We start from the raw sequence: 57,671 nt of genomic DNA, 5'->3' as shown, positions 1-57,671 counted from the left end.
GCATGTCGTTCCAGACCCACAGGAACTGGAAGACGGCGAGGCTGGCGATGGCCGGGCGGCCCACCGGCAGCACCAGCCGGGTGAGGATCCGCCACTCGCCGCCGCCGTCCATCCGGGCCGCCTCCAGCATCTCGCGCGGCATCTCCGCGAAGTAGTTGCGGAGCAGGAAGACGGCGAAGGGCAGCCCGTAGGCGACGTGGAAGAGGACGACGCCCGGGATGGTGCCGAACAGGCCCAACTGCCCGAAGAGCTTGGCCACCGGCAGCAATCCCACCTGGACCGGCACCACCAGCAGGGCCACCACCAGCAGGAACAGCCAGTCGCGGCCCGGGAACTCCAGCCAGGCGAAGGCGTACCCGGCCAGCGCCGCGATGACGACGACGAGGACGGTCGTCGGCACCGAGATCAGCACGGTGTTCCAGAACGCCTGCGTCATGCCGGCGTTCTCCAGCAGGGACGCGTAGTTGGCGAACGACAGCGAGCCCGGGTCGGCCAGCGCCGTCCACCAGCCGCTCGACGCGCTGTCCTGCGCCGAGCGGAGCGACGACAGCAGCAGGCCGGCCACCGGAGTGATCCAGACCAGCCCCACCACCAGCAGGAAGGCCTGGACGAGTCCGTTGCCGAGCCACTGCCGCAGCCGGCGGCGGGGGCGGTGGCGCGGGGGGCGGGGCGCCGGCGGGGCGGGCGCGGCCGCCGGCGGTGTCACGGGGGCGGTAGCGGTCGCGGTCATGACTGGCTCCTGCGGAAGCGGCGGACGTTGAAGACCATCGCGGGGACCACCAGCAGCAGGAGCAGGACGCCCAGCGCGCTGCCGAGCCCCTGGTCGTTGCCGCCGCCGAACGACACCAGCCACATCTGGGTGGCCAGGACCGTCGCGTCCTGCTGCACCGGGCCCGGTGCGATGATGTAGATCAGGTCGAAGACCTTCATCACGTTGATGACGAGGGTGACGAACACGACCGTCAGCACGGGCGCCAGCAGCGGCACCGTGATCAGGCGGAACACCTGCCACTCGCTCGCCCCGTCCATCCGCGCCGCCTCCAGGGCGTCGCGCGGCAGGGCCGTCAGACCCGCGCCGATGAGGACCATGGCGAAGCCGGTCCAGATCCACAGGTACGCGCCGATGATCGCCGGGGTGACCAGCGCCGGACCCAGCCACGACACGCCGGAGAACGGCGCGGCGAAGTTCTCCGCCGGCAGCCGCACCGTGTACGTGCCGCCCGCGTCCAGGCCGGTGAAGCGGAACGCCCCGTCCGCGCCCGTCGTGGCGGTGGCGACCTCGCCGCCCCGCACCGCCTCCACGGTCAGACCGGGCAGGCCGCGCTCCGCCGGGTCGACCCGCCCGGGGTGCCCCCCGCCGCCCGGGGTGAAGTCCAGGTAGGCCACGCCGCGCAGCTCGCCGGGGCCGGCCGGGGCCGAGGCCGCCCCGGCGGCGGGGCGCGCCCCGTCCGGGACGTCCGCCGGGCTGACGCCGACCAGCCCGAGGAGGAGCGGCGCGCCGCCGGGCGCCACGGGCCCGGCCGTCTCGTACGCCCCGTCCGCTGCGGTGCGCACGCCCTCGCCGTCCCGGGCCCGCGCGCCGGGGTACGAGGGTCCGTCGGCGAACACGTCGTGCACGCCGACCACCGCCGCGTTGAACACGCCCTTGTCGGGGTCCTCCTCGTAGGCGAGCCGGAAGATGATGCCCGCGGCGAGGAACGACACCGCCATGGGCAGGAAGAGCAGCAGCTTGAAGGCGGACGCCCAGCGGATCCTCTCGACGAGGACCGCGAGGACGAGCCCGAGACCGGTGAGCAGGGTCGGGGCGACGACCACCCAGATCGTGCTGTTGCGGACGGCCTGCAGCGTGGCCGGGTCGCGGAACATCGCCGTGTAGTTGTCGGCGCCGACGAAGCGGGTCCCGGACGCGTCGAAGAAGCTGCGGCCGACGGAGAAGAGGACGGGGTACACCACCAGCGCGCCGAGCAGCAGCAGCGCGGGCAGGACGAAGGCGACGGCGGCGTTCCGCCGGCGCCGCCCGGCGGTGGCCGCGGGGTCGGACGGGTCGCGCAGGAAGTCCTGGAGGATCTTCCACTCGCCGGCGCCCTTCGTCCCGCCGAACGCCGCCGGCGCCTGGTCCGACATGTCGAACCGGACGGTGTCCCCGGCGTCGACGAGGGACTTGGCGGTCGCCCGCAGCGTGGCGTCGCCGTACGCGCCGAGGTCGAGGCCCTTGTTCGGCGAGATGAAGCCGCCCTCGGCCGCCCAGACCGCGGCCGCCTGCGGCGTCGCGAGGAACTCCAGGAACGCCATCGCGGCCTCCTGGTTCCTGCCGTCCTTCAGGACGACGGCCGCGTCGCCCCCGCTGACGACCGGCGCCGCGCCGGTGCCGACAGGCGGGAACGGGAAGAACGTGGCGTCCTCGCCGATCTTCCGGCCGAACTCGTCCTCGGCGACGCCGGCCACGAAGTCGCCCTCGTAGACCATCGCGGCCTGCGGCTTCGGGCCGAAGACCTGCTCGACCGAACCGGGGAAGTCGGTGGAGAGGGCGCCCTTGCGGCCGCCCGCGAGCAGCCGGTCGTCGGAGAAGAGCGTGGCGAGCGTCTTCAGCGCCCGCACCACGCTGGGGTCGGTCCACGGGATCTCGTGCCGGGCGAGCCGGTCGTACTTCTCCGGCCCGGCCTGCGACAGGTAGACGTTCTCGAACCAGTCCGTCAGCGTCCAGCCGTCCTCGCCGGCCACCGAGAACGCCGGCAGGCCGGAGTCGGCGACGGTGCGGCCGGCGGCGAGCATCTCCTCGTACGTCCTGGGCGGCTCGACGCCCGCCTGGTCGAGGGCCTGCGGGCTGTACCAGACGGTCGACTTGTTGGACGCCTTGAAGTACAGGCCGTACAGGGTGCCGTCGACGGAGCCGTACTCCTTCCACACCGGGGCGTACCCGGAGTCGACCTTCGCGCCCACCGTCGCGGAGAGCGGCTTGAGCCACTTGCGGGCGGCGAACTGCCGCAACACCCCGACCTGCGGGACCATCACCACGTCCGGTGCGTTGCCGCCCTCGATCTTGCTGCCGACGACGGTGGAGACGTTGTCGCCGGTCGACACGAACCGGGTCTGGGCGCCGGTCCTCTCGGTGAAGGCGTCGAGCACCTTCTGGAAGTTCTTCTGCTCGGCGCCCGACCAGACGCCGGCGACGGTCAGGGTCTTCCCGGCGAACTCCTTCCCGCCACCGCCCGCCGCGGTCACCGGGTCGCCGCCGCAGGCGGTCGTGGACAGGGCCAGGGCGAGGGTGAGGGCCGAGCAGCACGCGGCGGTGAGGCGTCGTCTCATCATGTCCGTACCTTTCGAAGGGGGTTCGGGGCCGGGAGGCGGTGGTGCGTCAGGGGGCGGGTGCGGGGGAGGGGGAGGGGGCGCCACCGGAGATCCACCAGGCGGCGGTGGAGCCGGGCAGCGTGCCGGGCGGGCACGGCCCGCTCGACAGCAGCGGCAGCCCGGCAGCGGGGGAGGGCACCGGCGCGGTACCGAAGTTGACGGCGCACACCAGGCCCTCGCCGCGGGTGAAGGCGAGGACGCCGGGCGGCGCCTCCAGCCAGCGCAGCGGGCCCTCGCCCAGCTGCGGCAGGCCGCGCCGCAGCTGGAGGCCCTCGCGGTACAGGTGCCAGGACGAGCGGGTGTCGGCGAGCGCGCGGTCCGTGGCGTGTTCGGCGAACCATCCCGGCTGCGGCAGCCACGGCCGGGCCTCGGCGCCCGCGCTGAACCCGAACGGCGAGGCGTGCCCCGACCACGGCAGCGGCACGCGGCAGCCGTCGCGTATCCGGGCGCGGCTGCCGGTCCTGCGGAAGATCGGGTCGGTCAGCACCTCGTCGGGCAGGTCGACGACCTCCGGCAGTCCCAGCTCCTCGCCCTGGTAGATGTACGCGGCGCCGGGCAGGGCCAGCATCAGCAGGGCGGCGGCGCGGGCGCGGGCGGCGCCGAGCCCGCTGCCGGCGGTGCCGGACTCGCCGTACCGGGTGACGGTGCGGACCTGGTCGTGGTTGTTCAGCACCCACGTCACGCTGGAGCCCGTGCCGGCGATGTCGCGCAGCGCCTCGTCGATGACGCCGCGGAAGGCGGCGGCGTCCCAGGGCGCGCCCAGCAGGTCGAAGAAGAACGCCTGGTGCAGCTCGTCGGGGCGGACGTACAGGGCGTGCTCGCGGGCGGTCGGCACCGACACCTCTCCCACGAGCAGCCGCTCGCGGCCGTCGCGGGCGGCGTACTCCTCGCACACCGCCCGCCAGCGGCGCCACACGCCGTGCACCTCGGGCTGGTTCCAGGCGAGCGGGTTGACGGAGTCGCGGGTGCGGGCGTCGGCCTCCGGGTCGGGGGAGTCCGGCAGGTCCGGGTGCTTGAACAGGCCCGCCGCCACGTCGATGCGGAAGCCGTCCACGCCCCGGTCCAGCCAGAACCGCAGCACCTCCTCGAAGTACGCGCCGACCTCGGGTTCGCGCCAGTTCAGGTCGGGCTGCTCGGGGGTGAACATGTGCAGGTACCACTGGCCGGGCGTGCCGTCCGGCTCGGTGACCCGGCTCCAGGCGGGCCCGCCGAACATCGCGTGCCAGTTGTTCGGGGGCTCCTCGCCGCCGGGCCCGCGGCCGTCCGCGAAGTGGAACCGGGCGCGGGCCGCCGAGCCGGGGGCGGAGGCGAGCGCCTCGCGGAACCAGGGGTGCTCGCTGGAGCAGTGGTTCGGGACGACGTCGAGCAGCACCTTGATCCCCAGCCGGTGGGCGTCGGCCACCAGCAGGCCGAACTCGGCGAGGTCGCCGTAGACCGGGTCGACGTCGCGGTAGTCGGCGACGTCGTAGCCGTGGTCGTGCTGCGGCGAGGGGTAGAAGGGGCTCAGCCAGACGCCGTCCACCCCGAGCTTCTTCAGGTACGGCAGACCGGTGCGGACGCCGGCGAGGTCGCCGATGCCGTCGCCGGTGCTGTCGAGGAAGCTGCGGACGTACACCTGGTAGATCACTGCGTCGCGCCACCAGGGGTGCGTGAGGCGGTGCGAGAGGCCGTCGTCGGCCGGGGCTGTGAGCATCACCCGTTGACCTGTTCTGCGTGAAGGGTGCGCGCTGCTCAGAGAGGCAGCGGTTATGCATGCATGTTAGGTAGCGCGGTTCACCTCGTGTCAACGGCGAAGTCATAAACACCGGCTGGTAACGGGGTTTTGTGGGGGTTTGCCCGCGCCGGGGCATGAAAAAAGAGCGCCGCAGTGCTGCGCTCATACCTAACGGGTAACCAGCGAGAGGGGAGGTGAGGGGGGAACGGGAGAGGGGGCCGGGCGGTCAGCCGCGACGGGCGATCGCTTCCAGCTCCCCCGCGAGGCGCCGCACCGCGGCGGCGGGCGTCAGGCGCTGCGCCAGGGCGTCGTGCAGCACCGCCTGCACGGCCAGGCTCACCTGCTCGTAGCGGGGGCTCTTGGGCCGTGGCCGCGCCGAGAGCACGCTCTCCCGCAGCGCCGGCAGGTACGGGAACCGCGCCACCAGCGCCGCGTCCCGGTACAGCGCGGCCCGCACGGGCGGCAGGGCGCCCTCCGTCAGGACCCTGCGCTGCACGGCGTCGCTCGTCAGGTACGCGATCAGCTCCGCGGCCGTCTCCGGATGCCCCGACCGCTGCGACACGGCGAGGTTCGACCCGCCGAGCACGCTCGTCCCCGGCCCGTCCCGACCCGGCAGCGGCACCGCGCCGAAGCGGCCCGCGACCTTCGACCCGGGACCGGAGGCGCCCGCCCAGGCGTACGGCCAGTTCCGCAGGAACAGCAGCCCGCCGTCCTGGAACGCCCGCCGGGACTCCTCCTCCGTGTAGGTGAGCGCCTCCCGGGGGATCCAGCCCTCCCGCACGCCCCCGGCCAGGAACGCCAGCCCGGCGCGCGCCGCCGGCGAGTCCACGGCCACCCGGCCGCCCTCCCCGTCGAGGACCGCGCCGCCCGCCGAGTACACGGCCTCCGTGGCGTTGACCGTCAGCCCCTCGTACGGCAGGAACTGTCCCGCGTACCCGTCCATGCCGTGGCGCGGCGCGAGGACGCGGGCCTGCCGCGCCAGCTCGGCCCAGGTGCGCGGCGGCCGCTCGCCCTCCGCCCGGAGCACGTCCGCGCGGTAGAACAGCATCCCGGCGTTGGTCACGTACGGCACGGCGTGCAGTCGCCCCTCGTACGTCGCGGTGTCCACCACCGGCGCCAGGAACGCGTCCAGGGGGAACCGCCGGCGCTCCAGCGGGGCGATCCAGCCGGCCGCGGCGAACTCCGACGTCCACGCCACGTCGATGTTGAGGACGTCGAAGCGGCCGCCCTCACCCGACCGCAGATCGGTGATCATCTGCGCGCGCGTCTCGTCCGCCGAGTCCGGCAGCTCCACGAGCGTCACCCGCTCCGCGGGCCGCCGCCGGTTCCAGTCCTCCAGCAGCGGGCCGAGGTAGCCGGTCAGGTCGCCCGCCGTGGCCAGCGTCACCGGGCCGCGCCCGCCGTCCCGCCGCCCCTCGCCGGGCACGCCGGACGCCACCGCCGCCACCAGCAGCAGGGCCGCGACCAGGAGACCCCTACCCGCGGCACGCGTCCACCGCATAGGTTCCTCCCTGTGGCACCGGCACCGGACGTCCTCGTCAGGTCAGGGGCATGTATACCTGTTAGGCATTGCGCGATACTAGGGCGCACAGCACATCGAGCCCGTATCGCGACCGAAGGAGAGCCCCCGCGTGCGCATGCAGCTGCTCGCTCTCCTCGCCGGCGGGCCCGCGCACGGCTACGAGCTCAAGCAGGACCTTGAGCAGCTGCTGGGCGCCGCGTACCCTCAGCCCAACGTCGGCCAGGTCTACGTCACCCTCGGCCGGCTGGAGAAGTCCGGGCTCATCGAGGGCGAGGAGATCGCCCAGTCGAGTCGGCCCAACAAGAAGATCTACCGCCTCACCGCCGCCGGCCGCGAGGCGCTGCACGCCTGGTTCGAGGAGACCGCGGACGAACCGCGGGTGCGGGACGAGTTCTTCATGAAGCTCGCCCTCGCCCCCCGCACCGGCCTCGCCGACCAGATCACCCTCATCAACCGACAGCGACGCGAGTACCTCAGGACCATGCGCACCCTCTCCAAGCTGGCCGCCACCGAGAACCGGGACAACCGCACGGCCCACCTCCTCATCGAGGGCGCCATGCTCCACCTCCAGGCCGACCTCGACTGGCTGGAGCGCTGCCAGGAGGAGTTGGAAGGGACGGAGGGCCCGCGATGAGCGACACCCCCGCGCCCGCCGCCTCCGCGTCCGGCGGCCCCACCGCGCCCCCGCCGCTGCTGGAGGCCCGCGGACTGGTCAGGACCCACCACGGCGAGGGCGGGCCCGTCCACGCCGTCCGGGGCGTCGACCTGACCGTCCGGCGCGGCGAGTTCGTCGCCGTCACCGGCCCCTCCGGCGCCGGGAAGTCCACCCTGCTGCACCTGCTCGGCGGGCTCCAGCGCCCCGACGCCGGCACCATCCGCCTCGACGGCGAGTCCACCGACGGCTACACCGAGGCGCGCTGGGCGGTGGCGCGCCGCCGCAGCATCGGCTTCGTCTTCCAGTTCTTCAACCTGGTCTCCAACCTCACCGTCGCCGACAACGTCGAACTGCCCGCCCTGCTCGCCGGGGCCTCCGCGCGGCACGCCCGCGCCGAGCGCGAACGGCTCCTCGACGAGCTGGGCCTCGCCGCCAAGGCCCGCAGCATGCCCGGCGAGCTCTCCGGCGGCGAGCAGCAGCGCGTCGCCCTCGCCCGCGCCCTGGTCAACCAGCCGCGCCTGCTCCTCGCCGACGAGCCGGCCGGCAGCCTCGACAGCAAGGGGACCCGCGAGGTGATGCGGCTCCTCGCCCGCTTCCACCAGCGCGGCCAGACCATCGTCCTCGTCACCCACGACGCCCGGCTCGCCAGCGCGGCCGACCGTGTGATCAGCTTCTTCGACGGCCGCGTCACCGACGACGTGACCTTCGCCGACGAGGACGCCACCGGACCCGCCCGCGTCGTCGAGCCGAGGGACTGACCGCCGTGCGGGCCGTGCTGCGCTGGGCACACGCCGACCTGCGCACCCACCGCGGCGAAGCGCTCTTCCTCGTCTGCGCCACCGCCGGGATCGTCGCCTCCCTCCTCCTCGCGGCGGCCCTCTTCGGCTACGCCACCAACCCCTGGCAGCGGGTGTTCGCCCAGTCGCACGGCGCCCACGTCTGGCTCCACACCGGCCGCGCCGCCGACCCGGCTCGTACCGCCGACCCGGCGCGTACCGTCGACCCCGCCCGCCTCGCCGCCCTGGACGGCGTCGCCGCCGTCGCCGGCCCCTACGACACCGTCGCCACCACCGTCGCCTCGCGCGGCGCCCGCGCCGCCGTCGACCTGCGCGCCGCACCCGCACGGCCCCCCGCCACCGGCCGGCCCCTGATCACCGCCGGGCGCTGGCTCGACCCCGCCGCCCCCGGCGGCGTCGTCCTGGAGAGCGGCCTCGCCGCGGCCCTCGTCGTCGGGCCGGGCGACACCCTCACCCTGCCCGGCGGCGGCGCCCGCGGCCCCCGCGCCCTCACCGTCGTCGGCGTCGCCGACACCGCGGAGCCCCGCTACCGCCCCGGCGAGCGCCCGGGCACGGTCTGGGCGAGCGCCGACACCGTACGCGCAGTCCCCGGCCGGCCGGGCCGCGTCACCGGACTGCGCCTCACCGACGGCGACGACACCGAGTACGCCGTGCAGCGCGCCGTCACCGCCCTCGGCGCCGGCGCCGTCACCGACGTCACCCACTGGCAGCAGGCCCGCGCCGAGGCGCAGGGCGACACCCGGCTCCTCGGCCGCGTCCTCGGCCTCTTCGGGCTGGGCGCGCTCGCCGCCGCCTCGCTCGCCGTGTTCGGCGCGATCAGCACCCGCGTACGCGGCCACCTCCGCGACATATCCGTCCTCAAGGCCATCGGCTTCACCCCCGGCCAGGTCGTCCGCGTCTTCCTCGCCCAGCACCTCGCCTACGCCGTCCTCGGCGCGGCCCTCGCCACCGCGGCCGTCCAGGCGCTCGGCAGCCGGCTACCCGGGCGGCTCGGCGACGCCGTCGGCGTCTGGCAGGGCCTGCCCGGACACACCGCCGCGCTGCTCGGCGTCCCCGCCGCCGTCGTCGCCCTCATCGGCGCCGCCACCGGCCTCGCCGCCTGGCGCGCCGGCCGCGTACCCCCCGTACCCGCCGGCTCCGCGGCCGCCGCCCCGGCCGGACGCGGCCTGACCCGGCCGGCGCTGCGGGCGCTCGCCCTCCCGGGCGTGCCCCCCGCGCTCGTCCTCGGCTGGCACCGCGCCTTCGGCCGCGGCCGGCGCGCCCCGGCGACCGTCGCCCGGCTCGCGCTGCCCCTGCTGCTGATCACCCTCGTCCTCAGCGCGTGGAGCACCGTCGAGCGCTTCGATTCCCGGCCCGAGCAGCTCGGCCTGCCCGCCGCGCTCACCGCCCGCCCCGCCGACGGACTCGGCGACCGCGAGGCGCGCGCCCTCCTCCAGCGCAGCCCCGACGTGCTCGCCGCCCACCGCGGGCTGGAGGTCGCCGCGCTCGTCCCCGGCCAGACCGGCACGATCGCCCTGCGCGGCCTCGGCACCCGGCAGGACCCCTACCCGTACACCGTCGCCGAGGGCCGCCCGGCGCGGGGACCGGACGAGGCGGTGGCCGGGCAGGGCCTGCTCGACCTGCTCGGCGTCGGGGTCGGCGACTGGGTGCGGCTCACTGTCGGCGGCCGGCCGCAGGTGCTGCACCTCGTCGGCCGCAGCATCGAACCCGGCAACGGCGGCCGGACCGTCTCCACCTCCCTCGACACCCTCCGCGAGAACGACCCGGCACTCGAACCCACCGTCTACCACCTGCGGCTGCGCCCCGGCGCCGACCCCGGCGCGGTCCGCGCCGACCTGCTGGACGCGGCGCGGGGCCGCCTCGACATCCACGAGGTCTCCGGCCCCGCCGACCGGCTCACCGCCCTGCGCGGCGTGGCGGCCGGACTCATCGCCGTGCTCGCCCTCATCGGCCTGACCGAGGTGTCCACCGCCATCGGCGGCGCCGTGCGCGAGGGCGAGCGCGACCTGCTCGCCCTCAAGGCCGTCGGCCTGTCGCCCCGGCAGGTCACCGCGGTGACGGTGACCGCCGTCGGCCTCACCGTCCTCGCCGCGGCCGCCGCCGGCACGGCCCTGGGCGTACCGCTCGCCCACTGGCTCATCGACCAGGAGGGCCGCGGCAGCGGCGTCGGCGCGGGCATCGCCCACGGCCCGCCCGCGCTCCACCTCCTGGCGCTCATCGCGACCGCCGTCGCCGGCGCGGTCGCCCTCGCCGTCCTCCCCGCCGCCCGGGCCGCCCGCCGCCGCCTGGCGGACACCCTCGGCGCGGTCGCGTGACCCGAGCCACGGTGCTGTACTGAGTGGGGGAACCCGGACGAGAGGGGGCGACATGCACCTTTCCACAGGGCACCCGGGGGACTCGGGGCACTCGCGGCGCCGCAGGAGCCGGTCCGGCGCCGTCGCGGTCTCCCTCGCCGCCGCCGTGGGCCTCGCCGGACCGCTGCCTACCGCGACCGCCGGCGAGCCGGATCCGAGCAGGCCGCGCGGACCGGTCGTGCTGCGCGTCATCGACGGCGACACCGTCGAGGTGCGGGGCGACGGCAGGGTCATCCCCGACGGCACCGTCGCGCGCGTCCGCCTGCTGGAGGTCGACGCCCCCGAGCGGGGCGACTGCTTCAGCCGCGAGGCCACCGCCCGGACCGCCGAACTCCTGCCCGTCGGCAGCAGGCTGCGCACGGAACGCGACGTCGAACTCAAGGACCGCTTCGACCGGTACCTGCTCTACGTCTGGAACGACAGGGGCGTCTTCGTCAACGAGTCCCTCGTCCGCAGCGGCCACGCCACCAGCGTGCTGTTCGAGCCGAACGACAAGCACTGGAAGACGATGACGGAGGCCCAGGCCGCGGCCCGCCAGGCCGGCGCGGGCCTGTGGTCCGCGTGCCCGGCCCCCTGACGCCCGTCAGGCCCCCGGCAGCCGCGCCTCGATCGCCGCGACCAGCTCGGCCGCGTCCGGCTCCGTGCGCGGGCGGAAGCGGGTGACCTCGCCCTGCGGGGAGATCAGGAACTTCTCGAAGTTCCACTGGACGTCCCCGGCCTGGCCGTCCACGTCCGCGGTCTTCGTCAGCTCCGCGTACAGCGGGTGCCGGCCCGGGCCGTTGACGTCCGTCTTCTCCAGCATCGGGAACGTCACGCCGTACGTCGCCGAGCAGAACGCGCCGATCTCCTCCGCCGTGCCCGGCTCCTGGCCGCCGAACTGGTTGCACGGCACGCCCAGCACCGTGAAGCCCCGGGCGCCGTACGCCTTCTGGAGCCGCTCCAGGCCCTCGTACTGCGGGGTCAGGCCGCACTTCGAGGCGACGTTGACCACCAGGACCACCTGGCCCTTGTACTCGGCCAGGGTCGTCGCCTCACCGGACAGACTGCGCAGCGGGATGTCGTACAGGGACATGCGGGACTCCTCCTCGGACGGGCACTGACAACAGGGTCGATCAAAGCACGCCCCGCCTGGTAGACAGGCGGGTGTGGACCAGGAACAGCCTCCGCTGGAGACCGAGACCGTCGCCCCCGGCCCGCGGCCGGTGCGGTGCCGGCTGTGCGGGCGGCCGCTGACCGGCGCCGCCTCCCGGCGCACCGGCCTCGGGCCCGCCTGCGATGCCAGACTGCATCCGGCCGGGCCCGACATCAGGGCGCGGCGCCACGAGGTCGATCAGGAGGCGTTGCCGGGCCTGTGACGCTCAGTGGCGGCGGAACAGCCCCTCCTGCACCACCGACACCAGCAGCCGGCCCTCGCGGTCGTAGATCCGGCCGCGCGCCAGGCCCCGGCCGCCCGTCGCGATGGGGGACTCCTGGTCGTACAGGAACCACTCGTCGGTGCGGAAGGGGCGGTGGAACCACATCGCGTGGTCCAGCGACGCCATGTCGAAGCCCCGCGGCCCCCACAGCGGCTCGACCGGGATGCGGACCGCGTCCAGCAGGGTCATGTCGGAGGCGTACGTCAGCGCGCACGTGTGGATCAGCGGGTCGTCGCCGAGCGGGCCCACCGCGCGCATCCACACCGCGCTCCGCGGGTCGGCCTCCTCGACCTCCTCCCGCGTCCAGCGCAGCCGGTCGACGTAGCGGATATCGAACGGCTGGCGGCGAGCCATCCGCTCCAGCGACTCCGGCAGCGCGCCCAGGTGCTCGCGGATCTCGTCCGTGACCGACGGCAGCTCCTCCGGCGGCGGGAAGTCGAGCCGCGGCGGCAGCTGGTGCTCGAAGCCCGCCTCCTCCGGCTGGTGGAAGGAGGCCGTCAGATTGAAGATCGTCCTGCCCTGCTGGATCGCGGTGACCCGGCGGGTCGTGAACGACCTGCCGTCCCGTACCCGCTCGACCTGGTACACGATCGGCACGCCGGGGATGCCCGGCCGCAGGAAGTACGCGTGCAGCGAGTGGACCGGCCGGCCGCCGTCCGTCGTCCGGCCGGCGGCGACCAGGGCCTGCCCGGCGACCTGCCCGCCGAAGACCCGTTGCAGGGACTCCTGCGGGCTGGCGCCGCGGAAGATGTCGACCTCGATTTGCTCCAGGTCGAGCAGGTCGACGAGTCTCTCGGCGGGGTTCGTCATCCACGGGTCCTTTCAGAGCTGGCCGACGTCGGTGACGCGCAGGACCGCCCGGCCCTCCTCGTCCGAGGCCGCCAGGTCCACCTCCGCGCTGATGCCCCAGTCATGGTCGCCGTTCGGGTCGGCGAAGGTCTGCCGGACGCGCCACAGGCCGTGCGCGGGGTCCTCCTCGATCGACAGCAGCTTCGGGCCGCGCGCGTCCGGGCCGGTGCCGAGGTCGTCGTACTCGTCCCAGTACGCGTCCATCGCCTCCGCCCACCGCTCCTCGTCCCAGCCGGACTCGCCGTCCATCTCGCCCAGTTCGGCGAGCTGGTCCAGCGCGGCCAGCTCCACGCGGCGGAAGAGGGCGTTGCGCACCAGGACCCGGAAGGCACGGGCGTTGGCCGTGACCGGCTTGACCTGGTCGGCCTTCTCCTGCGCCTCCTCGGCCGTCTCGACCTCCGGGTTGGCCAGCTGCTCCCACTCGTCCAGCAGCGAGGAGTCGACCTGCCGCACCATCTCGCCCAGCCAGGCGATCAGGTCCTCCAGGTCCTCCGTCTTCAGGTCGTCCGGGATGGTGTGGTCCAGCGCCTTGTACGCGGACGCCAGGTACCGCAGGACGATGCCCTCGGTCCGCGCCAGCTCGTAGTGCGAGGTGAACTCCGTGAAGGTCAGCGCCCGCTCGTACATGTCGCGGATGACGGACTTCGGGGAGACGGGGTGGTCACCGACCCACGGGTGCGACGTCCGGTAGGTGTTGTACGCGTGCCACAGCAGCTCCTCCAGCGGCTTGGGGTACGAGACCTCCTGGAGCCGCTCCATCCGCTCCTCGTACTCGACGCCGTCCGCCTTCATCGCGCCGACCGCCTCGCCGCGCGCCTTGTTCTGCTGGGCGGCGAGGATCTGGCGCGGGTCGTCCAGCGTCGACTCGACCACCGACACCATGTCGAGGGCGTACGACGGGGACTCCGGGTCGAGCAGGTCGAACGCGGCGAGCGCGAACGTCGACAGCGGCTGGTTGAGCGCGAAGTCCTGCTGGAGGTCGACGGTCAGCCGGATCCTGCGCCCCTCGGCGTCCGGCTCGTCCAGCTGCTCCACCACACCGCCGTCGAGCAGCGAACGATAGATCGCGATGGCGCGGCGGATGTGCCGCAGCTGGTTCCTGCGCGGCTCGTGGTTGTCCTCCAGCAGCCGGCGCATGGCGGTGAAGGCGTCGCCGGGGCGGGCGATCACCGACAGCAGCATGGTGTGGGTGACGCGGAAGCGGGAGGTCAGCGGCTCGGGCTCGGAGGCGATCAGCTTCTCGAAGGTGGTCTCGGTCCAGCCGACGAACCCTTCCGGGGCCTTCTTGCGGACCACCTTGCGGCGCTTCTTCGGGTCGTCGCCCGCCTTGGCGAGCGCCTTCTCGTTCTCGATGACGTGCTCGGGCGCCTGCGCCACCACGAACCCGGCCGTGTCGAAGCCCGCCCGCCCGGCGCGGCCCGCGATCTGGTGGAACTCCCGGGCCCGCAGCGTGCGCACCCGGGTGCCGTCGTACTTGGTGAGCGCGGTGAACAGCACGGTGCGGATGGGGACGTTGACGCCGACACCGAGGGTGTCCGTCCCGCAGATGACCTTCAGCAGCCCCGCCTGGGCGAGCTTCTCCACCAGCCGCCGGTACTTGGGCAGCATGCCCGCGTGGTGCACGCCGATGCCGTGCCGCACGTACCGCGAGAGGTTCCTGCCGAACGTGGTGGTGAAGCGGAAGCCGCCGATCAGCTCGGCGATCCGGTCCTTCTCCTCGCGTGAGCACATGTTGATGCTCATCAGCGACTGCGCCCGCTCCACGGCCTGCGCCTGCGTGAAGTGGACGATGTAGACGGGCGCCTGCCTGGTCTCCAGCAGCTCCGTCAACGTCTCCGTGATGGGCGTGAGCCGGTACTCGTACGAGAGGGGGACCGGCCGCGTCGCCGAGCGGACCACCGCCGTCGGGCGGCCCGTGCGGCGGGTGAGGTCCTTCTCGAACATCGACACGTCGCCGAGCGTCGCCGACATCAGCACGAACTGCGCCTGCGGCAGCTCCAGCAGCGGGATCTGCCAGGCCCAGCCGCGGTCGGGCTCCGCGTAGAAGTGGAACTCGTCCATGACGACCTGGCCGATGTCGGCGTTCCGGCCGTCGCGCAGCGCGATCGAGGCGAGCACCTCGGCCGTGCAGCAGATCACCGGGGCGTCGGCGTTCACCGACGCGTCGCCGGTGAGCATGCCGACGTTCTCGGTCCCGAAGAGCTTGCACAGGTCGAAGAACTTCTCCGACACGAGCGCCTTGATCGGCGCCGTGTAGAACGTCACCTGGTCGTTGGCGAGTGCCGTGAAGTGGGCCGCCGCCGCGACCAGGCTCTTGCCGGAGCCGGTCGGCGTGGACAGGATCACGTTGGCGCCCGACACGACCTCGATCAGCGCCTCCTCCTGGGCCGGGTAGAGGGAGATGCCGCGGCCCTCCGCCCAGGACGAGAAGGCCTCGAAGAGGGCATCGGGATCGGCGGTCTGCGGCAGCTGATCGATAAGGGTCACGCCCCCATCTTGCCTGGCTTCCGCCGCGAAGGCGGAACCGGCCACCGGGTCCAAGATCATGAGCGGTAGCCTGTGCCGTCAACTCGGCACCACCACACGACACGGGGGCGGCTCGCACCATGATGGGACCGGCGCACTCACTCTCCGGGGCGGCGGCCTGGCTCGGCGTGGGCGCCGCCGCCGCGGCGGCCGGCCACGCCATGCCGTGGCCCGTCCTCGTCGTCGGAGCGCTGATATGCGCCGGCGCGGCCCTCGCCCCCGACCTCGACCACAAGTCGGCGACGATCTCGCGCGCCTTCGGACCGCTGTCCAAGTGGCTGTGCGAGGTCGTCGACAAGCTCTCCTACGCCGTCTACAAGGCCACCCGCACCCGCGCCGACGCGCGCCGCAGCGGCGGCCACCGGACCCTGACGCACACCTGGGTGTGGGCGGTCGCCATCGGAGCCGGCGCCTCGGCGCTCGCCGTCGAGGGCGGCCGGTGGGCGGTCCTCGCGCTCCTCTTCGTCCATGTCGTCCTGGCCGTCGAGGGGCTGCTGTGGCGGGCCGCCCGGGTCTCCAGCGACATCCTCGTGTGGCTGCTGGGCGCGGCCGGCGCGTGGATCCTCGCGGGCATCCTGGACCAGCCCGGCAACGGCGCGAACTGGCTGTTCGACGCGCCGGGGCAGGAGTACCTGTGGCTGGGGCTGCCCATCGTGCTCGGCGCGCTGGTCCACGACGTCGGCGACGCCCTCACCGTCTCCGGCTGCCCGATCCTGTGGCCGATACCGGTCGCGGGCAAGCGCTGGTACCCGATCGGCCCGCCCAAGCCGCTGCGCTTCCGGGCGGGCAGCTGGGTCGAGGTGCGGGTCCTGATGCCGGTGTTCATGGTGCTCGGCGGCGTGGGCGGCGCCTTCGCGCTCGGCGTGGTCTGACACCCGCCTCGCCGCCGTCCGCCTCGCCGCCGTCCGTCGGAACGCCGTCCGTCGGAACGCCGTCCGTCGGAACGCCGTCCGTCGGAACGGCTCCCGCCTTGCCGCCGCCCGCACCCGGCGGGCGCCACGGAGGCGGGCCCACCGCCGGGGGAGGAGGCGGGCCCGGGGGGAGGAGGCCGGCCCACCGCCGGGGAACGCCGTTGCTACCCGTGCCAGGACCTCCACAGCGCCGCGTACGCCCCGTCCGCGGCCACCAGCGCGTCGTGGCCGCCCAGCTCGGTGATCCGGCCGCCCTCCACCACCGCGATCAGGTCCGCGTCGTGCGCGGTGTGCAGCCGGTGCGCGATGGCGACGACCGTACGCCCCTCCAGCACCCGGGCGAGCGACCGCTCCAGGTGGCGCGCGGCGCGCGGGTCGAGCAGCGAGGTCGCCTCGTCCAGCACCAGGGTGTGCGGATCCGCCAGCACCAGCCGGGCCAGCGCCACCTGCTGGGCCTGCGCCGGGGTGAGCCCCAGCCCGCCCGAGCCGACCTCGGCGCCGAGACCGCCCTCCAGCGCCCGCGCCCAGCCGTCGGCGCCGACCGCGGCCAGCGCCGACCACAGCTCGCCGTCGTCCGCGCCGGCCCGCGCCAGCAGCAGGTTGTCCCGCAGCGACCCGACGAAGACGTGGTGCTCCTGGTTGACCAGCGCCACGTGCTCCCGGACCCGCTCGGCCGGCATCCGCGCCAACTCCGCCGCCCCGAGCGTCACCCGCCCCGAGCCCGGCGCGTAGATCCCGGCGAGCAGCCGGCCCAAGGTGGACTTGCCGGCGCCCGACGGACCGACCAGCGCGAGCCGCGTCCCGGGCGGCACCTCCAGCGACACCCGGTGCAGCACGTCGACGCCCTCCCGGTAGCCGAACCGCACCTCGTCCGCGCGCACCTCCCGCCCCTCGGGCCGCACCGACGCGTCCCCCGCGTCCGGCTCGATCTCCCGCACGCCGACCAGCCGGGCCAGCGACACCTGCGCCACCTGCAGCTCGTCGTACCAGCGCAGGATGATCCCGACCGGCTCCACCAGCATCTGCGCGAGCAGCGCCCCGGTGGTCAGCCGGCCGACGTCCAGCCAGCCCTGGAGGACGAACGTCCCGCCGATCAGCAGCACCGAGGCGAGCACCGTGGTGTGGGTGAGGCTGATGACCGGGAGGAACACCGAGCGCAGCGCGAGCGTGTACCGCTCCCACGCCGTCCACTGCCCGATCCGCCGGTCGGAGAGCGCCACCCGCCGCGCCCCGAGCCGGTGGGCCTCCACCGTGCGGCCCGCGTCGACCGTCTCGGTGAGCGCGGCGGCCACCGCCGCGTACCCGGCGGCCTCCGAGCGGTACGCGGCGGGCGCCCGCCGGAAGTACCAGCGGCAACCCGCGACGAGCAGCGGCGCCGCGACCAGGACGCACAGCGCCAGCGGCGGCGCGGTGACCGCGAGCCCGCCGAGCAGCAGCGCCGCCCAGACCACGCCGATCGCCAGCTGCGGCACGGCCTGCCGCATGGCCTCGGCCAGCCGGTCGACGTCGGTGGTGACGCGCGACAGCAGGTCACCCGTCCCGGCGCGCTCCAGCACGCCGGGCGGCAGCCGGACCGACCGGACGAGGAAGTCCTCGCGCAGGTCCGCCAGCGTCTCCTCTCCGAGCATCGCTCCGCGCAGCCGCACCAGCCGCACGAACACCGTCTGCACGGCGAGCGCCGCGGCGAACAGCAGCAGGGTCCGCCCCAGGTGCAGCTCCCGCGCGCCGGCCGCGAGCCGGTCCACCAGCGAACCGAGCAGGTACGGACCGGCCATGGAGGCGACGACCGCCACGGCGTTGACCGCGACGAGCACCGTGAACGCCCGCCGGTGGCGGCGCAGCAGCTCCCGTACGTACCGGCGCACGGTCGCGGGGCTGCCGACGGGCAGCGTGGTGGCGGAGCGCGGCGCCGCCGGGTCGTACTGCGGCGGTACCAGGCCGGAGCCGGTCATGCGGACTCCTCCCATCCGGAGGGCGGTGCGGCAGGGGCACGGGTGCGGGCGGCGGACTCGGTGGCGGCGGACTGGGCGGCGGGCACGGGAGCGGGAGCGGGCAGGGCCTCCGCGCGGGCCGCGCCGCCGGGTACGGCCTCACTGCCGGGTACGGCCGTGCCGTCGGGTGCGACTCCGGCGTCGGGTTCGGTCTCCCGGGAGACGACCGCCCGGTAGCGCGGGTCGGTGCGCAGCAGCTCCCGGTGCCGGCCCGCCGCGACCGCCCGGCCCCCGTGCACCAGGACCACCCGGTCGGCCACGTCCAGCAGCAGTGGCGACGAGGTGAACACGACCGTCGTGCGCCCCTCGCGCAGCCGCCGGACCCCGGCCGCGACCGCCGCCTCGGTGTGGGAGTCCACCGCCGACGTCGGCTCGTCCAGGACCAGCACCGGCGGGTCGGTCACCAACGACCGGGCCAGGGCGAGGCGCTGGCGCTGCCCGCCCGACAGGGACCGGCCGCGCTCGGTGATCGGGGTCTCCATCGGGTCGCCGTCCGGCTCGGCCGACGCCTGCGCCAGGGCGTCCAGCACGTCCCCGCACCGGGCGGCCTCCAGCGCCTCCGCGGCCGTCACCGCACCGGACGAGGGAACGTCCAGCAGCTCCCGCAGCGTCCCCGAGAGCAGCACCGGGTCCTTGTCCTGCACGAGCGCCGCGGTGCGGGCCGCCGACAGGGGCAGCCCGTCCAGCGCGACGCCGCCCCACAGGACCGGGACGTGCCCCGCGCCGCCGTCGGCCGGATGGCCGCCCAGCCTCTCCGCGAGCCGCCCGGCGGCGTCCGGGTCGCCGCAGACCACGGCGGTGAACCGGCCGGCGGGGGCCCGCAGCCCGGTCAGCGGGTCGTGCAACTCCCCACCCGGCGGCAGCGATCCGACCCCGCCCGGCGGCGGGGACGCGTCCGCGCCCGGCGGCGACCCCGTTCCGGCCGCCGGCACGGCACGGCCGCGACCCGCCCCCGGCCCGGTCCGCGACAGCGCCAGCACCCGCGCGGCCCGCCGCGCCGAGGGCCGCGAGAAGGAGTAGGCCATGGCGATCTCCTCGAACTGGCGCAGCGGATGCTGGACCAGCAGCACCGCCCCGTACACGGCGACCAGTTCACCCACCGCGATCCGCCCGTCCAGCGCGAGCCGCGCCCCGTACCCGACCACGCCGATCAGCAGCAGGCCCGGGAGGACCACCTGTACGGCGGCGATCAGCGCCCACGAGCGGGCGCTGCGCACGGCGGCGCCGCGCACCTCCTGCGAGGCCGCGCGGTAGCGCCCGAGGAACAGCTCCTCGCCGCCGATGCCGCGCAGCACCCGCAGCCCGGCCACCGTGTCGGTCGCCAACTCCGTGGCCCGGCCCGCCTTCTCGCGCTGCTCGTCGGCGCGGCGGGTCGCCCGGGGCAGCAGCGGCAGGGGCGCCAGCGCCAGTACCGGCACCGCCAGCGCGACGACGACGCCCAGGGAGGGCTGGTACAGCACCAGGCCGACGCAGACGGCGACCAGGGTGGCGGCCGCCGCGGCGAACCGGGACAGGGCCTCCACGAACCAGCCGATCTTCTCGACGTCACCGGTCGACACGGCGACCACCTCGCCGGCCGCGACCCTGCGGGTCAGCACGGAGCCCAGCTCGGCGGCCTTGCGGGCGAGCAGCTGCTGCACCCGGGTCGCCGCGGTGATCCAGTTGGTCACGGCGGTGCGGTGCAGCATCACGTCCCCGACGGCGATGGCCGCTCCGAGCAGGGCGATCAGCCCGCCCGCGAGGGCGAGCCGGTCACCCGAGCGGTCCACGACGGCCTGGACGGCGAGGCCGACGCCCACCGGCAGTCCCACGACGCCCAGGTTCATCAGCAGACCCCAGCCGAGCGCGGCGAGCTGCCCACCGAGTTGGCGCCGCCCCAACCAGAGGAGGAAGCGGGCACCGGAACGGACGTCGGGTTCACCGGGGTCGGCGTACGGGAGATGGCGGATCTGCATGGCGTCCCAGACATTCTCGACAGGCGCGGACGGGGTGGGGAGCCGGCGGCGGGCGGGGCGGGCGGTAGCGGCGCGGAACCGGCGGCGGGGGCGGCGGCGGGCAGGACGGGGCGCACCGCCGACGGCCGGGGCCCGGCGGAGACGTGCCAGGTTCACCCCGCCGACGGGCCGGGGGCAAAGGGTTTTCCGCCGCGCGCACGGAACGCGCCACAGCCGCCCACCCGCGTCTGGCGCCGTGCCCCGTCCGGCGCTTCACTTCCGCCCCATGAGACGACGCCCAGTCATGAGCACGCTCAGCGCCCTGGCACTCGCCGCCGGCGCGCTCCTCACCGGCCCGCCGGCCGCCACCGCCGGGCAACACCCGCAGCGCCGGCGGAGTTCGGCACCGACTGGCACGACCCCGTCACCGCGGCGCCCCCGGTGCACCGGCCTCGCGGGGTACCGTCCTGCGAGGTCACCGTCGCCCGCGCGCAGTTCCGCGACTTCACCCCCTACCGTGGCGCCTACACGCCACCGGAAGGGTGCGGCGACCGCTGGAGCGCGGTCGTCCTCCGGCTCGACGGCCGCGTCCGGGGACGCCAGTACGACCGGCTCGGCCACCTGGCCCTCGGCGGAGTCGAAGTCCTGCGCACGTCCACGCCCCAACCGTCCCCCGACGGCATCACCTGGTCGGTGGAGAAGGACCTCACCCGCTACAGCGACACCCTGAGCCGGCCCCAGCCGGTGGAGATGCTCATCGGCAACGTCGTCGACGACACCCACACCGGCGTCATCGACGTCACCGTCACCCTCACCTTCCACGCCGCCGGCGCCGCCGCCCCCGATCCGTCGGCCGTGCCGGAACGCGTCCTCCCGCTCGCCGACGGGGGGTCCGTCACCACGCCGCGCAACACCGAACGGATCCTCGCCGAGGTGTACGCCACGGGCTCGGGCGGCGGTTGCGAGGAGTACTGGTACCTGGCCGCCCCCACCGGGGCCCCCTACGGATGCACCGCCGAGGGCGGCCCGAACCGCGAGGTCCGCGTCAGCGTCGACGGCCGGCTCGCCGGCATCGCCGCGCCCTTCCCGACGGTCTGGACGGGCGGTTGGTCCAACCCGTTCCTCTGGTACGTCGTCCCCGGCCCCCGCGCCTTCGACGTCCGGCCGGTCCTGTTCGACCTGACTCCGTTCGCCGCCCTCCTCAACGACGGCCGTCCGCACCGCGTCGAGGTGACGGTCGCCGGGGTGCCCGCCGGACGGCCCGGCTGGAGCACCCCGACCAACCTCCTGCTGTGGCGGGACGAGGGCCGCGCGGTCGTCACCGGCGCACTCACCCGCCACGAGGACGGCGGCGCCACCGGCACCTCCCGCCACACCCCCGGCGCCGAGCACCGCGTCGACACGAGCGCGGCCCACCGGCTCACGGTGGCCGGACACGTCGACACCTCCCGCGGCCGGATCGCCACCACCGTCACCCGCGCGCTCTCGCACACCTCCGTCCACCGCTGGGGCACCGACGAGAACCCCGACGCCCTCGACGCCGCCTGGACCGACCACGAGACGGTCACCGCGGGCGGCACGACCACCCGCGTCCGGCGCGCGTACACCATGGACGGCGCGACGACCGTCGGCGCCGGCGACCGGCTGCGGACGGTGCTGGCCCTCGGCGACCACGCCCACACCGTCACGGCCGGCGGCGGCCGGCCACCGTCCTGGTCGCGGCTGGACGACACGTACACCGGCGACGCGACGTACACGACGGGCGTCCCGCGCGACCGGCGCCGCGCGGTCGGCACGTCCGCCGAGCACTACCGGCTCCGCGGCTCCGCCGGCTGCCACGACCGCCTGCTGCGCACCGAGCAGGGGACGGTGACGCAGGACCGCAGGCGCTGCTGACCTCCCGCCACCGCCGGCCCTTCCGGCACCCCGCCGCCGGCCACGCCTCCGCCGGCCACCCCTCCGCCGGGCGCTACGCCTCCGCCGGGCGCTCCGAGTCCACGCCGGGCCGGGAGCGCCGCCACTCGCCGCGGGTGAAGTCCGGGAACGCCACGGGCGCTCCGTGGGCCCGGACGGAGGCGTGGCTCAGCGGCACCGGTGCCGTCCAGGTCGCGGCGTCGTACACGTCGAAGTCCGGCACCAGGCCCAGCCGCATGCACTGCGTCAGCCGGTACACCATGAGGTAGTCCATGCCGCCGTGCCCGCCCGGCGGGTCGGCGTGCTCCCGCCACAGCCAGTGCTCGAACTCCTCGGCGTAGGCGGAGAAGTCGCCCCACTGGTGGCCCTTGTGGTCCGGCTCCAGGTAGACGCGGGCCGGGTAGTCCTCGAACACCCCCCGGGTGCCGCCCAGGCTGTTGATCCGGCTGTACGGGTGCGGCGTGGACACGTCGTGCTCCAGCCGGATCACCCGGCCCTTCGCGGTCCGGAGCATGCTGACGGTGCGGTCGCTCCCGACGTACGACTCCTTCCAGCTGGGGTGGCCCGGCGGCACGTGGGCCGCCCGGTACTCGGCCAGCCCCCGGGCGGGCGTGCCGAAGCTGCTGATGGCGACCACCCGGTCGCCCCGGTTGACGTCCAGGTAGTTGGCGACGGGCCCGAGGCCGTGGTTCGGGTACAGGTCGCCACGCAGCCGGGTGTGCCACAGCCGCCGCCAGGGGCCCTCGTAGTACGTCGGGGAGAACAGCAGCTCGCGCAGGTCGTGGTTGTACGCGCCGGCGGCGTGCAGCAGCTCGCCGAACCTGCCCGCGTGCGCCATGCGCAGCACACGCGTCTCGTTCCTGCCATAGCAGCAGTTCTCCAGCTGCATGCAGTGGCGGCGCGTCCGCTCCGACAGGTCGACCAGGGCCCACAGCTCGTCCAGGGCCATCGCCGCGGGACACTCGACGCCGACGTGCTTGCCGTTCAGCAGGGCGGTCCGCGCCATCTCGAAGTGGAGCTCCCAGGGGGTGGCGACGTACACCAGGTCGACGTCGCCGCGCTCGCACAGGCGCGCGTAGGCGCCCTCGCCGTGCGCGTACACCGCCGGCGCGGGCTGCCCGGCCGCCACGACCTTGGCGGCTGCCCGGGCCGCCTTCTCCCGGACCGGGTCGCAGACGGCGGTGACCCGGGTGCCGGGGACGGCGAGGAACAGGTCGATCATGCTGTCGCCGCGGTTCCCGAGCCCGACGATGCCGACCCGTACGGTGCTGCGCCGCTCGAACGGCACCCCCGCCATCGTGGCGCCCTGGCGGGGCGGCGCCGCGGGCTCCGCCGGGGGGCCCGCCGCCGTCCGGCCGGCGGCGCGCGGGGCGGCCGCCGCGGCCGGTGCGCCGCCGAGGGCGGTCAGACCGAGGCCGGCGCCCGCGGCGCCCGCCGTGGTCCGCAGCACGCCGCGGCGCGAGGGCGCGGCGGGGGGCCGGGGGGCGTCGGGCGCCGCGTCGCCGCCGGGAACCGACTCGCTCATGGAACCTCCAGTACATGACGTGCACGGCTGGGTTCACCTGTCCCGGTAGGACCCTGGCCGCCCGGCCGGGGGTACGCAAGGGAGAGGATCGGCCTTCCGTGGCGCGTGCGCGCGCCGGGGAGCAGGACCGGCCGGATCCCGGCGGCCGCGCCGGTCCGGCCCGGCGCCCTGGGCGGCGGGTACGGCCGAGGACCCGCCAGGGCGGGCCCCTCTTCGGCTCTTTCGCGTCGGTGCCGGGGCGGAGGGCGAGGGGCGCGCGGCGAGTCAGCAGCGCCGCTCGGGCACCCCGTCGACCAGGGCGGACAGCAGCCCGCCGAGCACCTCGCGCTGCCTCGCGGTCAGGGGCGCGAGAACGTCCTCCGCGGCGGCCCGGCGCGCGCTCCTCAGCCGCCGCAGGGTGGCGCGGCCCTCGTCGGTCAGCTCGATCCTGATCACCCGGCGGTTGGCGGGGTCGGGCACGCGGCGCACCCGGCCGCTCGCCTCCAGGCCGTCGACCAGGCTCGTCACCGCCCGGGGCACGACCTCCAGCCGTTCGGCGAGGTCGGCCATGCGCGGCGGCGACTCGTAGTGCGCGACCGTCCGCAGGAGACGCGACTGGGCGGGGGTGATGCGGACGTCCACGGCCTCCAACTGCCTCTTCTGGCTGCGGTGGAGCCGGCGGGTGAGCCGCAGCAGCTGTTCGGCGAGGAGGCCGTCGGCGTCGGGTGCGTTCATAATCGGAAGGGTAGCAGGACCCTGTTCACTGTTACCTGTCCTCACAATGAGCTAAGCTCTCTATCGCAGGGGTGTCCCGTGGCCGCGGGACGCGACGACCTCCGAAGGAGCCATGCGTATCCACGCCGAGTCCACCTGGACGCCACCGCCCCCCGATCCGGACCAGCCGCCGGCGCAGATCCGGCGGATCCTCCGGCTCTTCCGGCCCTACCGGGGCCGCCTGGGCTTCGTGGGGCTGCTCGTCGGCGCCTCCTCCCTGGTGGGGGTCGCCTCGCCGTTCCTGCTGCGCGAGATCCTCGACACCGCCATCCCCCAGGGCCGCACGGGGCTCCTCACCCTCCTCGCGCTCGGCATGATCCTCACGGCGGTGGTGACCAGCGTCTTCGGCGTCCTCCAGACGCTGATCTCCACCACGGTCGGGCAGCGCGTCATGCACGACCTGCGCACCGCCGTGTACGCGCAGCTCCAGCGCATGCCCCTCGCCTTCTTCACCCGCACGCGCACCGGCGAGGTGCAGTCCCGCATCGCGAACGACATCGGCGGCATGCAGGCCACGGTCACGTCGACCGCGACCTCCCTCGTCTCCAACGTCACCGCCGTCATCGCGACGATCGTCGCGATGCTCGCGCTGGACTGGCGGCTGACGGTCGTCTCGCTCCTGCTGCTGCCGGTCTTCGTGTGGATCAGCCGCCGGGTGGGCCGCGAGCGCAAGGCGATCACCACGCAGCGGCAGAAGCAGATGGCCGCGATGGCGGCGACGGTCACCGAGTCGCTCTCCGTCAGCGGCATCCTGCTGGGCCGCACGATGGGCCGGGCGGACTCCCTGACCCGCTCCTTCGCCGACGAGTCCGAGCGCCTGGTCGACCTGGAGGTCCGCTCCTCGATGGCCGGCCGGTGGCGGATGGCGACCATCACCATCGTCATGGCCGCCATGCCCGCCCTGCTGTACTGGGCGGCCGGGCTGGCCCTGCGGGCCGGCGGGCCGGCGATCTCCATCGGCACGCTCGTCGCCTTCGTCACCCTCCAGCAGGGGCTCCTGCGCCCCGCCGTCAGCCTGCTCTCCACCGGTGTGCAGATCCAGACCTCGCTCGCGCTCTTCCAGCGGATCTTCGAGTACCTGGACCTTCCGGTCGACATCACCGAGACCGAGCGGCCCGTGCGCCTGGAGCGGATCCGCGGCGAGATCCGCTTCGAGGACGTCGCCTTCCACTACGACGCGGGCGACGAGAAGAGCGGCCCCACGCTCGACGGCATCGACATCACCGTCCCCGCGGGCAGCAGCCTCGCCGTCGTCGGCGCCACCGGCTCCGGCAAGTCCACCCTGAGCTACCTGGTGCCCCGGCTCTACGACGTCACCGGCGGCCGCGTCACGCTCGACGGCGTCGACGTGCGCGAGCTCGACTTCGACACCCTCGCCCGGGGTGTGGGCGTCGTCTCCCAGGAGACGTACCTCTTCCACGCGTCCGTCGCCGACAACCTCCGCTTCGCCCGGCCGGACGCCTCGGACGCCGAGATCGAGGCCGCGGCCAGGGCCGCGCAGATCCACGACCACATCGCCTCGCTGCCCGACGGCTACGACACCCTCGTCGGCGAGCGCGGCTACCGGTTCTCCGGCGGCGAGAAGCAGCGCCTGGCCATCGCCCGGACGATCCTGCGCGACCCACCCGTCCTCATCCTCGACGAGGCGACCAGCGCCCTGGACACGCGGACCGAACAGGCCGTGCAGCGCGCGATCGACGCCCTCTCCGCCGGGCGGACCACCATCACCATCGCGCACCGGCTCTCCACGGTCCGGGCCGCCGACCAGATCGTCGTCCTCGACGCCGGCCGCATCGTCGAGCGCGGCAGCCACGCCGAACTCCTCGCCAGGGGCGGCCGGTACGCCGCGCTGGTGCACGGCGACACCCGCATGGACGCGGACGACACGGGCAGCGCGGGCGGAGCGCACACGGCGACGCCGCCGCTCCCCTGGGACGGGGGAGCGGCGGCGCCGGACGGAGCGAGCGTCAGACCAGCCAGCCCACGAAGTGGAGGACACCGGCGAGCAGGTTGGTGATGAGGTTCATGGGGTGGGACTCCTTGTACGTCGTGCATGTGTGTGGGACACGCGCCCTCGCGGTCTGCAGCCCGTCGCTTGCGCACCGTAAGGATCCTGCGACGCATCCGTACGGAGCAACGGCTTCCGGCGCCGACCACACGTTCCGGCGAACACCCGCTCCCGCGTTCGTTTGTTCGGGCGCTCGGGGCGGAGGACGCGAGGTGGTATATGCGTAATTTGTGATGACCTGCGGGTTAGCGTGCCCGCATGAGGTTCCCGATCCCGAGGAAGCCGCGCGGGCACCGGCGGCCCCGCCTGACCCGCCGCGGCCGACTGGTCCTGATCACCGGTGTGCTCGCCCTCGTCGCGGCGGGCACCCTGGTTCCCCTGCTCCTCATGCGCGAGCCCGCCACGCCGCCGCCCGAACAGCCCCGGTCCCTGCTCGTCCCCGAGGGCTGGCGCTCCACGCAGGTCTACGAGGCGGTCGACAAAGCCCTCGGCGTGCCGCCCGGCACCACCCGGACCACGGCCGCCTCACCGGGGCTCGGCCTGCCCGCCGCCGCCGGGGGGAACCCCGAGGGGTTCCTCTTCCCGGCCACGTACCCGATCGTGGACGCCACCACGCCCCGCGGCCTCCTGCGCTACATGATCGACACAGCGGGGGAGCGGTTCGGGACCCCCCGCGTCACGCAGGGCTCCCAGCGCAACAGTCTCACCCTCTACGAGACGGTGACCATCGCCAGCATCGTGCAGGCCGAGGCCGACACCGAGGAGGACATGGGCAAGGTGGCGAGGGTGATCCACAACCGGCTCGCCCGGGGCATGCCGCTGCAGATGGACTCGACGCTCAACTACGCCCTCGGCCGCTCCACGCTCGACACCTCGCACGCCGACACCCGCCTCGACAGCCCGTACAACACCTACGCCGGCACGGGCCTGCCGCCCACACCGATCGGCAACCCCGGCGAGCAGGCCGTGCACGCCGCGATCGACCCGCCGCCCGGCGACTGGCTGTACTTCGTGACCGTCCGCCCCGGGGACACCCGCTTCACCGACGACTACGCCGAACAGCTGCGGAACGTCGAGGAGTTCAACGCCCACCGCCGCACCGCCACCCCCTGACGCTCACCCACCCGCACCCGCACCCGCAGTCGCACCCGCCCGCCCCGCACCGACGAACGCGCCGCCCACTCCGGCCCCGCCGCCCACCCCCGCCCCGCCGGCCGGCCGCTCCAGCAGCCGCCTGACGTCCCGGACGGCGGCACGCCCGGCGCGGTTCGCCCCGACGGTCGACGCCGACGGCCCGTACCCGACCAGGTGGACGCGCGGGTCACGCACGGCCCGGGTGCCGTCCAGCCGTATCCCGCCGCCCGGCTCGCGCAGCCGCAGCGGCGCGAGGTGGTCGACGGCCGCCCGGAAGCCGGTCGCCCACAAGATCACGTCCGCGTCCACCGCCCGCCCCGCCGGCCACCGAGCACCCTCGCCGCCGGCCGGCGCGGGGTCCCACGCCACACCCGTCGGGGTGACCCGGTCGAACATCGGCAGCCGCTCCAGGACGCCCCGCTCACGCGCCGCACGGACCGCGTCGGTCAGCGGCAGCCCGGTCACGCTCACCACGCTGCGCGGCGCCAGCCCCCGCCGCACCCGCTCCTCCACCAGGGCGACCGCCGCCCGCCCCTCCGCCTCGCCGAAGGGCCCTTCGCGGAAGACCGGCTCGCTTCGCGTCACCCAGGTCGTCTCCGCCGCCACGTCCGCGATCTCCATGAGGTGCTGGGTGCCGGAAGCCCCGCCGCCGACCACGACGACCCGCCGCCCGGCGAACGGCTCGGGCCCCGGATAGTCCGCCGTGTGCAGCTGCCGCCCCAGGAACGTCTCCTGCCCCGGGTAGCGCGGCCAGAACGGGCGGTCCCAGGTGCCCGTGGCGTTGATCAGCGCCCGCGCCGCGTACACGCCCTCGGACGTCTCGACGCGCAGCCGGCCGTCCCCGCCCTCCCGCACCGCCACCACCCGCACGGGCCGGCGCACGCGCAGGGCGAACGCCTCCTCGTACCGGGCGAAGTACTCCCCGATCACCTCGGCGGACGGGCGCGTCGCGTCGGCCCCGGTCAACTCCATGCCGGGCAGCGCGTGCATCCCGTGCACCTTGCCGTACGTCAGCGACGGCCACCGGAACTGCCAGGCCCCGCCCGGCCGCGGCGCCTGGTCGAGCACGACCACGTCACGGCCCGGCTCGTACCCGGCGCGCCGCAGGTGGTAGGCGGCCGACAGCCCCGCCTGCCCGGCCCCCACGACGACCACGTCCACGTCCCGCACACCCTGCGCCTCGAAACCGTTCACATCTCAACCAACCAGCCGGAGTCGGAGGATCTTCCCCGGCCGCGCAGCGGGCACCATGGAGGCATGAGCGACGCATTCACCACCCGAACGCTGCGGATCGCCACCGGACACCGCGAGGTGGTCCACGACCTGACGGAGGACTGCGCGTCCTTCCTGGACGAGGTCGCGGCCGGCCGCGACGGCCTGCTGAACGTCTTCACGCCCCACGCCACGACCGGCGTGGCGATCCTGGAGACGGGCTCCGGCAGCGACGACGACCTGCTGGCCGCCCTGCACACCCTGCTGCCCGCCGACGACCGCTGGCAGCACCGCCACGGCAGCCCCGGCCACGGCCGCGACCACGTCCTGCCCGCCCTGGTCCCGCCGCACGCGACCCTCCCGGTGATCGACGGCCGCATCGCACTGGGCACCTGGCAGTCGGTCTGCCTGGTCGACACGAACGTCGATAATCCCAACCGTGAGGTGCGGTTGAGCTTCCTCGGGGTAGGACGCTGACTCGGTGCGGACTGTGGACGGCAAGTCCAACAGCACCAACTGCCCTGAAGCCGGCGTGATGGGCTGGGAACGCCTGCCACCTCATGCCGAGCGGATGCTTCAGCCGTGGTGGTCACTCCACGAGGTGATGGCCACGGCTGGACCGGCGTGCTTCGCCATCCAGATGGGCTGGGGTTGTCCTGACGGAGATCGGCGGACCGAATCGCGATAATGCGGAGCGTCAGGCCCGGCTGTCCTTTCTCGGTACCGCAGGACTGTAGGCGGGATCCGCGACCGCACCAGCTGAACGTCCCGGTCGGGTCGGGTGCAGTGGCGGAGCCTCCCGTTCGGGATCCGCCACCACGAGCGAGGTGCCAGCCTCCACCGGGGCGCTTGCGGCATCACGCCATCGTGAACAGGGGCTACCCCCTCGTCATCCCGGACACCCAGGGGCAGTGCGCCGCCTTCGCCGCGGGACCTGAGTACGGAACGGACACCCTGGACTCGATCTGTGCCGTGACCAGGTCCGCGGAGACGGGGCTGAGCGACAACTCCAGGTTCGGTCTCATGGGTTACTCGGGCGGCGCCGACGCCACGAACCGGGCGGACGCGCTGGCACCGTCGTACGCGCCCGACGTGAACCGAAAGCTGTCGGCTTCGCCGAGGGCGGCCTGCGCGTGACCCCGGTGCACGACCTGAAGTACGCGGACGGCTCCCTCTCGTGGTCGGGCGCCATTGCGATGGCCACCATCGGCGTCTCCCGCTCCTTCGACATCGACGTCAAGCCCTACCCGCACAGCTACGGCCTGACGGTGTACGCGGAGCTGGGGAAGGGCTCCATCGTCGATGCCCTCGGCCACTATCCGGTCGCAGGCGACGCGCGCACTCGCGCGGCAGTATTGCGCCACCGGCAACTCCGCCATCACGTACCGGCAGCACGAGCTTGCTCAGCCACGTGGGCGTGCCCGTCGTCTGGGCCCCTGCCGCGATGGACTGGCTCGTCGACCGCTTCGCGGGGCGGACGGCTCCGTCCGACTGCGGCCGCATCCCGAAGGCGACTCACTGGCACCGGAGGAGCCGACGCCGCTGTCCTGACCCGTGTCCTCTGCCGCGCGGATCCGCGCGGCAGGACCCGGTGAGGCAGCCGGACACGACGGCGCGCCGAGCGGCAGACACGAGTCATCGCCCGTCAATCAGGCGGCGGGACGAGCTCTCCGCGCAGCCGCCTGGTACGGAGCACCAGCTCCAGCTCGAAGCGGCGGTCCGGGTCGTCCAGGTCGTCGCCCCACAACTCACGGAGCTGTCTCAGCCGGTAGCGCACGGTCTGCGGGTGGACCCCCAGCCGGGCGGCCACCTCCGGGGCGCCCCCGCGCGTTTCCAGCCAGGCAAGCAGCGTCTCGGCGAGGCGGTGCGCGTGTGCCGGACCACCGGACTCGTCCAGCTGCGCCAGCCTCCGCCGGGCAAGATCGTCGATCAACTCACTCGCGGGCAGCAGCACCAGGGCTTCGACGTGCTCGCCGCAGGGCAGCAGCCGCCCTCGCGGCAGCAGGCCCTGCTCGACCATCCTGACGGCGGCCTCCGCCCACCGCAGCGACGTGACGGCCTCCGCCACGGGAACCGACGGGCCGATCGCACCGGACCAGCCGGCGACCGCCCGGTCCAACAGCTCCGCGCGTCCGGGGGCGTCCGGCTCCGGTACGACGAGGCGCGGCCGCTCGCCCTCCATGTCGACCAGCACCTCCTCTCCCACGGCAGGGGCGACAGCCTCCGCGGCGGGGCGCAGCAGCACGGCCACCGCCACCTTCTCGGGCAGCTGCCAGCCCACGTCGGCCGCGCGGTCGGCGAGGAAGGCGGACGGATCCGAGCGGTGCTCGGCGAGCAGGAGATCGACGAGAAGACGTTGCAGACGCAGCCGCTCCCCGGCCTGGCGGGCGATGGCTTCCGCGTAGCCGCGTACCGACTGGGCCACCATCACGTCGAGGTACTCGAAAGCGGACTCGGCGAGCTCGTACATGGCCGAGGACGGAATCTCGGCCTGCTGGCCGATCTCCGCCATGCGCCGCCAGGAAAGGCGCACGCCCAGCCGGTAGATCCCCTGCAGGGAGTCCAGGCTGCGCCCGTGAGCGACCTCACCGCGACCGAAGTCCCGGAACACCTCGGGAATTTCGCTCGGCCGGTCCGAGCCCCTGGTCATCTGCTCCACGAAGAGCTCCAGCGCGTGCCGGATCGCCACCAGGGCCTTCGGCTCTCCGGAGTCGTCGACGGTGAACATGAGGCCCGGGTACTCCCGCCGGATCGCGGCGAGGATGTCCTGTGCCAGCTCCGGGACCTGCTCCAGGGCCCGGTCGGCGAACTGCTGAATCCGTTCTTGTGGCACGTCGCGCCACGCTGACGAGGCTTCCAAACCACCGCTCCTGGATGTCCGTCTTCATGAGCTCGGTCAGCCGGGCCCGCACAGGCACAAACTAGTCCGCGCCAGGGCCAGGTGTGCTGGAGGGCCGTTGGGTGGGCGGGTCGGGGAATGTGACGAGCGGCACATTCTGCTGCTCCGGTGCGGCGTCGAGAGCGGCGACGATGCCGAAGGCGGCGCCTGTGGCCAGAGTGGCGGCGGCGACGCAGGTCAGGAGGGCGGCGAGCAGTCTGGACATGAGGATGATCGGCCTCTCAGTCGATGAGGTCTGTCACCCAGCGCGCCGGCCCGGTCCGGCGCGGTCAGTATGCGAGGCGCATTGACAGGTGGTCAAGCTCCACCTAGCTTCGCCGTTCACAGCACTGTTACTGCCGGGTAAGTCGCTCATCGCTCCGGACAGGCTGTGATCCGTGCGCGCGGCCCGTCCCGCACCGCCCTGAACTCCCGCATCTCGCGTCCGTATCGGAGTACCAGCATGCGTCGTTCAATATCACCTTTGTCCCTGATTCTGCTGGGTGCCGGCGTCTTCCTGCTGGTGTTCACCCAACTGCTCGCCTGGTACGTGGAGCCGCGCGCCAAACGCACGCCGACGGATACGGTCTCCACGACGGTCTTCGAAGGCCGGGGCCGCTACTTCGACACCGGGTCCGTTTCCACGGTGGACGACCAGACGATCACGATCACCCGCCGGGTAGTGGGGGACGTCGCCGCCGGTGAGCGCAGCGGAAACGCGGTCTGGGACGTGTCGACCCAGATCGACACGCCGAAGACGCTGCCGCTGGCCGACCCGCGGAAATCCCTGCAGTGGACCACCGAACGCTGGGTGACCGACCGCCGGACGAACCTCCCGGTGCACTGCTGCGAGGAGAAGCCCGGGTTCGAGGGTGAGGCGTACCTGAAGTTCCCGTTCGATGTCGAGAGGCGTACGTACGCCTGGTGGGACAGCAGTCTCGGTGCCACTGTGCCGCTGGCGTTCGACAAGGCCACCAGGATCGACGGGCACGACGGCTACCGCTTCGTCGGCGCCGTCGAGGCCACCGCGACGGGCACCCGGCTGGTACCCGGAGTGCTGGTGGGCAGTAAGGAGCCGGGGCAGGTGCTGGCCGAGGAGTGGTACTCCAACGCGAGGATCGAGCTGACCGTGGACCCCCGAACGGGGCGGATCATGAACGCGGTGATCGCGCCGACGAAGACGCTGAGGGCCCCGGGTTCGAAGAAGGACGCGGTCACCCTGCTGTCCAGCGAGCGGCTGGCGTTCACCGAGGCGACCCGGCGTGAGCAGGTGAAGCTGGCCTCCGAGGACAGCGGCCGACTGGAGCTGCTCGGCGAGACCGCGCCCCGGGCGGGCGGGCTCGCGGGAGGTCTGCTGGTCGCCGCGGGCGCGGTGCTGCTGACGCGGGGCCGCCGACAGTCGAACACTCAGATGAGTGATGAAACAGGGTCTGCCGATCGGCCCGAACTTGTCACCGGCGTGAGTAGCCGGACGAATGGCTTGAACGAACACTGACGTTACCCCTCAGTAAGACCAGTGTTTCCCGGTGGTACCGGCTCTCACCCCAGGGTCTCCCGCCGTACTGGTGTCGGACAGGACACCATCACGTCCAGGTCCGGCACCGCAGCACCCGCTGCACCCGCGACCTGCCGTACCCCGCGCCCCGCTGTACCCGCACACCGAGCCAGCCCAGCGCTTCGTCCCGGAAGCCCGGCCGTCCCCCACCCGCCTGCGTCCCGCAGCCCCCGAGTTGGAGCACCTCTATGCCCCAGCGCGCGTCCGCCCTGGCCTCCGGCCAGAAGGACTCCCTCTCTCTTCCCGCTCAAGCCCTCACCGGTTCCCTTCCCGCTCAAGCCCCCCAGGCGCCTCTGCCGCGCCGGATCACCTTCCTCGCCCGCCGCGACGTGGCCAACCGTGCCGCCGGTGGCTCGGAACTGCTCATCGACCGGATCGCCGACGGTCTGACCGCCGGCGGCCACGAGGTCACGCTCGTATGCGGCGGCCCTGCCGCCGCACGCGACTACCGGGTGGTCTCCGCGGGGGGTGACGCAGTTCACTTCCTGCGCGCCAGGGGGACCTTCGCCCGCGAGGTCGGCGACTGCGACCTGCTGGTCGAGGTGTGCAACGGCATGCCGTACCTGGCGCCGCTGTGGCACCGCGGACCGACGCTGTGCCTGGTCAACCACGTGCACACGGATCTTTGGCAGATGCGCTACCCGGGCCCGGCGGCACGGCTGGGACGCAGGCTGGAGCACTGGGCACTGGCAGGCACGCACCGCGACAACCTGATGGTGGCCGTCTCCCAGTCCACCGCCTCCGAGCTGCGCGGCATCGGCGTGGCCGCGGACCGCATCCGGATCGTCCACAACGGTGTCGAGGACCCCGGCCCGCCGCTCCCCGAGGCGAAGGAGCCGCTGTTCCTGGCAGTCGGCCGACTGGTCGAGTACAAGCGCATCGACCTGCTCCTCAGGCTGTGGGAGCGAGTCCGCCCCGTCACCGGCGGCCGGCTCGTCATCGTGGGCGACGGCCCCGAGCGGGAGCGGCTCGAAGCCATGGCCGGCCCCGCCGTGACGTTCGCCGGTCGGGTGTCGGAGGCCGAGAAGCACCGGCTGATGTGCGAGGCGTGGCTCCTGCTGCACCCTTCCCTCGTCGAGGGCTGGGGTCTGGTCGTCACCGAGGCGGCCGCCCGGGGCACCCCGGCGATCGGTTTCGACATACCCGGCCTGTGCGACTCCATCGAGGGCGGTCGGACCGGGGTGCTCGCCCGGGGCGAGAGTTCGTTCGCCGCCGCGTGGTGCGCCCTGTCCCTCAGTACCGAACGGCGCGCCGCCATGGGCCGTGCCGCCGCGCAGCGCGCCACCCGCTTCCGCTGGACCGCGACGGTCCGTCAGTTCCAGGACGTCGCCGCCGAGGCCGTGGCCCGCGCCGCCCTCCGGGGACGCGGCAGGAGCGGCCATGGCTGAGATCGCCGAACGTGGATTCAGGGATCCGTCGCTGAGACGGTCGGCCGCCCTCTTCCGGGCGTTCATGCGCGAACCCAGCGACCCTGAGCGGTGCTACACCCTGCTGGCCCGCGACTCGGTCGCACAGGTGGCACGTCATGTGGACCTGGCCGGCAGGATCGTCGTCGACGTCGGCGGCGGCAGCGGCCACTTCACCGAGGAGTTCCGCCGCCGTGGCGCGCAGAGCTACCTCTTCGAGCCCGACCTGCGGGAGCTGAGCGCCCGCGGCCCGGTCACCGAGGACGCGGTGGTCGCCGACGGATATCTGCTGCCGCTCGCCGACGGGGCGGCGGACGTCTGCTTCTCGTCCAATGTGCTGGAGCACGTGTCGGATCCGCAGACCTTCATCAGCGAGATGGCACGGGTCACCCGCCCCGGCGGACTGATCTACCTGTCGTTCACCAACTGGCTCTCCCCCTGGGGAGGTCACGAGACCGCGCCGTGGCACTACCTCGGGGCCGACCGGGCCCGCGAACGCTACGAACGGCGCACCGGCCGCCAGGCAAAGCACACGCTCGGCGAGAACCTCTTCCCCGTCCACATCGGCCCCACCCTTCGGCACGTCCGTGCCCGCGACGACGTGCAGGTCGTCACGGCGCGCTCCCGTTACTGGCCGTTCCTCGCGAGCACGATCACCCGGGTGCCGGGACTCCGCGAGATCGCCACCTGGAATCTGCTGCTGATTCTCAGGCGAAGCCCATGAGCATGCGAAGCGAGGAACGGTCATGACCACCACGGTCCAGGCGCCCACCTGGGTGCCGCAACCCGGCCCGACGCCGTCGCAGGCGTCCGGCGAACCGCGCGGACGACGCCTGCTGTTCGGCTTCTGGGCCGTCGTGCTGGTGTCGTTCCTCGCGGTGTCACCGGGGAAGATGACGTTCGAGACCAAACTCGGCGTCGCCCTGGACCCCTGGCGCTTCATCGGCGACCTCGGCTCGCTGTGGAACGGCAACGTGGGCCTCGGCGGCATAGCCAACCAGTACGTCGGCTACGCCTTCCCGGCACTGCCCTACTACGCGCTCATGGACCTCCTCCAGGTGCCGGTGTGGCTGGCCGAACGGCTCTGGCTGTCGATCATCGTGACCGCCGCCTTCTGGGGCGTGCTCCGGCTCGCCGAACGGCTGGGCGTGGGGACGCCCGCGTCGCGGGTCCTCGGTGCCGTCGTCTACGCGCTGTGGCCCACCTTCACGATCGTCATCGGATCCACCTCCGCCGCCGCGCTGCCCGGTGCCATGCTGCCGTGGGTGCTGCTGCCGCTGACATCGGCGAAGGCGAGCCCCCGGACGGCCGCCGCGCGCTCGGCCCTGCTGATCCCCTTCATGGGCGGCGTCAACGCCGCCTCGACGCTGGCGGCGCTGCTGCCCGTGGGCCTGTACCTGCTCAGCCGCCCGCCCGGCCGGCGCCGGCGGGCGCTGCTCGGCTGGTGGATACCGGGCGTCGTCCTGGCCACCGTGTGGTGGGTGGTGCCGCTGCTGCTGCTCGGCATGTACGGCGAGGACTTCATGCCGTACGTGGAGCAGGCCGACACCACCACCGCCACCATGTCCGCGACCGAGCTGCTGCGCGGCGCCGGCAACTGGGTGGCGTATCTGAACTTCGGTGAGGCTTGGCTGCCGGCCGGCTGGACCGTCGCGACCTCGGTCGTCACCGTTCTCGGTTCTGCGTTCGCCGCGGCCCTGGGCCTTGCGGGCCTGGCCCGGCGGGACCTGCCGGAGCGCCGCTGGCTGATGCTGACCGTCCTGGCCGTCGCCCTGGTCGCGCTCGCCGGGTACGGCGGAGCCTTCGGCGGTCCGGTTCACGGTGTCGTCCAGGACTGGCTGGACGGGCCGCTGAAGCCGTTCCGCAACATCTACAAGTTCCAGCCGGGCCTCGCCCTCGCGCTCGCCCTCGGACTGGCCCATCTGACAGCCGTGCTGTCCGAGAGCCGGGGGTCCCGCGCACTGCGCGGTCGCCGCGGGGTCTCCGCGCTCGTGGCGGTGCTGGTCCTGCCGGGTCTGGCGCTCCCGTACGTCAACGGCTCGATCCTGCAGCCCGGGGCGTTCACCAAGCTTCCCACCCACTGGGACAAGGCCGCCGACTGGCTCAAGGACAACGCCCCGAACAGCCGGGCACTGGTCGTACCGGCGACGGCGCACGGCATCCACACCTGGGGATCCCCCATCGACCAGCCCTTCGACGTGCTGGCCGAGACACCCTGGGCGCAGCGTGACTTCGTCCCCTTCGGTACTCCCGGCGCACGCCGCATGACGGACGCCGTCGAGCAGGCGCTGCTGTCGGGCTCCGAGGTTCCGGGCCTCCAGGCGTACCTGGCACGGGCCGGCATGCACGAGGTGGTCGTCCGCAACGATCTCGACCCCGACCAGATCGGCTACGTCCCGCCGCAGACGGTGAAGCGGACCCTGGAGTCGTCCGGCTACCGCAAGGTCACCGGGTTCGGCCCGCTGGTGACCGGCGGACGCATCGCCGCCGACACCCCGCTCCAGGTGCAGGGGCTCTACCCGCGGCTCCAGGCCGTGGAGATCTATCAGCCACAGGACCGCGACGCGCGGCCCGACAGGGTCGGCCTCTCGGCCGTGGCCGACACGGCCGTGGTCAGCGGCGGACCCGAGGCGCTGCTCCGGCTGTCCGCCGATCCCTCGATGACCGAGCGGCCGGCCGTACTGGCCGGGGACAGGCTTCCCGAGGGCCTCGTCGCACCGCTGAAGGCGGTCGCGGACGGGCTGCGTCGAGCCGACACCCGGTTCGGTCTGGTCAACAACAACACCTCGTACACGTACACCGCGAACGAGCGCAACCACTCCGGCAGCCTGCAGAACCCGGGTGAGAAGCCCAAGCAGATCCTGCCGTCTGAGGGCACCGATCACCAGACGACGGCGGTGCTGCGGGGCGCCAAGACCGTGACGGCCTCCAGCAGTGGCAACTGGCTGTTCCACCTGCCGCAGTACGACCCGGTGAACGCCTTCGACGGCAACCCGGACACCGCGTGGGCCGAGGGCAGTCCGGGCGAGCCGGCCGGACAGTGGCTCAGGGTGGAGTTCTCCCGGCCGACCGCCGTCCCGGCCTCCATCCGACTCACGCCCCTGCCGGGCGACTCGATGCGCGCGGCGCCCACGCGGGTGCGGATCGAGACCGACCGTGGTTCGGCCGACAGTCCCCTCCGGACGAACGGCCTGCCGCAGGCCGTCAAGGCTCCTGCCGGCGAGGCCTCCTGGATGAAGATCACCATCGTCGGCGCGCAGCAGGCGCGCCCGGGTCTCTCCGGGGTCGGATTCTCGGAGGTGTCGATCCCGGACGTGCAGGTGACGCGCATGCTGGCGCTGCCTGCCGACGCCGAGCGCACCGACGCGGCGGCGAGCGTGTACTCCCTGCACCGCGGCACCGACGCCGGCGGCCTGTCGCCCGTATCGGCCGAGGTGGGACTGCACCGGCGGTTCAGCACCGGGGAACCGGGCGAGTACGAGGTGTCGGCGCGAGCCGTCGCCGTGCCCGGAGCGGCGCTGGACGAACTGCTCGACCGTTCCGCCCCCGGATCGGAGAACCGGGTGACGGCCAAGGTCGACTCCATCAGCCCCAACGGCGCACAACTCGGCGCCCGCAACCTGGTGGACGGTGACCTGACGACCGCGTGGATCGCGGGTGACCGACCCGTCGTCCACTTGAACTGGCCCATGAAGAGGAAGATCGACGAGGTCATCCTCGCGCCGGCGGGCGGGGTGTCCACCCGGCCCGAGCAGGTGATGATCAGCTCGCCGCACGGCGCCGCGGTGGCCGACGTGGACGAGAACGGACGGGTCCGCTTCCCGGCGATCGAGACGAACCGGCTGGACATCACCATCAGCAGGGTCGCCCCGCTCACCCTCCACAACCCGGTGGCGAACGCGCAGTTGCAGCTGCCGGTCGGGCTGAGCGAGGTGCACGTTCCCGCACTCGCCGACCTGCGGGTGCCGCGCCCGAAGCCGTCCGCGCGCTTTTCGCTGCCGTGCGGCCAGGGGCCGGACCTCGCTGTGGGCGGTGTCCTGCACAAGACGAAGGCCTCCGGACTCGTCCGGGACCTCACCGAACGGCGCCCCGTCACCGTCGCCCTCTGCGCGGGGGAGGAGAAGGACGGCACCCTGGAACTTCCGCCCGGCGATCACGAGGTGGAGGCGGGTGACGCGGGCCCGCTGGCGGTCACCGACGTCACGCTGACCCGAGGCACTCCCGCGGAACTGGCCGGAGCAGCGGGTCGCGAGGCCACCGTGACCCGGTGGAACGACGACAGCCGGGCCGTGTCGGTGTCGGCCGGCTCCGGCGAGGCCACGTACCTGCGGACCTACGAGAACGCCAACGACGGCTGGAAGGCCACTCTGAACGGCACGGAGCTGAAGCCGGTACGCCTCGACGGCTGGCAGCAGGCGTGGGTGATCCCGGCCGGGGCGTCCGGCACGGTGACCATGGATTTCGAGCCCTCGGGGCCGTACCGGACAGCCCTGGTCGGCGGTGCGTTCGCGCTCCTCGCCCTGGTCGCCCTGGCCTTGGTGGGCCGTCGGCGCCACTACGGTGGGACGGGCGAGGAGCTGCCCGAACCGTCCCCACCGGGGATGCTGCTCGGAACGCTGGCGCTGACCGCGGTCGTCGCGGTGGCGGCGGGGCCCCTGGCCCTGGTCGTACCCGTACTCGCCGTGGCGGCACGGCTCCGGCCGACCGTGCTGGTGCCGACCGCGGCGGCGGCGATGGCCGGGGCGGGCCTTGTCGCGGCCTTCGGCGCCGGAGAGCCGGTCGCCAGTGGGGCTGGCTCGTTCAGCGCCTTGGCGCAGGTGCTCGCGTTGGTGGCCCTGTCCGCCGCGCTGGTGACGGCGGTCGGGCCGGCGTCCGTGGCCGCCAGGCGTGGGCATGACGACGGGCGAGGACATGACGACGGGCACGGAGACGACGACGATTCCGCCGCGCCGCAGACCGGACCGGTGGTCATCGCCGGCCCGCGAAGCGCCGGCGGCGGGCACCGGCCCGCGCCGCCCCTTCGGCGACCGGAAGGCGGTGGCCCCTCGTGAACGCGCCGTGGACCGCCGCCGGGAGGGGGACCGCGATCCCTCCCGCCAGGGTCCGGATTCCCTTTCCGACCGTCGACGAGGTGTCGCGGCACTGCCTCAGCGACGACGAACCGGAGAGCGTGCACATCGAGGTCCACCTGCCCGGACGGGTGGACCCGGCACGGCTGCGGGCCGCCTTCCGGCGGGCGCTCCTGACGCACCCCAGGGTGCTGATGCGGGAAGTGCCCGGCCGGCGACTCCGGCGGTCCTTCGCGTGGGAGCTGACCGTCGAACCGGACGGGGACCCGGTGAGCTTCGCCGGGCGGGGCCCCGACGCTTTGGCCAGGATTCGCGCCCGCGCGCTGAGCGCATGCCCGCCGCTCACCCTGTCGCCGCCGATGCGCCTGGAAGTCGTCGAGGTGTCGGCGGGCGGGGCATCCGGGACCGAGGCCGGGACCGTGCTGCTGCTGACGATGCATCACACGGCTCTCGACGCGCCGTCGGGGCTGCGGGTGCTCGCCACGACCGCCGAACAGTACGGCGGCGCGGACGCACTCCCGGTCACCGGGCGGGTCCGGCCGGCGCGCTCGGGTCCGGCTCAGAGCGGGACCGGCCGCGCCGTCCGTGCGCGCCCCGTACGCGTCGCGCCGGACTCCCGCCCCGAGCCGGTACGCGCCCGCGCCGTGGGCAACGGCATGTTGCAGGCGGATCTGCCCGTTCCGCGGCGTTCGGCGGGGGCCGGTGGCCTCCCGCCCTGGACCGTCAACGACCAACTGCTGGTCGCCGCAACCCTGATGGTGGGCCGCTGGAACGTCTTGCAGGGCCGGCCGGCCGGTCCGGTACGGATCACGATGCCCGTCGACGACCGGCCGCGCGGCACGGAGATGCCGATGGGTAACGGAACCCGGCTCGTCGAGGTGGCCATGACCTCCGAGGACCCGCGCGACACGGACCTGCTGCTCGGTGAGCGGCCGGACCCGGCAGCCGTTGCCCGGTTGCTGCGCACCACCGCTCGCCGCACCCGCGCGCTGAAGTCGGCCCAGGGCGCCCCCATGGGCGCCGGGGCTAGTCTGCTGACCGCACCGCTGCTCCCCGTCGGCGTCCGGGGCGTGCTCACCCGTGGCGCACGGCGGGCGGCGGCGCCCTGGACGTCGACGGCACTGGTCACCAACATCGGACGCGTGCCGTACGCGCTGGACTTCGGTGACGCCGGCCGCGCGACGGCCGTGTGGTTCTCCGCACCGGCGCGGATGCCGCGCGGGCTGAGCCTGGCGGCGGCTTCCACCGGCGGGCGGCTGCATGTGACGCTGCGCTGGTCGCGGGCGCTGCTCGGTGACGCGGCCGGGGCGGATTTGGTGGGCCTGTTCGAGGAGTCGCTCTCGACGACGTCTCCCACCCCGTCCGGAGCGCATGTCCCTTCCACCCAGGACAACCACACGAGGCCGTCATGACCCTCTCCGCCAGCGGCTCCACAGAAACCCGGAAGTCACCCGAGGCTGCGGTGACCTCGCCGAGCCGGCCGGTTCCGGGGCTGCGGGACTTCTACGAGAACCCCACCGTTCCCGTCGCCTCCGGGGAAGCCCGTACGCTGCGCCAGGCCCGGATGCTGGCCGACGCACTCGGCCCCGTCGGGCCCGGCCGCCCGGCCGCGACCGTGCTCGACGTCGGCTGCGGGGACGGCTCGGCGGGCGCGACCGCCGCCCGCGTCCTGGACGGGCACCGCATCGTGGGGATCGACTGGTCGCAGGACGCGCTGCGCCGGGCGGCGCCGTGCCTGAGCGAGGTCGTCCGCGGCGAACTGACCGGTGACGGGCTGCCGTTCGCGTCCGGCAGCGCCGACGCCGTGTTGTTCAGCGAGGTCGTCGAGCACCTCGTGGACCCCGACAGTGCCCTCGACGAACTGCGCAGGGTGCTGCGACCCGGTGGGCATCTGATGCTCTCGACGCCGAACCTCGCCGCCTGGTACAACCGCGCCCTGCTGCTCGCCGGAGTCCAGCCCGTGTTCTCCGAGGTGAGTCTGCGCCGCATCCACGGCAGACCGGGCAGGGAGGTGGTGGGCCATCTGAGGCTGTACACGGCACGCGCGTTGCGCGAGTTCGTGGCGGCGTCCGGGTTCGAGGTGGTTGCGGTCGCCGGCGCGCCGTTCCACGGAGTGCCGCGCCCGCTCCGCCCGCTGGACCGCCTGGCCTGTGGGCTGCCTTCCCTCGCCTCCCTCCTCCTCGTGCATGCGCGAAAGGTGTAACCCGTGGTGTGGGGTGTGACCGCCGCGCTGGTGGCGAACGTCCTGTACAGCACCGGCTTCGTCCTGGAGAAGCGTGCGCTGGCCGGCATGCCGCCGCTCAGTGCCGCACAGCCGGGCCGGACCCTGATTCTGCTGGCCCGCAGGCCCCTGTGGATCTGCGGGGCCCTGGCGCTGGCCCTGGGGTTCGCCGCGCAGCTGGCCGTCTACCGCACCCTGCCGATCGCCGCCGCCCAAGGCCTGTTCCTGTCCGGCCTCGTCCTCCTGCTGGTGCTCTCGTCGGCGGTGCTGGGTGAGCGCCCCTCCGGCCGTGAGCGACGCGCGGTGGCCGTCATCGGCCTGGCGCTGGTGATGGTGGTGGCCTCCCTGTACGGCACCAGCGAGGAGATCAGCCGCAGCGCGCCCACGGGCATACTGCTGGCACTGTGCGTGCCGACCCTCGCGGCCGGGCTGCTGCTCTACTCGGCCGCGGAGCGGCGCGCCCGCCGTCGCCATCGGCAGCCGACCACAGGAGTGGCCTACGCGGTCGCGATCGGTCTGATCTACGGCGTCAGCTCGCTCGCCATCAAGGGCGTCTCCGGCCGTCTGGACACCTCGGACCTCCTGGGCTCCGTGCCCGCCCTGCTCGCCTCCCCGTACCCGTACCTCCTCCTGGTCACAGGAGTCAGCGGACTGGTGCTGTCGCAGACCGCGCTCCAGCGTTGCCGGGCCTCACTGATCGTCCCGGTGTGCTCGACGGTGACCTGCGTGTTCACCATCGTGAGCGGCACGATCGCGTTCGACGAGCCGCTGCCCGACGACCTGTTCCGGCTCTTACTGCGTCTCGGCGGAACGGTGCTCGCCCTGTCGGTCCTGCTCACCCTGCCGCGCCATGACGCGGAAACCCCCCTTCCGAAGGAGCCCGGCCATGAAGCCTGACAACCCGCTGCTGAAGATCCTCGCCTGCCCGCTCGACAAGGGGCCGCTCATCCTCGACGAGATCGGGGGCGCTCTCTACAACCCGCGCCTACGCCGCCGCTATCCGATCGTCGACGGCATTCCGCAGCTGCTCCCTTCCTCCGGAGTGCCGGACGCCGAGGAGGAACCTGCCGCCGAGGAGGGACAGAACGAGTCCGCCGACCGGGACCGCGCCTAGGTCCTGTCCGGAAATTCCCGCCTGGGCCGCGGCGCCCGGCACGCACGCTCGCCGCGTTGCCGGGGTGCCCGACTCCGCCACGAGGGCACCCCGGCGCCTCGCGATCGCACGCACCGGACGCCGCGGCCCCTGCCCTCCGGGCAGACGGCGCTCCTTTCCGGACAGGACCTGGGTCCCAGCCGGCCGGTTCGTGTGTGGCGGGACAATGCGCCATAGGCGTAAGGGAGTTGCTCAGACGCTGCGCTACGTGGAAGCAGTGACCGACATCGAAGCGCGTATCGACAGGTCCCGGCCCCACACCGCCCCCGATGTGGAACTACTGGACCGGCGGTTCGGCGAAAGTACCATCACGGTGATCACCCCGCTTCTGCGTGTTCCTGCTCTGCACGCACACACGCGACGAAAGCGGTCCCCACGACCGGCTCATGCCGCCGGCTCGCGCGACCTCCTGGCGGGCCACGGCAACGGTCGGGCCGGTCCCGTGCGGCCTTGTGACGGGTTCCGGCCCCGCGGGGCAGTACCGCGGGGCCGGAACCGGATGACGCGGCGAGGGAGCGGACGAGCCCGTGCGAACGCCGTGCAAGAGCTTCAGTGGCGGCAGGCCGCGAAAGACCGACGACGGCGACCAGCCCTTCTTCAGCGGGCCCCGGGCGGGAGACCGGGTACGGTCGTACGCCTCCCGGGCCTCAGGCATATGCCGGAGCGGTTCCCGTCGGACCTCAGGGCAGGAGGGCGGGGATGCCGGGAGGCGCTGCGCTCGGCCGCCGCCTACGGGGACGGCGTGGACACCGATCCGGTCCTGCCTGCCGGCTCCGGAGACGGCGGGCAGGCGGGGCGATCGGGTCGGCCCGCGGGGCCCCGGGTCGACCTGCGGGCCTCGGCGCAGACGTCCGCCGGCAGCCCTCCGCCCCGCCCCTACGCCCCCGGCAGCCGGCGACCCCCGCGCCCCGTGACGTAGGCGTACGCCACCTCCGGGTCGAAGGTGTCCTGGCCGTCCGGGAACACCAGGCCCGCCCGCAGGAACGCCGGGTCCTCGGCGGTCGCCGGTACGTACGGCACGGCGACGCACCGCATCCCCGCCGCGTGCGCCGCGGCCGCGCCCGGCGGGGCGTCCTCCACGACGACGCAGTCGGCCGGGGCGCTGCCCAGCCGGCGGGCGGCCTCCAGGAAGACGTCGGGTTCCGGCTTGCCGCGCGGGACCTCCTCGGCCGAGACCAGGACGGGGAAGTACCCGGCCAGGCCCGTCCCGGCCAGCACCGCCCCGATCGTCGCCCGGGAGGAGCCGGACGCGACCGCCATGGGCACTCCCTCGGCGTGCAGCCGCTCCACGAACCGCCGCATCCCCGCGAAGACCGGGGTCCCCGCCCGCGCCAGCTCCAGGTAGTGGCCGTTCTTGGCGGCGAGGAGCTCTTCCAGCGGCGCGTCGATCGCGTACTCGGCCCGCAGGGCCTCCAGCGTCTCGCGCGTCCCGATGCCGATGAAGTCGGTGTGGCGCTCCCAGTCGAAGCCCGTCGCGCCGTACCCGGCCAGGGTCCTGCGCCCGGCCTCGAAGTAGTTCGGCTCGCTGTCGACGAGGGTGCCGTCGAGGTCGAAGAGGACGGCGGTCACCGGGTCCGCCCGCCCGCCGCGCGCGTCGTGTCGGAGGCCCGGCCGACCGCCTCCACGAGGGGCAGCAGCCGGAAGGGCACGCGTTCGCGCAGCGCCACCTCGGTGCGGGTGCGCACCACGCCCGGCAGCCGGATCAGCCGTTGGATGACGTCCTCCAGGTGGCCGTTGTCCCGGGCGACCACCCGGGTCAGCAGGTCACCGCCGCCGGTGATGGAGAACGCCTCGACGATCTCCGGCACGGCGGCGAGCGCGTCGCCCACCTCCTCCAGGTGGCCCTGCGTCACCTCGACGTGGACGAAGGCGAGCACCGGGTGGCCGAGCGCGGCGGGGGAGAGGAAGGGGCCCGTACCGGTGATCACACCGTCCCGCTCCAAGCGGTCGAGCCGGGCCTGGAGCGTGCCGCGCGCGATGCCGAGGACGCGCGCGTACTCCCGCACGCTGGTGCGCGGCTGCTCGATCAGCAGCCGGAGGATCCGTGTGTCCAACTCGTCGACCGGCATGGTCCGTCACCCTCCTCGTGGCCGCGAGGCCCGTACGTCGAATGTACCAATGGCCCACCCTCCCGGCCCTGGTCGCACCAGGGGCGCAGGGCGGGCGGTCGATCCGCCCGGGGTCGGCGGGCGGCGGTCCGGGTACGGGCGGGTGAGGGGCCGGGCAGTCGCGGGCGACGTCCGCCCCGGGCGCCCGCGAGCCGGGGCCGGAACGTTTCTTCGGCCATGGCCGACGAGTTGGCCGAAACTCGCCACAGCCCCGGTCGGGGAGGGCCCGTACACCCTGTGACCACGGTGTCGCTCCTCCGGCCGACCCGTGGAAGGTCACCGTGTGTCGCGCCGGAGTACCGCCGGAGTGACGAGTACCGTTGACGGCCCATGAGCTGCGGCGTATCACTTTCGGCTAGTGCCGTAACTCTCTCCTCCCGGGAGGTGTTCCGTCTGTGGCGACGCGACGCGCGTTCCTCGCCGGCTCGACCGCAGTTGTCTCCACCGCCCTCCTGCCCCCCACTCCCGAAGCACACGCCGAGGCCGGGAGCCAGCTCATGCGTGATCCCCAGCTGATCGGAATCCCCCTCTCCGACGTCCTGCTGCTCGGCGGCACCGTCGCCCCCGGCCCGACCGGGAAGCAGGCCCTGTGGGGCGCCTCGACGGGCAAGCCCGCCCGTCTCAACGCCCTCGACCCCACCACCGGCGACCTGCTCGTCAGCGTCTCGCTGACCGGCGGAGACGGCGCCTGGGCGGTCACCGAGGCGCCCAGCGGCGTGTACGCGGGCACCTACGGCAACGCGCACCTGTACCGCTGGTCGCCGGACTCCGGCGAGATCGCCGAGGACCTGGGCCTCCCGGCGCCGGGGCAGACCTTCATCTGGGCCCTCGCCACCGACTCCGCGGGCAAGGTCTGGGGCGGTACGTTCCCCGGCGGGAAGGTCTTCCGCTTCGACCCCGCCACCCGCGCCTTCACCGACTTCGGCCAGGCCGTCCCCGGGCAGACCTACGTCCGCAGCATCGCCTGCTCCGGCGGGAAGGTCTACAGCGGCTCGTACGCCGCCGCGCACATCGCCGAGCTGGACCCGGCGACCGGCACCTTCACCCAGCTGCCCACGCCGCCCGGCCTGGACACCATCGCCGGCAAGCCCGTCTACGACCTCGACGCCTACGACGGCCGGCTCTACGCCCGCATCGGCTCCGACGCGCCGAACCCGCTGTACGTCTTCGACCTCGCCACCCGCACCTGGTCGGCGCCCATCCCGGAGGTCCACGGCCTGAGCGTCTGCCCGCCGGGCGAGGACGGCGCCGTGTACTTCATCCAGCGCGGCGAGCTGCGCCGCTACGACCCGGCCACGGGCGAGAACACCGGAACCGGGCTGCGGTTCTCCGGCAAGGTGCAGAACGCCCGCTCCTTCGGCTGGGCCGAGCTGGGCCTGCCCGACTACCCCGGCCGGAGCGTCGTCGGCACGCTGTGGCGGGGCGACATGTTCCGCTACAACCCCGCCACCGGCGCCCACGCCGTCCTCGGGACGAAGGTCCGCAAGGAGCCCATCGACATCCAGGCCCTGGAGGCGGGCGGCCGCCGCACCCTCTACGCGGGCGGCTTCCTCAACGGCGGCTTCTCCGCCGTCAACACCCTCACCGGCGCCCCGACCTTCCACCGCTTCGGCCAGATCGAGGCGATCCTGCGCGACGCGGACGGGACGGTGTGGATCGGGCAGTACCCCGACGCGCGGCTCTTCCGCTACCACCCCGCCAAGCCGTGGAACAGCCCCGAGTACTCGCCGGAGGGCCCGCCCGGGACCCCGCCGAACCCCGAGGTCGTCCTCACCCTCAAGCCGGAGCTCCAGTCGCGGGCCCGCTGCCTCGCCGACGTCGGGACGAAGGTCGCGGTCGGCACCGTCCCCGACGGCAACCGGCTCGGCGGCGGACTGGCCCTGTACGACAAGGAGACCGGCGACTGGACGTTCACCCGCAACGTCGTGCGCGACATGTCCATCATCAGCCTCGACGCCGAGTACGGCGTCGTCTACGGCGGCGCGTCCATCTTCGGCGGCCTGGGCACCACCCCGCCGACCCGGACCGCCGGGGCGGTCTTCGCCTGGCACGTCGAGCGCGGCGAGAAGCTCTGGGAGCGGGAGCTGGTCCAGGGGATAGGAGCCGTGAGCGCGGTCGCCGTGGCCGGCGGCGCCGTGTGGGCGCTCACCGGCCACTCGCTCTTCGCCCTGAACCCCGGGACGGGCGAGGTGATCCGCCGACTGGAGCTCGGCACCCGCAACAACGACGGCTCGATCGTCATCAGCCGCCGCAAGCTGTACGTCTCCGTCGACGGCGCGCTGATCTTCCGGGTCGACCCGCTGTTCCCCAACCGCGACCCGCAGCTGCTGGTCAACTTCCCGCACCGCCGACTCGCCGCCCACGAGGGGTTCCTCTACTTCAGCCGTGGGCCGGAGTTGTACACCGTCGACGTGCGCCGCTGAGCCCCGTGAGCCCATTGACAGCCCGAATTCAGCCCGGTTACTTTCGGCCCAGACCGAAAGTAACCGGGCGCGCGTGCCCATCCCCGGCCCCGCGGAGGCCCTACATGACCAGACGCACCAAGCGCGCCACCACCCCGCTCGCGCTCGTCGCGGCGGCGTCGCTGCTGGCCGGCTGCGGCAGCGGCGGCGACGGCTCCGGAGGGAAGGACGTCACCGTCTGGATGTACCCGGTGATCGCGGACCCGAAGGCCAACTCCGCTTACTGGGCGCAGGTCGAGAAGGACTTCGAGGCGGCGACGCCCGGCACCACCGTCACCATCGAGGAACAGCCCTGGGAGAACCGCGACGAGAAGCTCGCCACCGCCTTCGGCAGCGGCAAGGGCCCCGACGTCGTGCTGCTCAACCCCGACCAGGTCCCCCAGTACGTCGCCAACGGCGCCCTCCGCCCGGTCGACCCGGCCGTCGCGTCCGTGAAGGAGGAGTTCCTCCCCAACGCCCTCACCGCCCTCTCCCAGGGCGGCAAGCTGTACGCGGTCCCCATCTACCACACCGTCACCAGCACGCTCTACAACAAGCGGCTGCTGGACCGCGCGGGCATCACCAAGCCCCCCGCCACCTGGGACGAGATCAAGGCCGCCGCCCCCAAGCTGAGGCAGGCCGGGGTCGCGACGCTCGACTACTCCGCGAGCAACGAGGCCACGCTCAATCTCAACTTCTACCCCCTGCTGTGGCAGGCCGGCGGGAAGGTCTTCTCCAAGGACGGACGGAAGGCCGCCTTCAACGGCCCCGAGGGCGTCGCCGCGCTCACCTTCCTCACCGACCTCTACGAGGAGGGCGCCGTACCGAAGTCGGCGCTGACCAACACCAACATCTTCGCCGACCATCCCCTCGGCAAGCAGCAGGTGGCCATGGGCTTCACCAACACCCTCGCCGACGCCGAACTGGCCGCCAGGACCTGGGGCGCCGGGAACGTCGTCGTCGGCAAGCCGCTGAGCAACGTCAAGCAGGTCGGCTTCGGCGTCCCCGGCGGTCTCGGCGTCAACGCCCGGTCGGACAACGCGGCGGGGGCGGAGAAGTTCCTCGCCTTCATGGCGCAGCCGCAGCAGATCCAGAGCCTCGGCAAGGCGAGCGGCTTCCTCTCCCCGCGCACCGACGTGACGGTCCCCAGCGACGCGCCGCACGCCAAGGAGTTCCAGGAGGCGCTGCCGTTCGCCTACCCGGGGGAGCCCAGCCCCGTCGCCCGGCAGCTGATGTCGCTGATCGCCCCGGAGATCCAGGCCGCCCTCACCGGCCGCAAGAGCCCGAAGGAGGCCCTGGACGCGGCCGCCGAACAGGCCGACGACCTGCTGGCGCGGCAGCGTTGACGGCCAGCACCACCGGCGAGCTGGCCGCGCCGACACCGGAGCCCGTCGCCGTACCCGACCCGCCCGGCCCGCCGGGCCGGCCGCCGAAGCCGGTCCGCCGGCGCGAGGCACGCGTCGGCCTGCTGTTCGTGGCGCCGATGCTGCTGCTGTTCCTCGTCTTCCGGTTCGGCCCCACCCTCGGCGCGGCGTTCCTCTCCCTCACCGACTACCGGCTCAGCGGCGACTGGCGGTTCATCGGCGCGGAGAACTACGCCCGCCTCCTCGACGACGACCTGTTCTGGACCAGCCTCGGCGTCACCGCCCTGTACACGGCGTTCTTCGTGCCGCTGACCGTGGTCCTCTCCCTGGGCACCGCCCTGCTCCTGCACCGCGCCGTCTGGCTGCGCGGCTTCTTCCGCGGCGTGTTCTTCCTGCCGTACGTCACGAGCATCGTGCTGGCCGCCGTGATCTGGAAGTGGATCTACGACGTGGAGGACGGCCTGCTCAACGCCGCGCTCGGCGTCCTGTCCCTCGGCCCCCTCGACTTCCTCGGCGACGAGCACCTGGTGCTGCCGGCCATCGCCGCCACGTCCGCCTGGAAGGGCTTCGGCTACTCGATGCTCATCCTCCTCGCCGGGCTCCAGTCCATCCCGCGCGAGGTCACCGAGGCGGCCGTCATCGACGGCGCCACCGGCTGGCAGCGGCTGCGCTTCGTGACGCTGCCGCTGCTGCGGCCCGTGCTCTTCTTCGTCCTCGTCATCGAGGCGATCGGCGCGTTCCAGGTGTTCGACGCGATGTACGTGATGACGGCGGGCGGACCGGTGCGCGCCAGCTACTCCCTCGTCTACCTGCTGTACGACACCGGCTTCAAGTTCTTCGACTTCGGCTACGCGAGCGCGCTGGGGCTGGTCCTCTTCCTGGTCGTCCTGGTGTTCTCCCTGATCCAGCGCCGGCTGATCGGACGGGACGACTGATGGCGAGACTGCGACTGCCGGCCCTGCTGGTCCTGGTGGGGCTGGTGACGATGACGCCGTTCGTGGTGATGGTGCTGGTCGCGTTCGCCCCGGCGGGCGGCCGCACGCTGCCGGGCGCCTTCGACCTGACCCGCGCCACCTGGGAGAACTTCTCCGCGGTGCTCTCCGGCGCCGACATCACCCGCTGGGCCGTCAACTCCCTGGTGTACTCGCTGGTGTCGGTCGTCCTGATCCTGCTCTTCTCGTCGATGGCCGGCTACGCCTTCGCCAAGAAGCGCTTCCCCGGCCGCGAGCTGCTCTTCTGGTCGTTCCTCGCGACGCTCATGGTGCCGTTCCAGGCCACGCTCATCCCCTACTTCGTCCTCGTCTCCCGGCTCGGCGGCGTCGACACGTACTGGGGGCTGATCGTCCCGACACTCGCCAACTCGCAGGCCGTCTTCCTGATGCGCCAGTTCATCCGGCAGCTGCCCGACGAGCTGTTCGAGGCCGCGAAGATCGACGGCGCGTCGGAGTGGCGGATCTACACCACGGTGGTGATCCCGCTGATCACCCCGGTCCTCGCCACGCTCGGCGTCTTCGTCTTCCTGTGGCACTGGAACGACTTCCTGTGGCCGCTGGTCATCGGCCAGTCCTCGGAGATGCGCACCCTCACCGTCGGCCTGGCGACGCTGGAGGGCGAGAACGTCGCGGTCAACCAGATCATGGCGGGCGCCACCATCACCGTCCTGCCGTGCCTGCTGGTCTTCGGGCTCCTCCAGCGCTACCTGACCGACTCCATCGCGACGACCGGCCTCAAGTCCTGACCCCACCCCTCACGGGGGTCCCACCCCCCCTCACGGGGTCCCACCGCTCACGGGGTGCGCAGCCTCGGCAGGACGTCCGTGCCGTACGCCTCGATCGCCCGCAGCGCGTCGGCCTGCGGCATGCCCGGCGGCTGGACGCGCAGCACGACGCCGTCCGCGCCCATCGCGGCGTAGTGGCCCAGCCGGTCCGCGCACTCCTCCGGCGAGCCGATCACCGACCGGGCCGCGATGTCGTCCCACTCCTGCGCGTACCGCGCGGCGTCGGCCGACGTGCGCTTCCAGTCGCCGTACGCGTCGTACAGCGAGCGCAGCGGGTCCTCCAGCGCCGCCCGCGCCAGCCGGGTCGTGGGGGCGCAGTAGCCCTCACGGCAGACGATGACCTCCGCCCCCAGACTGGCGGCGCCCCGCGGGTACGCGAGGTACTCGGCGATCTTCTCCGGCAGCTCGGCGTCCAGCTCGTTGAAGGACGTCGTCCAGCCGTCGCACATCCGCGCCGTGCGCTCCAGGGCCGCGGAGACCCGGCCCCCGTTCCAGATCCGCGGCCTCGGGCTCTGCACCGGACGCGGCGCGAGGAACGCCCCGTCCAGGGAGGTGAAGCGGCCGTCGTGAGTCACCTCGTCCTCGGTCCACAGGCGCGTCAGCAGCTCCAGGCACTCCTCGAACCGCGGCACCCGCTCCCGCGGCGCCGTGCCGTACAGGGCGAACTCCTCCGGCCGGTACCCGAGCACGAACCCCGCCGTCAGCCGGCCGCCCGACAGCACGTCGACGTGGGCGAGCGTCTCCGCCAGCCACACCGGGTGGTAGACGGGCGCGATCAGCCCGGCGGTGGCCAGGCCGATCCGCTCGGTGTGCGCCGCCAGGTAGGCCAGCGTGGTGACCGCCTCGTGGTAGCCCGGGCGGTGCAGGTGCCGCTCGCCGAGCACCACCCAGGAGAACCCGGCCTGCTCGGCGAGGCGCACCTGCTCCACCGCGTCCGCGAGCCGCGGCCGGTCGGTCTTGTCGGCGTACAGGTTGACGTAGAGACCGAGGCGCATGGCACCGGTTCCTTCCTTTACGGTCCGGGCCGTAAAGGCTAGCGTGAACGCGCAGCGTGGCGACAGACCGTCAGACAAGGGGCCGCTCATGTCCGCGACCGAGGCACTCACCACCCGGCTGCGAGGCAGCGTCCTGCCCGCGGTCCTCACCCCGATGGACGCGGCCGGCGGCGTCGACCTGCCCGCGCTGCGCCGTTACGCCGAACGGATCGCCGCCGAGCGTGTCGGCGGCGTCGCCGTGTGGGCGCACACCGGGCGCGGGCTGTACCTGGCCCCCGCCGACCGGCGCCACGTGCTGACGGTGTGGCGCGACGTCCTGGACGTGCCGGTCGTCGCGGGCGCGGGCGTGCCCCGCTCGGAGCGGGCCGCGACCCTGCCGGCCGCCGAGGACGCCACGGTGGCCATGGCGGTGGAGGCGGCGGGCCTGGGCGCCGACGCCGTGATGGTGTACCCCATGGCCCGCTACGACGGGCTGCCCGACGGGGTGGACCGCGCCGTGGCGCTGCACGAGCGGGTCGCGGCGGAGAGCGGGCTGCCCGTGCTCGGTTTCTTCCTCCACGCCGGCGCCGGCGGCTACCCGTACCCGCCGGAGCTGGTCCGGCGGCTGCTCGCGCTGCCGTCGACGGCCGGCATCAAGATCGCGACGTTGGACCGGGCGGTGGACTGCCAGGACGCCGTCCGTACGGCGCGGGGGAGCGGACGGCTGGTCGTGACCGGTGAGGACCGGATGTTCGGCCCGTCCCTCATGTGGGGCGCGGACACGGCCCTCGTCGGCATCGCCGCCGCGCGGGTGGGGCTGACCACCGCCGTCCTCGACGCGTGGACGGCCGGTGACGCGGCCGCCTTCGTGAGGGCGTCGGACCGGCTGGACCGGTTCGCCGAGGCGACGTTCCTCGCCCCCATCGAGGGGTACGTGCGGCGGATGATGTGGGCGGCCGTCTGGGAGGGGCTCATCCCGGAGGAGGCGGCGCACGACCCGTACGGGCCGCCGCTCCCGGACGCCGAGCGGCACGCCGTCGTGGCCTGCCTGGAGGAGCTCGCCACGGCGGAGGAGGGCGCCGCGGTCTGAGCGCGGCGGGCCGGGGTCGAGGGCGCTCGGGGCCCGGTACGCGGTCCCGGTCCCGGGGCGCTCAGGCGGGTCCGGGACCGTGGACCAGCGCCTGCACCCGGTGCAGGGCGCGGGCGACGCGTTCCACGTCCGCCTCCGCGTACCCCTCGTTCCAGGGCAGCGCCAGCAGCGTCCGGTCGATGAGCTCCTCGGCGCGCGGGCACAGCCCCCGCTCGCCGCCGGGCACCGCCGGGTTGGCGTACAGCGGGCGCTCCAGGTAGCCGGGCAGGGCCGGGACGCCCTCGGCGCCCAGCGCCTCGGCCCAGCGGGCGTTGTCCGGCACGAGCAGCGGCACCATCCACCACGCGTGCCCCGCCGGCCGGCCGGCCAGGGCCACCCCCTCCAGCCCGTCGAGCGCCGCGAGCAGCCGGCCGGCGCTCCGGCGGCGCGCCCGTACCACGCCGGCCACCTTGGCGAGCTGCGCCCGCCCCACCGCCGCGACCAGCTCCGGCATGCGGTAGTTGAGCCCCGGCTCGCGGTGGATGCGGCCCTCGGAGCGGTCCCAGCCCTTGTCCATGAACAGCCGCATCCGGCGGCCGAGCGCGGGGTCGTCCGTGGTGACCAGCCCGCCGTCACCCGTGGTGATGTGCTTGAACTGCTGGAGGCTGAAGCAGGCGACGTCGCCGACCGTGCCCAGCAGCCGCCCCGCCCCGTCCTCCGCCAGCCACGCCTGCGCGCAGTCCTCCACCAGCGGCAGACCGTGCCGGTCGCAGACCTCCCGCAACCGCCGGACGTCCGCGGCGCCACCGAAGAGGTGGACGGCGACGACCGCCTTCGTGCGCGGCGTGATCGCCGCCTCCACCGCGTCCGGGTCGAGGTTGCCGTCCTGTGCGAGCACGTCCGCGAAGACCGGCCGCGCCCCCTGCGCCAGGACGGGGGCGACCGTACCGAAGTCCGAGACGGGCGTCGTCACGACCTCGTCGCCCGGACCCACCCCGCACGCCGCCACCGCCAGGTGCAGGGCCGCCGTACCGGAGGAGCACGCCACGGCCTGGGCGCGCCCGTACAACCCCGCCATCTCCGCCTCCAGCGACCGCGCCTCCTCGCCGAACGCGCTGCACAGCACCCCGGAGTCCAGGACCCGCAGCACCGCCTCCCGCTCCTCGTCGCCGAGCGTCCTGCCGCGCGGGTCCAGCACGGTGGGCAAGGGGATTTCCCGTTCGGGCATCGGGTCACTATCCTTCGGCCAGAGACGCGGTTGTGGTCTGGGCCGAAATTAGGACCCCCACGGACGGGCGTCAACAACCCCACGGAAGCACCCCGCACCCCCGCGGGCGACGAACGGAGACCGGCCGATGGCACTCACGGTCGGGGTGATAGGGCCCGAGGACCTCGTGGACCGGGTCGTCGCCGTCGCCGGCGACGCGGGGGCCGCCCGGCTGCGTGCCCTGCCGTACCGCCACGAGGACGAGACGTGCGAGGTGGTGCGCGACGGCGCCGGCAGCGCGGACGCCCTGCTCTTCACCGGCGTCGTCCCGTACACGCTCGCGGCCCGCGCCGGCCTGGTCGACCGGCCGGCCATGTACGTGCCGTACAGCGGCGCCACCCTGCTGCGGGCGCTCGTGGAGCTGCTCCGGCTGGGCCACGACGTGTCGCGGATCTCCATCGACACCCTCGGCCGGGCCGACGTGACCGAGACGCTCATCGAGGCGAAGCTGCCCACGGAGCAGGTCCGCGTCCTGCCGTACCGGCCCGGCCTCACCTCGGCGGACCTGGTCGACTTCCACCTCGCCGCGCGCGAGCGGCACGGGGCGACGGTCGCCCTGACCTGCCTCGGTTCGGCCTTCCACCAGTTGGAGCACCGCCTCCACACGGTGCGGCTCGCCCCCTCGCGGCACTCCATACGCGCCACCCTCCGAGCGCTCGTGCTCGCCACGGCCGGCGCGCACAGCGACGACGCGCAGGTCGCCCTGGGGATCGTGGAACTCCCCGGGGACGACGCCGGCCTCGCCGCCGACCTCGCCGTGCTCGGCGCCAGCCTCGCCGGGCTGCCCGACGGCAGCCGTCTCGCGGTGACCACGCGCGGAGCCCTGGAGAAGGCCACGGACCAGTTCACCCGGCTGCCGTTCCTCGACGGGCTCGCCGCCCGGCACGGCACCGCCCATGTCGGGTTCGGTCTCGGGCGCACCGCCGCGGAGGCGGAGGCCCTGGCCCGGCGGGCGGTGAACCGCGCCCGCGCGGTCGGCCCGGTCGCCGGGGTCGTCTGCCTGAAGGACGACGTCGACATGGTCATCGTCCACGAGGCCGGCGACGGCGCCCCGGCCGGCGCGCCCGAGAGCGCCGGGCTGCTGGCCCGGCGGGTCGGGCTCGATCCGCGGACCCTGGAGCGGCTGCGGGAGCTCGTCGCCGCCGGCGCCGGGCACGACGTCACCGCGCACCGTGTCGCCGAGCACCTCGCCGTCCAGCAGCGCACCGCCCGGCGCATCCTCAAGCGCCTGGAGCGGGCGGGCGTCGCCGTCCCCGTCGGCAGCCTGCAGGAAGGCAGGACGGGCAGGCCGCCCACCGTCTACCGCGTCAGCATCTAGGGGGTGTCTCGTCGGTCAGGCCGGATCAGCGAGCGGCGTCCGGTGCCGTGCATCGCAAGGCGGAGGAGGGAGCCGATGCGGAGCATCGGCGACCGACGACAACGCGGCGAGGCGCGGCACCGGGCGTCGGGAGCCCGGCATGATCGACGGGACACCCCCTAGGGGGTGCCCCGCCGAAGGGGCCGGGCCCCGGTTCCCGGTCCCGCCGGTGAGACATCGCCCGAGGCCCACGCCGACCACGGGCGGGGCCGCTACCCGGAGGAGCCGCGTGAAGATCGACTCGATTCGCAGCCACGTCGTCCAGGCCCCCTACCGTCGCCCGTTCGCCATCAGCAGCGGGTCCAGCCCCGAACTCGTCACCCTCGTCGTCGAGGTGCGCACCGACGACGGCGCCACCGGCTACGGCGAGGCGTCGCCCATGACCGCCTACACGGGCGAGACCCTGGAAGGGCTGCGCGCGGCCCTCACCGGGCACGTCGCCCCCGCCCTCGCCGGCCGTGACCCGCGCGACCTCGCCGGGGCCCACGCCGCCATGGACGCGGCCATCCGCGGCCAGCACCTCGCCAAGGCCGCCCTCGACCTCGCCCTGCACGACCTCGCCGGCCGCGTCGCCGGGTGGCCCGTGCACCTGCTCCTCGGCGGGCTGGTGCGCCGGGAGGTCCCCACCGCCTGGGTCGTCGGCCTCGGCGGCCCGGAGGAGATGGCCAAGGAGGCCGCCGACCACGCCGCCCGCGGCTTCACCCACCTCAAGGTCAAGGGCGGGGAGGACCCCGACCGGGACGTCGAGCTGGTGCGGACCGTGCGGGCGGCCGTCCCCGACGACGTCGAGCTCTCCCTTGACGCCAACGAGGGGTACGACCCGTCCACCGCCGCCCGTACCGTGGCCCGGCTCGCGGACGCCGGGCTCGACCTGGTCGAGCAGCCGCTGCCCCGCTGGGACCTCGCCGGCATGGCCGCCCTGCGCGGCCGGGGCATGCCGCGCGTGATGGCGGACGAGTCCGTGCAGTCCCCGCACGACGCGGTGGAGATCGTGCGCAGGGGCGCCGCCGACGTCCTCAACATCAAGATCCTGAAGGTGGGAGGGCTCCACCGCGCCCGCCAGGTGGCGGCCGTCGCGGAGGCCGCCGGGCTCGCCGTGAAGATCGGCACCATGCCGGAGCTCGGCGTCGCCACCCTCGCCGCCGCGCACCTCGCCGCCGCGCTGCCCCACGCGACGGTCCCCGCCGACCTCGTCGGCCCGCTGCTGGTCGCGGAGGAACCCCTCGCCCCGGCCGCCTTCGCCACCACGGCGGAGACCGGCCGCGTCACCGTGCCGACCGGCCCCGGACTCGGGCACGGACTGACGGCCCTCCCCGGGCGGGGGTGACGGCCCCCGCCGGGGCGGCGGCGCCTGAGTGGAGGGCGCGCGTGGGTGGACCGGCCGGACTCTCGTGCCGGCCGGTCCACCCACCGGACGGGCAGGGGAGGACCGATGCCCGGGCCGGGTGGCGGTTGCATGCCAGCCAGTGGCGCGATCTGGTCCGTTGGCTGTCTGTGGCCGAAAACCGGACGGCAGAACACGGCCAATGGCCCAGTCATCCGGCCGGGAGTTGAGCCAACGCCCCATCGGATGGTTTGCTTGTCCCATCCACGTATCAGCGGCGCCGCGCAGCGCCGGACGGCAACGACGCCGGCCCCGGACCGCGGCGCCTTCGTCGTGCCTCCGGACGCCCACCACCCCCGGGCGCCTCCGGGCCGGCGAGAGGCAAGGCAGGGGGCGGTACCACCGTCGTGAAGAGGATCTTCGTGGCCCCGGACCCGGGGCGTCTCAGGCTGAGGAACGCGACCCGCGCCGTCGTCGGCGTCGGCCTCGCCGTCACCGCCGCCGAACTGGCCGGGCTGTCCCTGACCGCGTCCATCACCGGCGGCCTCGCCGCGCTGCTCGCGCTCTTCACCGTCATCGACGGCACCGTCCGCGCCCAGCGGGTCACGACCGCCCTGCTCCCCGCCGCCGGGTTCCCGGCACTCGCCCTCGCCACCGCCCTGCACGACCTGCCCCCGTACCGGGACGCGGCCTTCCTCGCCGTCGTCTTCTGCGGGGTGTACGCCCGGCGCTGGGGCGCCCGCGGGCACGCGCTCGGCATCTTCGCCTTCATGCAGTACTTCGTCGTGCAGTTCCTGCACGCGGCCCCCGCGCAGCTGCCCGAGCTGTACCTCGCCGTCGGCGTCGCGCTGGCCGTCGCCGCCGCGGTGCGGTTCCTGCTGTGGCCCATCGAGCGGCGCACCCCGCCCGTCGCCGCGCCCGCGCCGCTGCCCGGTCGGGGGCTCGCCCGGCCGACCACCCGCCAGGCGGTGCAGGCCACCGTGGCGTGCGGCCTGGCCCTCGCGGTGGGCCAGATCCTCTCGGAGGAGCGCTGGTACTGGGCCGTCGGCACCGCCTGGTGGATCTTCGTCAACACCGCGTCGCGGGGGGAGACCCTGGTCCGCGGCTTCCGCAGGGTCCTCGGCACCGTCCTCGGCATCCTGGCGG

General features: G+C 74.0%; 44 protein-coding genes and 2 pseudogenes (2 of these 46 only partly in view). 27 read left to right on the top strand and 19 right to left on the bottom strand.

Annotated features, from left to right (window positions below):
• The 5 genes and pseudogenes from LPA54_RS18405 to LPA54_RS18385 all read right to left on the bottom strand — a co-directional run.
• On the bottom strand, positions 1–730 hold the 5' portion of the coding sequence (locus tag LPA54_RS18405) for a carbohydrate ABC transporter permease (RefSeq protein WP_228979062.1). Its footprint begins 194 nt before the window's first position; only the first 730 of its 924 coding nucleotides appear in the window; its start codon is at positions 728–730; its stop codon lies off the left edge, out of view.
• The gene (locus LPA54_RS18400; protein WP_228979169.1) at positions 727–1,983 is read right to left on the bottom strand and encodes an ABC transporter permease subunit; all 1,257 of its coding nucleotides are present in this window, start codon (positions 1,981–1,983) and stop codon (positions 727–729) included. The genes LPA54_RS18405 and LPA54_RS18400 overlap by 4 nt, the downstream gene beginning before the upstream one ends.
• Before the next feature lie 36 nt (positions 1,984–2,019).
• A pseudogene (locus tag LPA54_RS18395) lies at positions 2,020–3,309 on the bottom strand (ABC transporter substrate-binding protein); the annotation flags it as partial.
• 46 nt (positions 3,310–3,355) lie between these two features.
• Complete coding sequence (locus LPA54_RS18390; RefSeq protein ID WP_228979060.1) at positions 3,356–5,041, bottom strand: alpha-amylase family glycosyl hydrolase; 1,686 nt, start codon at positions 5,039–5,041, stop codon at positions 3,356–3,358.
• Positions 5,042–5,288: 247 nt separating this feature from the next.
• A complete protein-coding gene (locus LPA54_RS18385; protein WP_228979058.1) occupies positions 5,289–6,563 on the bottom strand; it encodes an ABC transporter substrate-binding protein in 1,275 nt (424 codons plus the stop codon).
• Positions 6,564–6,693: 130 nt separating this feature from the next.
• On the opposite strand from LPA54_RS18385, the gene LPA54_RS18380 reads away from it, so the two are divergent.
• Genes LPA54_RS18380 through LPA54_RS18365 form a run of 4 tightly spaced genes read left to right on the top strand, consistent with a single transcriptional unit; the run spans position 6,694 to position 10,967 of the window.
• Positions 6,694–7,218, top strand: a complete 525-nt coding sequence (locus LPA54_RS18380) for a PadR family transcriptional regulator (protein ID WP_228979056.1) — start codon at positions 6,694–6,696, stop codon at positions 7,216–7,218.
• Complete coding sequence (locus tag LPA54_RS18375) at positions 7,215–7,997, top strand: ABC transporter ATP-binding protein (RefSeq protein ID WP_228979054.1); 783 nt, start codon at positions 7,215–7,217, stop codon at positions 7,995–7,997. Before LPA54_RS18380 ends, LPA54_RS18375 begins: the two co-directional genes overlap by 4 nt.
• Before the next feature lie 5 nt (positions 7,998–8,002).
• Positions 8,003–10,351, top strand: a complete 2,349-nt coding sequence (locus LPA54_RS18370; RefSeq protein ID WP_228979053.1) for an FtsX-like permease family protein — start codon at positions 8,003–8,005, stop codon at positions 10,349–10,351.
• Between the two features lie 52 nt (positions 10,352–10,403).
• Complete coding sequence (locus tag LPA54_RS18365; protein WP_228979051.1) at positions 10,404–10,967, top strand: thermonuclease family protein; 564 nt, start codon at positions 10,404–10,406, stop codon at positions 10,965–10,967.
• A gap of 6 nt (positions 10,968–10,973) precedes the next feature.
• On the opposite strand, the gene LPA54_RS18360 is transcribed toward LPA54_RS18365, so the two are convergent.
• Positions 10,974–11,462 (bottom strand): glutathione peroxidase, encoded by a 489-nt coding sequence (locus tag LPA54_RS18360; protein WP_228979049.1) that lies wholly within the window; start codon positions 11,460–11,462, stop codon positions 10,974–10,976.
• 73 nt (positions 11,463–11,535) lie between these two features.
• Here LPA54_RS18360 and LPA54_RS18355 point away from each other — a divergent pair, with 73 nt between their 5' ends.
• Positions 11,536–11,745 (top strand): DUF6011 domain-containing protein, encoded by a 210-nt coding sequence (locus LPA54_RS18355; protein WP_228979048.1) that lies wholly within the window; start codon positions 11,536–11,538, stop codon positions 11,743–11,745.
• A 3-nt stretch (positions 11,746–11,748) separates the two neighbouring features.
• Here LPA54_RS18355 and LPA54_RS18350 read toward each other — a convergent pair whose 3' ends face one another.
• Positions 11,749–12,615, bottom strand: a complete 867-nt coding sequence (locus tag LPA54_RS18350) for an acyl-CoA thioesterase II (protein WP_228979047.1) — start codon at positions 12,613–12,615, stop codon at positions 11,749–11,751.
• Between the two features lie 12 nt (positions 12,616–12,627).
• Positions 12,628–15,201 (bottom strand): DEAD/DEAH box helicase, encoded by a 2,574-nt coding sequence (locus LPA54_RS18345; RefSeq protein WP_228979046.1) that lies wholly within the window; start codon positions 15,199–15,201, stop codon positions 12,628–12,630.
• Positions 15,202–15,260: 59 nt separating this feature from the next.
• On the opposite strand from LPA54_RS18345, the gene LPA54_RS18340 reads away from it, so the two are divergent.
• Positions 15,261–16,052 carry a metal-dependent hydrolase gene (locus LPA54_RS18340; RefSeq protein WP_228979045.1) on the top strand — a complete coding sequence of 264 codons (792 nt, stop codon included), beginning with the start codon at positions 15,261–15,263 and terminating at the stop codon, positions 16,050–16,052.
• 203 nt (positions 16,053–16,255) lie between these two features.
• On the opposite strand, the gene LPA54_RS18335 is transcribed toward LPA54_RS18340, so the two are convergent.
• Positions 16,256–18,043 (bottom strand): ABC transporter ATP-binding protein, encoded by a 1,788-nt coding sequence (locus LPA54_RS18335; RefSeq protein ID WP_228979043.1) that lies wholly within the window; start codon positions 18,041–18,043, stop codon positions 16,256–16,258.
• A complete protein-coding gene (locus LPA54_RS18330) occupies positions 18,040–20,037 on the bottom strand; it encodes an ABC transporter ATP-binding protein (RefSeq protein ID WP_228979040.1) in 1,998 nt (665 codons plus the stop codon). Before LPA54_RS18330 ends, LPA54_RS18335 begins: the two co-directional genes overlap by 4 nt.
• 265 nt (positions 20,038–20,302) lie before the next feature.
• On the opposite strand from LPA54_RS18330, the pseudogene LPA54_RS18325 reads away from it, so the two are divergent.
• A pseudogene (locus LPA54_RS18325) lies at positions 20,303–21,912 on the top strand (peptide-N4-asparagine amidase).
• A gap of 73 nt (positions 21,913–21,985) precedes the next feature.
• On the opposite strand, the gene LPA54_RS18320 reads toward LPA54_RS18325, so the two are convergent.
• Positions 21,986–23,455, bottom strand: coding sequence for a Gfo/Idh/MocA family protein (locus tag LPA54_RS18320; RefSeq protein WP_228979037.1), 1,470 nt, complete (start codon positions 23,453–23,455; stop codon positions 21,986–21,988).
• A 264-nt stretch (positions 23,456–23,719) separates the two neighbouring features.
• Entirely contained in the window at positions 23,720–24,169 is a 450-nt protein-coding gene (locus LPA54_RS18315; RefSeq protein WP_228979036.1) for a MarR family winged helix-turn-helix transcriptional regulator, read from the bottom strand.
• 112 nt (positions 24,170–24,281) lie between these two features.
• Here LPA54_RS18315 and LPA54_RS18310 point away from each other — a divergent pair, with 112 nt between their 5' ends.
• Entirely contained in the window at positions 24,282–26,225 is a 1,944-nt protein-coding gene (locus tag LPA54_RS18310; RefSeq protein ID WP_228979034.1) for an ABC transporter ATP-binding protein, read from the top strand.
• 249 nt (positions 26,226–26,474) lie between these two features.
• The gene (gene mltG, locus LPA54_RS18305; protein WP_228979032.1) at positions 26,475–27,329 is read left to right on the top strand and encodes an endolytic transglycosylase MltG; all 855 of its coding nucleotides are present in this window, start codon (positions 26,475–26,477) and stop codon (positions 27,327–27,329) included.
• A gap of 3 nt (positions 27,330–27,332) precedes the next feature.
• Here mltG and LPA54_RS18300 read toward each other — a convergent pair whose 3' ends face one another.
• Positions 27,333–28,544, bottom strand: a complete 1,212-nt coding sequence (locus LPA54_RS18300) for an FAD-dependent oxidoreductase (protein WP_228979030.1) — start codon at positions 28,542–28,544, stop codon at positions 27,333–27,335.
• Positions 28,545–28,607: 63 nt separating this feature from the next.
• On the opposite strand from LPA54_RS18300, the gene LPA54_RS18295 reads away from it, so the two are divergent.
• Both LPA54_RS18295 and LPA54_RS42885 read left to right on the top strand, forming a co-directional pair.
• Positions 28,608–29,039 (top strand): secondary thiamine-phosphate synthase enzyme YjbQ, encoded by a 432-nt coding sequence (locus LPA54_RS18295; RefSeq protein ID WP_228979028.1) that lies wholly within the window; start codon positions 28,608–28,610, stop codon positions 29,037–29,039.
• A 390-nt stretch (positions 29,040–29,429) separates the two neighbouring features.
• Complete coding sequence (locus tag LPA54_RS42885; RefSeq protein WP_228979021.1) at positions 29,430–29,699, top strand: lipase family protein; 270 nt, start codon at positions 29,430–29,432, stop codon at positions 29,697–29,699.
• Between the two features lie 508 nt (positions 29,700–30,207).
• Here the strand turns inward: LPA54_RS42885 and LPA54_RS18285 are convergent.
• Together LPA54_RS18285 and LPA54_RS18280 are read right to left on the bottom strand one after the other, a co-directional pair.
• Positions 30,208–31,395, bottom strand: a complete 1,188-nt coding sequence (locus LPA54_RS18285) for a helix-turn-helix domain-containing protein (protein ID WP_228979020.1) — start codon at positions 31,393–31,395, stop codon at positions 30,208–30,210.
• Positions 31,396–31,483: 88 nt separating this feature from the next.
• Complete coding sequence (locus LPA54_RS18280; RefSeq protein ID WP_228979018.1) at positions 31,484–31,666, bottom strand: hypothetical protein; 183 nt, start codon at positions 31,664–31,666, stop codon at positions 31,484–31,486.
• A gap of 237 nt (positions 31,667–31,903) precedes the next feature.
• Here LPA54_RS18280 and LPA54_RS18275 point away from each other — a divergent pair, with 237 nt between their 5' ends.
• The 8 genes from LPA54_RS18275 (at position 31,904) to LPA54_RS18240 (ending at position 42,805) form a co-directional block, all read left to right on the top strand.
• The gene (locus LPA54_RS18275) at positions 31,904–32,935 is read left to right on the top strand and encodes a DUF3068 domain-containing protein (RefSeq protein WP_228979167.1); all 1,032 of its coding nucleotides are present in this window, start codon (positions 31,904–31,906) and stop codon (positions 32,933–32,935) included.
• A 248-nt stretch (positions 32,936–33,183) separates the two neighbouring features.
• Positions 33,184–34,383, top strand: a complete 1,200-nt coding sequence (locus LPA54_RS18270; RefSeq protein ID WP_228979016.1) for a glycosyltransferase family 4 protein — start codon at positions 33,184–33,186, stop codon at positions 34,381–34,383.
• On the top strand, positions 34,376–35,125 hold the full coding sequence (locus LPA54_RS18265) for a bifunctional 2-polyprenyl-6-hydroxyphenol methylase/3-demethylubiquinol 3-O-methyltransferase UbiG (protein ID WP_228979014.1): 750 nt from the start codon (positions 34,376–34,378) through the stop codon (positions 35,123–35,125). The genes LPA54_RS18270 and LPA54_RS18265 overlap by 8 nt, the downstream gene beginning before the upstream one ends.
• Before the next feature lie 22 nt (positions 35,126–35,147).
• Positions 35,148–39,452 carry an alpha-(1->3)-arabinofuranosyltransferase family protein gene (locus tag LPA54_RS18260; protein WP_228979013.1) on the top strand — a complete coding sequence of 1,435 codons (4,305 nt, stop codon included), beginning with the start codon at positions 35,148–35,150 and terminating at the stop codon, positions 39,450–39,452.
• A gap of 80 nt (positions 39,453–39,532) precedes the next feature.
• Positions 39,533–40,882 carry a condensation protein gene (locus LPA54_RS18255; RefSeq protein WP_228979011.1) on the top strand — a complete coding sequence of 450 codons (1,350 nt, stop codon included), beginning with the start codon at positions 39,533–39,535 and terminating at the stop codon, positions 40,880–40,882.
• A complete protein-coding gene (locus LPA54_RS18250; protein WP_228979008.1) occupies positions 40,879–41,673 on the top strand; it encodes a bifunctional 2-polyprenyl-6-hydroxyphenol methylase/3-demethylubiquinol 3-O-methyltransferase UbiG in 795 nt (264 codons plus the stop codon). The genes LPA54_RS18255 and LPA54_RS18250 overlap by 4 nt, the downstream gene beginning before the upstream one ends.
• A 3-nt stretch (positions 41,674–41,676) precedes the next feature.
• Complete coding sequence (locus tag LPA54_RS18245; protein WP_228979007.1) at positions 41,677–42,588, top strand: DMT family transporter; 912 nt, start codon at positions 41,677–41,679, stop codon at positions 42,586–42,588.
• A complete protein-coding gene (locus tag LPA54_RS18240; RefSeq protein WP_228979005.1) occupies positions 42,578–42,805 on the top strand; it encodes a Trm112 family protein in 228 nt (75 codons plus the stop codon). Before LPA54_RS18245 ends, LPA54_RS18240 begins: the two co-directional genes overlap by 11 nt.
• Positions 42,806–43,720: 915 nt before the next feature.
• Here the strand turns inward: LPA54_RS18240 and LPA54_RS18235 are convergent.
• Both LPA54_RS18235 and LPA54_RS18230 read right to left on the bottom strand, forming a co-directional pair.
• Positions 43,721–44,413: an HAD family phosphatase gene (locus tag LPA54_RS18235; RefSeq protein ID WP_228979003.1), complete on the bottom strand. Its 693-nt coding sequence runs from the start codon at positions 44,411–44,413 to the stop codon at positions 43,721–43,723.
• Positions 44,410–44,913, bottom strand: coding sequence for an Lrp/AsnC family transcriptional regulator (locus LPA54_RS18230; protein WP_228978998.1), 504 nt, complete (start codon positions 44,911–44,913; stop codon positions 44,410–44,412). The genes LPA54_RS18235 and LPA54_RS18230 overlap by 4 nt, the downstream gene beginning before the upstream one ends.
• A 434-nt stretch (positions 44,914–45,347) precedes the next feature.
• Between LPA54_RS18230 and LPA54_RS18225 the strand changes: the two genes are divergently transcribed.
• From LPA54_RS18225 to LPA54_RS18210, 4 genes are all read left to right on the top strand, one after another.
• The gene (locus LPA54_RS18225; RefSeq protein WP_228978996.1) at positions 45,348–47,375 is read left to right on the top strand and encodes a PQQ-binding-like beta-propeller repeat protein; all 2,028 of its coding nucleotides are present in this window, start codon (positions 45,348–45,350) and stop codon (positions 47,373–47,375) included.
• 104 nt (positions 47,376–47,479) lie between these two features.
• Positions 47,480–48,739, top strand: coding sequence for a sugar ABC transporter substrate-binding protein (locus LPA54_RS18220; protein WP_228978994.1), 1,260 nt, complete (start codon positions 47,480–47,482; stop codon positions 48,737–48,739).
• Positions 48,736–49,692, top strand: a complete 957-nt coding sequence (locus LPA54_RS18215) for a carbohydrate ABC transporter permease (protein ID WP_228978992.1) — start codon at positions 48,736–48,738, stop codon at positions 49,690–49,692. Before LPA54_RS18220 ends, LPA54_RS18215 begins: the two co-directional genes overlap by 4 nt.
• On the top strand, positions 49,692–50,495 hold the full coding sequence (locus LPA54_RS18210; RefSeq protein ID WP_228978991.1) for a carbohydrate ABC transporter permease: 804 nt from the start codon (positions 49,692–49,694) through the stop codon (positions 50,493–50,495). Before LPA54_RS18215 ends, LPA54_RS18210 begins: the two co-directional genes overlap by 1 nt.
• Positions 50,496–50,542: 47 nt before the next feature.
• On the opposite strand, the gene LPA54_RS18205 is transcribed toward LPA54_RS18210, so the two are convergent.
• Positions 50,543–51,529 carry an LLM class flavin-dependent oxidoreductase gene (locus LPA54_RS18205; RefSeq protein WP_228978990.1) on the bottom strand — a complete coding sequence of 329 codons (987 nt, stop codon included), beginning with the start codon at positions 51,527–51,529 and terminating at the stop codon, positions 50,543–50,545.
• Positions 51,530–51,617: 88 nt separating this feature from the next.
• Between LPA54_RS18205 and LPA54_RS18200 the strand changes: the two genes are divergently transcribed.
• Complete coding sequence (locus LPA54_RS18200) at positions 51,618–52,598, top strand: dihydrodipicolinate synthase family protein (RefSeq protein WP_228978989.1); 981 nt, start codon at positions 51,618–51,620, stop codon at positions 52,596–52,598.
• Between the two features lie 61 nt (positions 52,599–52,659).
• Here the strand turns inward: LPA54_RS18200 and LPA54_RS18195 are convergent, their stop codons facing one another.
• Positions 52,660–53,805 (bottom strand): DegT/DnrJ/EryC1/StrS aminotransferase family protein, encoded by a 1,146-nt coding sequence (locus tag LPA54_RS18195; RefSeq protein ID WP_228978986.1) that lies wholly within the window; start codon positions 53,803–53,805, stop codon positions 52,660–52,662.
• A gap of 127 nt (positions 53,806–53,932) precedes the next feature.
• On the opposite strand from LPA54_RS18195, the gene LPA54_RS18190 reads away from it, so the two are divergent.
• From LPA54_RS18190 to LPA54_RS18180, 3 genes are all read left to right on the top strand, one after another.
• On the top strand, positions 53,933–55,162 hold the full coding sequence (locus LPA54_RS18190) for a hypothetical protein (RefSeq protein WP_228978984.1): 1,230 nt from the start codon (positions 53,933–53,935) through the stop codon (positions 55,160–55,162).
• A 268-nt stretch (positions 55,163–55,430) separates the two neighbouring features.
• Positions 55,431–56,528, top strand: coding sequence for a mandelate racemase/muconate lactonizing enzyme family protein (locus LPA54_RS18185; protein WP_228978981.1), 1,098 nt, complete (start codon positions 55,431–55,433; stop codon positions 56,526–56,528).
• 404 nt (positions 56,529–56,932) lie between these two features.
• Positions 56,933–57,671, top strand: partial view of an FUSC family protein gene (locus tag LPA54_RS18180; protein ID WP_228978979.1) — the 5' end (the start) only. Its footprint extends 821 nt past the window's final position; 739 of the gene's 1,560 nt are visible here — the first part of the coding sequence; its start codon is at positions 56,933–56,935; the stop codon falls past the right edge of the window.

The sequence above is a fragment of the Streptomyces sp. DH12 genome (assembly GCF_020873895.1).
GTDB lineage: Bacteria > Actinomycetota > Actinomycetes > Streptomycetales > Streptomycetaceae > Streptomyces.
This window is presented reverse-complemented; position numbering and strand designations above follow the sequence as displayed.

Bases quoted from the DNA above. Each gene is read 5' to 3' on its own strand.
- LPA54_RS18390 (WP_228979060.1), bottom strand. From the start codon at position 5,041: ATGCTCACAGCCCCGGCCGACGACGGCCTCTCGCACCGCCTCACGCAC.
- LPA54_RS18385 (WP_228979058.1), bottom strand. From the start codon at position 6,563: ATGCGGTGGACGCGTGCCGCGGGTAGGGGTCTCCTGGTCGCGGCCCTG.
- LPA54_RS18375 (WP_228979054.1), top strand. From the start codon at position 7,215: ATGAGCGACACCCCCGCGCCCGCCGCCTCCGCGTCCGGCGGCCCCACC.
- LPA54_RS18365 (WP_228979051.1), top strand. From the start codon at position 10,404: ATGCACCTTTCCACAGGGCACCCGGGGGACTCGGGGCACTCGCGGCGC.
- LPA54_RS18360 (WP_228979049.1), bottom strand. From the start codon at position 11,462: ATGTCCCTGTACGACATCCCGCTGCGCAGTCTGTCCGGTGAGGCGACG.
- LPA54_RS18350 (WP_228979047.1), bottom strand. From the start codon at position 12,615: ATGACGAACCCCGCCGAGAGACTCGTCGACCTGCTCGACCTGGAGCAA.
- LPA54_RS18345 (WP_228979046.1), bottom strand. From the start codon at position 15,201: ATGATCTTGGACCCGGTGGCCGGTTCCGCCTTCGCGGCGGAAGCCAGG.
- LPA54_RS18340 (WP_228979045.1), top strand. From the start codon at position 15,261: ATGATGGGACCGGCGCACTCACTCTCCGGGGCGGCGGCCTGGCTCGGC.
- LPA54_RS18335 (WP_228979043.1), bottom strand. From the start codon at position 18,043: ATGACCGGCTCCGGCCTGGTACCGCCGCAGTACGACCCGGCGGCGCCG.
- LPA54_RS18330 (WP_228979040.1), bottom strand. From the start codon at position 20,037: ATGCAGATCCGCCATCTCCCGTACGCCGACCCCGGTGAACCCGACGTC.
- LPA54_RS18320 (WP_228979037.1), bottom strand. From the start codon at position 23,455: ATGAGCGAGTCGGTTCCCGGCGGCGACGCGGCGCCCGACGCCCCCCGG.
- LPA54_RS18315 (WP_228979036.1), bottom strand. From the start codon at position 24,169: ATGAACGCACCCGACGCCGACGGCCTCCTCGCCGAACAGCTGCTGCGG.
- LPA54_RS18310 (WP_228979034.1), top strand. From the start codon at position 24,282: ATGCGTATCCACGCCGAGTCCACCTGGACGCCACCGCCCCCCGATCCG.
- mltG (WP_228979032.1), top strand. From the start codon at position 26,475: ATGAGGTTCCCGATCCCGAGGAAGCCGCGCGGGCACCGGCGGCCCCGC.
- LPA54_RS18295 (WP_228979028.1), top strand. From the start codon at position 28,608: ATGAGCGACGCATTCACCACCCGAACGCTGCGGATCGCCACCGGACAC.
- LPA54_RS18280 (WP_228979018.1), bottom strand. From the start codon at position 31,666: ATGTCCAGACTGCTCGCCGCCCTCCTGACCTGCGTCGCCGCCGCCACT.
- LPA54_RS18275 (WP_228979167.1), top strand. From the start codon at position 31,904: ATGCGTCGTTCAATATCACCTTTGTCCCTGATTCTGCTGGGTGCCGGC.
- LPA54_RS18270 (WP_228979016.1), top strand. From the start codon at position 33,184: ATGCCCCAGCGCGCGTCCGCCCTGGCCTCCGGCCAGAAGGACTCCCTC.
- LPA54_RS18265 (WP_228979014.1), top strand. From the start codon at position 34,376: ATGGCTGAGATCGCCGAACGTGGATTCAGGGATCCGTCGCTGAGACGG.
- LPA54_RS18260 (WP_228979013.1), top strand. From the start codon at position 35,148: ATGACCACCACGGTCCAGGCGCCCACCTGGGTGCCGCAACCCGGCCCG.
- LPA54_RS18250 (WP_228979008.1), top strand. From the start codon at position 40,879: ATGACCCTCTCCGCCAGCGGCTCCACAGAAACCCGGAAGTCACCCGAG.
- LPA54_RS18240 (WP_228979005.1), top strand. From the start codon at position 42,578: ATGAAGCCTGACAACCCGCTGCTGAAGATCCTCGCCTGCCCGCTCGAC.
- LPA54_RS18230 (WP_228978998.1), bottom strand. From the start codon at position 44,913: ATGCCGGTCGACGAGTTGGACACACGGATCCTCCGGCTGCTGATCGAG.
- LPA54_RS18220 (WP_228978994.1), top strand. From the start codon at position 47,480: ATGACCAGACGCACCAAGCGCGCCACCACCCCGCTCGCGCTCGTCGCG.
- LPA54_RS18210 (WP_228978991.1), top strand. From the start codon at position 49,692: ATGGCGAGACTGCGACTGCCGGCCCTGCTGGTCCTGGTGGGGCTGGTG.
- LPA54_RS18205 (WP_228978990.1), bottom strand. From the start codon at position 51,529: ATGCGCCTCGGTCTCTACGTCAACCTGTACGCCGACAAGACCGACCGG.
- LPA54_RS18200 (WP_228978989.1), top strand. From the start codon at position 51,618: ATGTCCGCGACCGAGGCACTCACCACCCGGCTGCGAGGCAGCGTCCTG.
- LPA54_RS18195 (WP_228978986.1), bottom strand. From the start codon at position 53,805: ATGCCCGAACGGGAAATCCCCTTGCCCACCGTGCTGGACCCGCGCGGC.
- LPA54_RS18190 (WP_228978984.1), top strand. From the start codon at position 53,933: ATGGCACTCACGGTCGGGGTGATAGGGCCCGAGGACCTCGTGGACCGG.